This window comes from Brevibacterium sp. 239c (assembly GCF_900169365.1).
Classification (GTDB): domain Bacteria; phylum Actinomycetota; class Actinomycetes; order Actinomycetales; family Brevibacteriaceae; genus Brevibacterium.
This window is the reverse complement of record NZ_FXZH01000004.1, coordinates 227455-272602: the sequence shown is the minus strand read 5'-3', so window position 1 is coordinate 272602 and position 45148 is coordinate 227455. Positions and strand designations below refer to the sequence as shown.

The window sequence follows — 45148 nt, the reverse complement described above, 5'->3', positions numbered from 1 at the left end:
AAATACGCCCCGGTCTTCCCCGAGCGGTTCGGGTCCCTGGGTGATGCTCGCACGTTCATGGACGAGTTCATAGACCGTTACAACCACGAACATCATCACCAGAGACTCGGTTTGCATACGCCGGCCGATGTCCACTACGGCCTCGCGGCAGCCAAGGTCGATGAACGTGCTGACGTCCTTGCCGAGGCCCGGGCTGCCCACCCTGAACGGTTCGGCTCTGGCAAGGTCCCAAAGGCACTCGACCTGCCTGAGACCGCCTGGATCAACAAACCCGAAGAATCAGTCGTCGATCAGCAAGCCGCCTAACTCCCTTTGGTCTCATTCACCTTGACAACTTCCGCTCGGCGAACCGCGTGGAGACGACGCCCTCCGTGTCCGGACTGTTCTCCGACAGCGTGGGGAAGTCGATCTCAGTCATCGGTTCACCTGCTTGAGGATCGCCTCTTTGATCCGTGCAGGAGTCGGCAAGGCTGCATACTCCAAGGGGCGAGCGTAGGGGATCGGGATATCGGGGTTGGCGACGCGCTCGATCGGTGTCTTGAGCATGTTGGGGTCGTGTTCTGCGATCCTTGCCGCGATCTCCCCTGACAGGCCGATCGACCGGCGGTTCTTCGCCATCCACGGCAGTCCCTGAATTCCCTTGTGGAACATGAAGACGATGGGATTGTCGTCCCGGATCGCCGCTGTCATCAGTCCCGCAGCATCGGCTGGATTGCTCGGAACGACGATCATCATGCCCGGCAGATGTGCGAATATTCCCCCCAGACATTGGGAGTGCTGCGCCCCATCGGAATAGCCCCCGCCGACTGTGGTCGTGAGCACGAGCGGAACCGTGACATTGCCGCCGGACTCATAGTCGATCTTGGCCATGTGATTGTAGATCTGGTCCATGCACACGCCGAAGAAGTCGACGAACATGAGCTCGACGATCGGCCGCATGCCCTCCGTCGCAGCTCCGATGGCGGCTCCGATGAATCCGGTCTCCGAGATCGGGGTGTCGATGACGCGCTCTGGGCCGAATCGCTCGAACAGGCCTGTGATCGAGGAGAAGATGCCGCCGTAGTCGCCGACGTCCTCGCCCATGACGAACACATTCTCATCGCGGTCCATCTCCGTGGCAATTGCTTCAACCGTGGCCTTAGCGGTGTTGAGGCGACGGGTCGATGGCTGTGCTGTCGTTGTCATTGCTGTCCTCCTGGTATTGGGGTAGCAGTTGTTGGCTGCCGGAAGTCGTCGATGACGCCGCTTCCTTTCAGCTGAGCTTCGTAGGTGGGGATCGGGTCGAGGCCGGGCACTCCTTCAAGTTCGGGCGGTATCCCTGAGCATCGCCTTCGAAATGTCGCCACAGGCGAAGCGTATGGACTTCGATCAGGTTGGGTCCGCCGCCGTTGGAGGTCACCGAGGTGGATGTGGCGCGCGCAACCGAGATTCCCCAATCGTTGTCTTCGATGACGAAGATGACCGGCACCTTCCACAGCACAGCCAGATTGAGGGACTCGTGGAACGCGCCCTGGTTGGCGGCACCTTCCCCCGCCACGGCGACGGCGATGTTATCGAGGCCCTTGCGCGACAACGAGAGCGCCCGGCCCACGGCAACGGGCAGGCCCTCGCCCACTATTCCAGAACAGGAGAACTTCACTGCCGGATCGAAGAGGTGCATATGCCCGCCGCATCCATCGCTCAGGCCGTCGAAGCGTCCATGATTCTGCTCAGCCGCCGTGTCGCCCGTTGCAATGTGAGGGCCTGGTCATGTGTATCCGGCCTATGTGATGGCAGGGGGACCGCAATTGCCCCGACCGTCTCACCTGCGCTGATCGTCGTCGCCAGGCAAGAGGTCCCAAGCAGATATCCCTCGGAGTCGGACCAGACCGTGGGGGTTGTATTCAGGCTCCTCTCGAGGGCTCCGCGGTTCGTGACCGTGCTCGGGATGAGGTCGAAAAGATCATGACGGTCGATGTAGACGGCCCGCTGGTCTTGGGTGAGACCGGCGAGGATTGCCTTCCCGAATGCTGTTGCATGTCCCGATTCGTGAACGCCCGCCCAGAGGTCGACCGCGGGTGCGGTGGGGCCATCGGCGATATCGACGAGTCGGATCTCTCTGTGATCGTAGATCGAGAGGTATGTGGCACCGCCGAGTTCGTCGCGCAGGGAGCGCAGCACGGGTCGGATCCGTGGGAGTCTCTGCTGCGGGGACGCACGCTGTTGCTGTGAGGCGGCTGGCCCGAGCAGGTATCCGTCTTCGTTTTTGCTCAGATAGCCTTCGAAGACGAGGGCGCGCAGGAGGTGGTATGCCGTGGGCAGGGGCAGGCCGACGACGCGCGGCAGCTCTCTGGACAGATCCGATGAGTGTCGGCTCAGACATACGGGTCCTCCTCGGGAATCGGCATCGGTGCCGCTCTCGAATGTGGCATCGATCCTAGACCGTTCGGCAGTGGATACCCACCCTTTCGCGGCAACGGCCCGCACCCCGATGGCAGCGCCAGGCGCGAGATTTGCGATGATTGCGTGTGGTCGAATCGGGTGAATCGGCGGCGGTCGGTCCTCGTAGCCAGATTGTGATCGTTGACACATTATGCAAAACAGACTTAACTGGTCAGTCGGAACGGAAGTGTCTTTCCATGATGCGAAAAAGAATTTCTGTCGTGGAAGCAGCGCCCGTTTCTCTGCGCATGTTCAAGGCGCATGGTCGCCAACGATGATGTTGACGGCTGATCAAATCGAACAACTTGAGGTGATCCATGAAAAAGGTTGACAACGACCAACGGCGGGACACTGAGTCCGCCGCCGAGAGCAGCGGGAGTCCCGGCCTGCTCGACAGATTCTTCGAAATCACATCACGTGGTTCCTCGATCAAGCAAGAGATCCGCGGAGGCATCGTCGCCTTCGTCGCGATGGCCTACATCGTCGTCCTCAACCCCCTCATCCTGGGCGGTTCCGAGGATGTCGCGGGCGGGTCGCTCGACTTCGCCCAACTGACCGCTGTCACCGGCCTCGTCGCCGGTGTCATCACGATCCTCTTCGGAGTCGTCGCGAGGCTGCCCTTCGCGCTCGCCGCGGGCCTTGGCATGAACAGCTTCCTGGCCGTATCCGTGGTTCAGGAAGTGACCTGGGTCGAAGCCATGGGGCTCGTCGTCATCAACGGTGTGATCATCGTCGTCCTCGGAGCCACCGGCATCCGAACCGCGATCTTCAACGCCGTGCCCCACGCCCTGAAGGTCGCGATCACGGTCGGCATCGGCCTATTCATCGCGTTCATCGGCTTCGTCAACTCCGGCTTCGTCACCCGCACTCCGGCCGGACCTCCCGTCCAGCTGGGACAGGACGGATCGATCGCTTCGCTGCCGACGTTGGTGTTCGTGGTCGCACTGTTCCTCATCGGCATCCTCGTCGCTCGCAACGTTCCCGGTGGAATCCTCATCGGCATCGTCGTGGCCACGATCCTTGCGATGGTCATCCAGGCGATCGCAAAGCTGGGCACCGTGGGAGATCCGGTCAGTCCGGACCCGAAGGGCTGGAACCTTGCAGCACCTGAGATTCCCAGCCAGATCGTCGCATTGCCGGACTTCTCCCTCATCGGAGCCTTCGACCTGTTCGGAGCCTTCGAGCGCATCGGCGTCCTCGCAGCCACAATGCTCGTCTTCACTCTGGTGTTCACGAACTTCTTCGACGCCATGGGCACAATGACCGGGCTCGCGCGCAGCGCCGGTCTGCAGACGAAGGATGGAATGTTCCCCCGCATCCGCGGAGCATTCATCGTCGAGGGCCTCGGCGCAGTCGCCGGTGGTGGAGCCTCCGCCTCGTCGAACACCGTGTTCGTCGACGCAGCAGCAGGCATTGCCGAAGGTGCACGAACCGGACTTGCCGCCTGCATCACCGGTGTGCTGTTCCTGCTGTCGATGTTCTTCGCACCGCTCATCGGAGTCATCCCGATGGAAGCCGGCGCCGCAGCGCTCGTCGTCGTCGGTGCCATGATGGTCACTCAGATCCGCGAGATCGACATGAGCGACTTCCGCACCTCACTGCCGGTGTTCCTGACCATGGTCACGATGCCGCTGACCTACTCGATCGCCAACGGAATCGGCGTCGGGTTCATCTCCTGGGCCGTCATCCACGCGATGAGCAAGCGCGGCAAAGACGTCCACTGGCTCCTCTGGCTCGTGTCCGCAGGATTCGTGCTGTACTTCGTTCGCGGACCGATTTCGGCTATGTTGGGTGGATGAGTGAAATGATGGGACATCTTGCTTGGGGAAAGGGCCAGATCGCGCACGGCGACTGAAGCCCGTCAGTCGCTGCACTGACGGGTCACCCGGTCAATCGGGCCACACCGTCATCTCGACACCACGTTCTTCGCTGCTGTTCGCATGGATAACCAGAAGTTTCGAAGAATGAAGCAAATGTTCTAACCATGCACTGTGCGCCGCAGAGACGAGGCGCAGGAGGTAAGTGCGATGTCTGCCCCGGCAACTCAACGTTCCACCGCCCAGGTTTCAGTGAACTCAGCCGTTCATGAGATTGAGGGCCCCCCACACACAAATGCTTTGGACTTCCTTCGCGGAGTCGGCCTCACCGCAGCAAAAGAAGGCTGCGCCGAAGGCGAATGCGGAGCCTGCGCGATCATGGTCGCCCGCCCCGACGCCGATGGGACCACCCGATGGACCTCGGTCAACTCGTGCCTGCTGCCCGCCGCAGCACTCGATGGCCAAGAGGTCATCACAGCCGAAGGGCTCGTCGACGGTGAATCCGTCCACCCCGTCCAAGAAGAGATGGCCGTGCGCGGCGGATCCCAATGCGGATACTGCACCCCCGGCTTCATCTGCTCCATGGCCGCCGAATATTACCGGCCCGAACGTGCCGACGACGCCTCGGCTGCCTCAGCCGCAGCGGACGAGGACCACCACTGCGGTCCCAACGGCTTCGACATCCACTCCTTGTCCGGCAACCTCTGCCGCTGCACTGGCTATCGCCCCATCCGCGACGCCGCCTACGCACTGGGCCAGCCCGAACCCGGCGACTCGATTGCCGCGCGCACCCAGAAGTCGGCGCCCACCTCGGCGAGCACCGATATTCACCGCACGGATACTGCCACCGGTGAAGCCGGACGCTACCGTCGCCCGTCCACCCTCGCCGAGGCGCTGGATATCTTGGCTGCCGAACCCGAGGTTCTCGTCGTCGCCGGCGCCACCGACTGGGGCGTCGAGGTCAACATCAAGGGGGCACGCGCCAAATCGATGCTCGCCATCGACCGCCTGGCCGAACTGCGCGGCATCACCCGCACCGACGAATACATCGAACTCGGAGCCGCCCACACCCTGAGCGAACTCGAACGCGAACTCGCCGGCTCGATCCCGCTGCTGGGCAAACTGATTCCGCAGTTCGCCTCCCGACTCATCCGCAATGCCGCCACCATCGGCGGCAACCTCGGCACCGGCTCACCCATCGGTGATACCCCGCCGGCGCTCCTGGCCTTGGACGCACAGCTCGTGCTCACCTCGGCGACCGGGTCACGGGTCGTGGAACTCGCCGAGTACTTCACCGGCTACCGGCAGACCGTGCGGGGTGCCGGGGAACTCATCTCTGCGATCCGCATCCCGCTGCCGCTGGCCCCCATGACCTCGTTCCAGAAGATCGCAAAGCGCCGCTTCGACGACATCTCCTCGGTCGCCATCGGCTACGCCGTGACCGTTGCAGACGGGATCGTGACCAAGGCTCGGATCGGTCTGGGCGGAGTCGCGGCCACCCCGCTGCGCGCCAGGGCCACCGAGGCGCTGCTTGAAGGCGCACCCTGGACGCTGGACACCGTCCACGGCGCAGCCGAAACACTGGCAGCAGAAGGCACCCCGATGGACGATCACCGGGCGAGTGCGAAATATCGGACCGCGATGCTGCGGTCCTCGTTGGAACGCTTCTATGCAGAACAGGAGGCAGGACGATGAGCCACCTCTCACAGCGCCCCACCGACCCCATCGTCGGTGAGAGCCACCATCACGAAAGCGCCTTCGGCCACGTCACCGGAGCTGCCCTCTACACTGATGACCTCGTCGGACGCCTCGCCGGCGTCCTCCACGCCTACCCGGTGCAGTCCACTCAGGCCCACGCGAAACTGAACAAGGTCGACATCGACGGTGCCTATGCGGTGCCCGGAGTCGTTCGCGTCATCACCGCTGCAGACATCCCCGGCGTCAACGACCAGGGCGTCAAGCACGACGAACCGATGCTGCCCGTCGACGAAGTGATGTTCTACGGCCAGCCCGTCGCCTGGGTCCTCGGCAACGACCTCGAAGCTGCGAAGGCCGGAGCCGCGGCTGTGGTCGTCGACTACGACACCCTGCCCTCGCTCGTCTCCGTACGTGAGGCGATCGAGGCGGGCAGCTTCCACGGCATCCAGCCCGTCATCGACAAGGGTGACGCCACGGGAGCCTTCGCCGATGCCGCCCACGTGTTCGAAGGCGAATTCGAGTTCGCCGGTCAGGAGCACTTCTACCTCGAGACCCAGGCCTCACTGGCTCAGGTCGACGAGAGCGGACAGATCTTCGTCCAGTGCTCGACACAGCATCCCACCGAAACGCAGGACATCGTCTCCCATGTCCTCGGGGTTCCCGCCCACGAGGTGACCGTGCAGTGCCTGCGCATGGGCGGAGGTTTCGGCGGTAAGGAGATGCAGCCCCACGGGTACGCCGCACTCGCGGCCCTCGGCGCGAAGCTCACCGGTCGTCCGGTGCGCCTGCGACTCAACCGCACGCTCGACATCACGATGACCGGCAAACGTCACGGCTTTCACTCGTCCTGGAAGATCGGCTTCACCGAGGAAGGCAAGATCCTAGCCTTGGATGCGACGCTGACCGCCGACGGCGGGTGGAGCCTCGACCTGTCCGAGCCCGTGCTCACCAGGGCCATGTGCCACATCGACAACGCCTACTGGGTGCCCAACATCCGCGTGGCCGGTCGCATCGCGAAGTGCAACAAGACTTCGCAGACCGCGTTCCGCGGGTTCGGCGGGCCGCAGGGCATGCTGGTGATGGAGGACATCCTCGGCCGGGTCGCCCCGAAGCTGGGTCTGTCGGCTCGAGAGCTGCGTCGCCGCAACTTCTACCAAGCCGGCCAGGACACCCCGTACTACCAGCCCGTGCGTCACCCCGAGAGGCTGGAGGCCACCTGGGACCAGATCGTATCCACCGCCGAGGTGGAGGCTCGGGAAGCCGAGATCGAGCAGTTCAATGCCCGCAACGATCACGTCAAACGCGCGATCGCGCTGACCCCTGTGAAGTTCGGGATCTCGTTCAACCTCACCGCCTTCAACCAGGGCGGGGCCCTCGTGCTGGTGTACAAGGACGGTTCTGTCCTCGTCACCCACGGCGGCACCGAAATGGGACAGGGCCTGCACATGAAGATGCTGCAGGTCGCGGCCACCACTCTCGGTGTGCCTCTGTCCACGGTGCGGCTCGCGCCCACGCGCACGGACAAGGTCCCCAACACCTCGGCGACGGCGGCGAGCTCCGGCACCGACCTCAACGGCGGTGCGGTCAAGGACGCCTGCGAGCAGATCCGGGATCGTCTGACCCAGGTGGCAGCCGGGATCGTCGGGGCACCCGCCCACGAGGTGAGCGTAAGCCGCGGCATCGTCAGCGCACTGTCCTCGAAGAAGACAGTGACCTGGGAAGAGCTCATCAACGCCGCCTACTTCCAGCGGATCCAGCTCTCGGCCTCTGGGTTCTACCGGACCGAGGGATTGCACTGGGACCTGTCGATCATGACCGGCGAACCCTTCAAATACTTCGCCTACGGGGCTGCCGCGTCCGAGGTCGAGGTCAACCGCTTCGACGGCTCCTACACGCTGCGTCGCGTCGACATCGTCCATGACGTCGGCGACTCGCTCTCACCCCTGATCGACCTCGGCCAGATCGAGGGCGGCTTCGTCCAGGGCGCCGGCTGGCTGACACTGGAAGACCTGCGCTGGGATGAATCAGACAAACCCAGCCGAGGTCGCCTAGCCACTCAGGCCGCAAGCACGTACAAGATCCCCAGCTTCTCCGAAGCCCCCGAGATCTTCAACGTTGCGGTGCTGGACAAGGCGCACGAAGAGGGCGCCGTCTACGGTTCGAAGGCCGTGGGCGAACCTCCGCTCATGCTTGCTTTCTCCGTCCGCGAAGCCCTGCGAGACGCTGTGGCCGCGTTCGGCGCTGAGTCCGAGCCGGGCGGTGTGGGGCCGTCGGTTGAGCTGGCTTCACCGGCGACTCCCGAAGCCGTGTTCTGGGCCATCGAATCGGTGCGCTCACCTGCCACGAGCGGTGCGGCTGCCACTGGCGCTGCGGCTGCGTCCGGCGATGCTGCGCGGGAGAATCCGGAAGGCATCAGTGTCCCATCATGACTTGGATGGACACAACGGCCGAGCTTCGGAAGGCTCGAGTGCCGGCCGTCCTCGTCACTCTTGCTTCGGTTCGCGGGCACGCCCCGCGTGAAGCCGGAGCGAAACTGATCGCCACCGCCGATGACCTGTATGGGACCATCGGCGGCGGCAATCTGGAGATGACGGCCGTCACCCGTGCCCGCGAGATCCTCGCCGCAGCAGCAGACTCGGCGTCGGGGGAGTACCGCGCCGAACCCGAGATGCTCACTCTGCGACTCAACGACAAAGCACCCGCCAAATACGGGCGCCAATGCTGCGGCGGGGAGGTCAGCGTTCTGCTCGAACCGCTGCCCGTGCCCGCCTCGGTGGCGATCTTCGGCATCGGCAACATCGGGCTCGAGCTGACCCGGATCCTGGCCCGCCACGACATCGATGTCCACGTCAGCGATTCTCGCCCGGAGCACCTAGGGGAGCTCGACCGGTTGGAGCCGCCCGTGGCTGCGATTCATCGCGAGTTCGCCGTTGTCGGCGAAGAGGTGCTCGTCGGGCTGCCTGCCGGTACGCACGTTCTCATCATGACCCACGACCACGCCGAGGATCTCCACCTCTGCGACGCGGCACTTACCCGCGGCGGCCTCGGCTCCATCGGACTCATCGGCTCGAGCGCCAAATGGCAGCGGTTCCGGAAGAACCTCATCGCCGAGGGCCACACACCCGAGTCCGTCGACACCATCGACTGCCCCATCGGACTGCCCGATCTGCCTGGCAAGCAGCCGGCGACGATCGCACTCAGCGTCGCCGCCGATCTGCTTGGCCGCATGGGCTGACTTTCACCAGACCACACTTCATTCTTCAAGGAGCACCACCATGTTCATCTATCGTGCCCGTGTCTTCGACACACCGAGCGACCCCTTTGCCGGCGGCGCCCTGCGCTCGGACTCAGACGTCGCCATCGTCGTCGATGACGGACAGATCATCGCCCGCACCGACTTCGCCGCAGCTGCGGCCAAACATTCCGACGCCGAGGTGGTCGACCTCCGTGCCGGTGTCCTCATTCCCGGCCTCATCGACACCCACGTCCACTACCCGCAGGTCCGCGCCATCGGCTACCTCGGCATGCCCCTGCTCGACTGGCTCGACCACTGCGCCCTGCCCGAGGAGACGAAGCTCGGTGACGAGGCCTATGCCTCGGCCGTGGCCGGTGATTTCCTCACCGGGCTGACCTCGGCGGGGACCACCTCGGCGATGGTCTTCGGTTCGCATTTCGCCAGCGCCATGGACACCTTCTTCTCCCAGGCCGCCGAGGTGGGTCTGCGGATCACATCGGGCCTGGTCACCAGCGACCGGATCCTCCCGGAACCGCTGCTGACGAGCGTGGAGAAATCCGTGTCGGAGAGCCAGGGCCTCATCGACCGCTGGCATGGCCAAGGCCGCCTGCGATACGCGGTCACGCCGCGCTTCTCCTTTTCCGCCGGACAGGAGCTGCTGGCCGCCGGAGGGCAGCTGGTGGCTGACAACCCGGGCATCTGGGTGACCTCTCACCTGAACGAGAACCGCGACGAGGTCGCCGGTGTCGCCGAGATGTTCCCCGAAGCCCTGGACTACCTCGACACCTACGACCGGGCGGGACTGCTGAACCGACGGACGATCCTGGCCCACAATGTGCACCCGAGTGATCGCGAACTGGCCCGCATGGCAGAGGTCGGGGCCGCCTCGGCGCACTGTCCGACCTCGAACTCGAACCTGGCCAGCGGCTTCTTCCCGCTGCGCAGACACATCGAAACCGGAGTCCGCGTTGCGCTCGGCTCCGACGTGGGCGCGGGAACGGGCTTCTCCCTGCTCAAGGAGGGCGTGCAGGCCTACTTCATGCAGCAGCTCGACCCCTCCGGCGGGCTGCCGCTGACCTCTGCGCACCTGCTGCACCTGGCCACCGCGGCCGGAGCACAGGCCCTCGAGCTGTCGGATGAGGTGGGCGATCTGTCCGTGGGCAAGCGCTTCGACGCCGCCTATATCGCGCCAGCAGAAGGTCAGCCCCTGGCCGTGGGGCTTGAGCACGCAAGCAGCGACGAGGACGCCCTGGCGAAGATCTTCGCCATGGGAACCCCGGCCGACATCGCCCGTGTGTGGGTCGATGGAGAGCCCGTCAAGGGCTGACCTTTCACTTCTCAGCCACCCTCCGGGTGCTGGGCAACCCCGCTAAAGGTTGCTCAGCGCCCGGAGGGTTCTTTTCGTCGCGGGGTTGACGATCCACTAGCCGCCTGCTTATGCTTGATTTCATCAAACGGAAACACAATTCCACAATACGGAAAACAGAGAATCCGTACTCGCAGCGACGCGAAGGAGAACCCCATGACGAACTTCGATTTCACCAATGCCGACAGCTACATCCTCAACTGCTCCACCCTGCTCACCGAGCTGCCCGTGATGGAGCGCGCCCAGGCGGCGAAGGACGCCGGGTTCAACCAGGTCGAATTCTGGTGGCCATTCGACGGCAACCCGACCCCCACCTCGGCGGAGGTCGATGAGTTCATCGCCTCACTCGACAGCGCAGGCGTCGAACTCAAGGGTCTGAACTTCTGGGCCGGGAACATGGCCGGAGGTGATCGCGGCATGGTCTCTATCAAGGGTGCCGAGGCGGACTTCGCAGCCAACGTCGACATTGTCGTCGAGATCGGACGCCGCACCGGCTGCCGCGCCTTCAACGCCCTCTACGGCCTGCGCACCGAAGGCCAGACGCCTGAGGAGCAGGACGAGGTCGCCATCGAGAACCTCAAACTCGCCGCCGACGCCGTCGCCGCCATCGAGGGCACCGTGCTCGTCGAGCCCGTCTCAGGGGCAGAGGATTATCCGCTCAAGCGCGCATCCGACGCCGCCGACGTGGTTCAGAGGGTCCGGGCCCAGGGTGTGGTCAACGTCGCCGTCCTCGCCGACTTCTTCCACATGTCGATCAACGGCGATGACGTGGCCGCTGTCATCGAGGCCGACGCCGCGAAGTTCGGGCACATCCAGATCGCCGATGCCGCCGGCCGCGGAGCACCGGGAACGGGCGAACTGCCGCTGCAGGACTGGATCAACCGCTCCTACGAACTCGGCTACACCGGCCAGGTCGCCCTCGAATACAAGCAGGACCGGACCACCGCATTTCAGTGGCTCGCGAACTGAACCTGCCCTCACCAACTTTCATCGACATCGTAGATAGGACACGAACATGAGCAAGACAATCGCATTCATCGGACTCGGAATCATGGGCCTGCCGATGGCCAAGAATCTCGTCAGCGCCGGCTTCACCGTCCGCGGCTACAACCGCTCACCTGAGAAGGCCGCGGAACTCGCGAAGGCAGGCGGGCAGGCCGCAGGCACCATTGCCGAGGCGGTCGACGGTGCCGATGTCATCATCACCATGGTTCCCGATTCCCCAGACGTCGAAGACGTGCTGACCGGTGAGGAAGGCATCCTCGCCCATGCCAAGTCCGGCGCCTACTGGATCGATAACTCGACCATCCGCCCCGACGTTGCGAAGAACCTCTCCGCCCAGGCCGCAGAGAAGGGCCTCAAGCCCCTCGACGCACCGGTCTCCGGCGGCGAAGCGGGAGCGGTCAACGGTGCCCTGTCGATCATGGTCGGCGGCGAACAGGCCGACTTCGATGCCGTCTCCGATGTCTTCGACGCCGTCGGCAAGACCATCGTGCTCGTCGGCCCCTCGGGCTCGGGGCAGACCGTGAAGGCCGCGAACCAGCTCATCGTCGCCGGCAACATCGAACTCCTGGCTGAGGCCGTCGTCTTCCTCGAAGCCTACGGAGTCGAGACCACCTCGGCGCTGCAGGTCCTCGGCGGCGGATTGGCCGGATCGAAGGTCCTTGATCAGAAGGGCCAGAAGATGCTCGACCGCTCCTTCGAGCCCGGCTTCCGGCTGGCGCTGCACCACAAGGACATGGGCATCGTCACCGCCGCCGCCCGCGAGGCCGGAGTCGCGATCCCCCTCGGATCCGCCGTCGCCCAGCTCGTCGCCTCGACCGTCCAGCAGGGCAACGGCGGACTCGACCACTCGGGGCTCTTCACCGTCGTCGAGCAGCTCTCCGGTAAGAACCAGGACTGAAGCGCCACCTCGGCGGCTTCATTCCACCACGAACCGGGCCGGCGACAGCGTCGTCGCCGGCTCACCCAACTCGGCCCTCGAACGGGCCACTGAACTCGGTCCACTCGAACGTGGGCCGCTGAAGCGAAGGAAGAACAATGACACGTATGCGCGCAGTTGACGCGGTGGTGCTCATCCTCGAAAAGGAAGGCGCCACGGAGACATTCGGCCTGCCGGGCGCGGCCATCAACCCGCTGTACTCAGCGATGAAGGCCCACGGCGGAATTCGCCACACCCTGGCTCGCCACGTCGAAGGGGCCTCCCATATGGCCGACGGGTACACGCGGGCGGCGGCAGGGAACATCGGCATCTGCCTGGGCACCTCGGGGCCTGCCGGTACAGACATGATCACCGGCCTCTACGCCGCGGCAGCGGACTCACAGCCCATCCTGTGTATCACCGGACAGGCACCCGTCGCGGTCCTCGACAAAGAGGACTTCCAGGCCGTAGACATCGCCTCCATCGCGAAGCCCGTGACCAAGATGGCCAAGACCGTGCTCGAAGCGGGACAGGTGCCCGGCGTCTTCCAGTCGGCCTTCCAGCTCATGCGCTCGGCCCGGCCCGGCCCGGTCCTCATCGACCTGCCGATCGACGTCCAGCAGACCGAGATCGACTTCGACATCGACACCTACGAACCCTTGGTGCCCTCGAAGCCAGCGGCCACCTCGGCTCAGGCGGAGAAGGTCCTCGACCTCATCGCAGCGGCCAAGCACCCGCTCATCATCGCCGGCGGCGGAATCCTCAACGCCGAGGCCGCGGACAAGCTCGTCGAATTCGCCGAGGCGACCTCGATCCCGGTCTCACCGACGCTGATGGGATGGGGCACGATCCCGGACAACCACCCGCTGCAGGCGGGCATGGTCGGCATCCAGACACACGTGCGCTACGGCAACGCCTCATTCCTGGAATCCGATCTGGTCATCGGCATCGGCAACCGCTGGGCCAACCGTCACACCGGTGACCTCGGCGTCTACCGTGAGGGACGCAAATTCGTCCACATCGATATCGAACCCACACAGATCGGACGCGTCTTCTCACCCGACTACGGCGTCGTCTCCGACGCAGGGGCCGCGCTCGACGCACTGCTGGCTGCCGCTCACGGGCGGGCCGAGGGCACGGGCGCTGGCGCGCTGCCGGACTTCACCGGCTGGGCCGGCGAATGCACGGAGCGCAAGTCCACCGAGCACCGCAAGACCAACTACACGGATATGCCGATCAAGCCCCAGCGGGTCTATCAGGAGATGAACGCTGCGTTCGATGAGGACGTGACCTATGTGTCGACGATCGGGCTGAGCCAGATCGCCGGTGCACAGATGCTCCACGTCTACAAGCCTCGCCACTGGATCAACGCAGGTCAGGCCGGCCCCTTGGGCTGGACAGGACCCGCTGCGCTGGGTGTGGCGAAGGCCAAACCGGAGGAGACGGTCGTCGCCCTGTCCGGTGACTACGACTTCCAGTTCATGATCGAGGAGCTGGCCGTCGGCGCACAGCACAAGATCCCGTACCTGCACGTCGTCGTCAACAACTCCTACCTGGGCCTGATCCGGCAGTCACAGCGCGGTTTCGACATGGACTTCGAGGTGTCGTTGGCCTTCGACAACATCAACTCCTCAGGTGAAGCCGCCAGCTACGGCGTCGACCATGTGGCCGTGGCGCAGGGGCTGGGGTGCAAGGCGCTGCGCGTCGAGGATCCCGAGCTCATCGGCGAGGGGCTGCGGGTGGCGAAGGAACTCATGGACGAACACCAGGTCCCCGTGGTCGTCGAGGTCATCCTCGAACGCGTCACGAACATCTCCATGGGTGCGGCGCTGGACAGCATCAATGAGTTCGACGTCCTCGCTCAGACCCCGGCCGATGCCCCCACGGCGCTGACGCCGATGAGCGAGCTGGCCGCTGCGAAGTAGGGGACCGGCGGTCAGCACGCTGTGCCAGCCTGCTTCGACGTCGGCCATGTCACAATTGGTATACCATGGCCCCGAGGGTGTCGGATGCACGAGTCCGAGCCCTCGGGGACTTGTATGACATGCTCGGCGCAGCTGCCGAGGACAACTGCCCGGCTGGCACTGCCGGGTGAAATGGCTCGGCCGTCCAGGCTGGGTGAACCACCTCGGCCGTCTCGGCTGAGTGAATGAGGAGAGTGTATGAACGTCGACGACGCCGGAACACAGGCTACCGACCAGGCCTTCGATCTGGTCATCCGAGCACAGCGGGCGGTTCTGCCCGAGGGCCAGAGCGCTGCTGAAGTCGGAGTGCGCGAGGGCAGGATTATCGAGATCGCCACCGGGGGCACGGTGCTGAGCGGGACCACCTCGGCGAATGCGAAGGTCGTCGAACTCGGCGACGACCAGGTGCTGCTGCCTGGCCTCGTCGATTCCCACGTGCACGTCAACGACCCGGGCCGCAGCGAATGGGAGGGCTTCGCCAGCGCCACCCGGGCAGCGGCAGCCGGAGGAGTGACGACGATCGTGGACATGCCGCTGAACTCCCTGCCACCGACCGTCAATGTCGAATCCTTGGACATCAAGCGCGAGGTCGCAGGGCCCAAGGCCTTCATCGACGTCGGCTTCTGGGGCGGAGCGATCCCCGGCAACACCAGTGACCTCAAGCCTCTCTTCGATGCCGGCGTCTACGGCTTCAAGTGTTTCCTCGAGGACTCGGGCGTCGATGAGTTCCCGCCGCTGAAGCCCGAGGAGCTGCGCGCCGATCTGGCGGAGCTCGCGAAATACGACGGTCTGCTCATCGTCCACGCCGAGGATCATTCGGTCATGGCCGAGGCGCCGAAGAACTCCGGCCGCAAGTTCAGCGACTTCCTCGCCTCCCGTCCGCGTGAGGCCGAGAACGTCGCGATCGCTCGCGTCATCGAAGCGGCGAGGGAGACCGGCGCCCGCGCCCACATTCTGCACCTGTCCTCGGCCGACGCGCTGCCGCAGATTGCCAAGGCCAAGGCCGAGGGCGTGAAGCTCACGGTCGAGACCTGCCCCCACTACCTCGTGTTCACTTCAGAGGAGATCCCCGACGGCGCAACTACACATAAGTGCTGCCCGCCGATTCGCGAGGAATCCAACCGTGAGGCTCTGTGGCAGGGGCTCGTCGACGGCACGATCGACTGCATAGTCTCCGATCATTCGCCCTCGACTGCCGAGCTGAAGCTCCTCGACACCGGTGACTTCGGTGCGGCCTGGGGTGGAATCTCCTCCCTGCAGCTGGGTCTCTCGCTGGTGTGGACCGAGGCCGCCAGGCGCGGGATCGACCTCGCCGAGGTGGTGGCCTGGATGTCCTCGGCACCCGCCGCGGTCGCCGGAGTACAGGACAAGGGTGCGATCGCCCTCGGCAACGACGCAGACTTCGCGGTCTTCGCCCCCGAAGAAGAGTGGACCGTTCATGCCACGGAGCTCTACCACCGGAACCAGATCAGCGCCTACGACACGCGTGCCGTCCGCGGTGCGGTCAAGCAGACCATCCTCCGCGGCGCCCCGGTCAACTTCGACGAGCCTCAGGGCCGCCTGCTGCGCGCCCGCTGACCCTCAGGTCGCCTAAACCTCCCTGACGTCACTAATTGCGCCCGGCGCCGCGCGTAGTTAGTGACGTCAGGGAGGTTTAGTGTGTGCGCCGGAACTTCGATTACGTAATCCACAGGGTTATCCACAATATTGCTCATAGTGTGGCGTTTGATGCGATTTGTTGTCATTATCTGCTTTATGTACTCTATTATGACTACGGCGCGATTGTTGCGTTCAGGCTTCAGCAAGCGAGAACTGGCGCGCGCCGAACGTTGCTGTCTCCGGCGGATTGCTCGCGGCCGATACGCCGTCGAGCGTATATGTGACAACCCTGCGCATCAGTGCGTCTGGGCTGCCGTGGATGAGGGGCACGCTGAAGAGTTCGAGTTGTTCAATGACCGCCGGGATGCCGAACAGAATCTCAAGGCGCTCATCCGTGCGCGAGCGGAGAAAGTGAATGAGCAGGAGTCAGTCAGGCCCTCGGTCCGAGGGCGGGAAGTCTTCTCACATCTGTCTGCCGCTCTGATCCATGGTCTGCCGACAGTAACTCTGCCGGATCGCAGGGTTGAGGTCATCAGGCCGGGCGCTTCACGTAAACATCGCCACCTACGAGTGCGCAACACCACTTTGCCCCACAGTGGCTGGGTAACGGTGGGGATCTACCGTGTGACCACGCTTGAACGAACTCTCGTTGATGTTGCTTTGACCTATGATCTCGCCACCACGGTGTCGATGATCGATCATGCTCTACGTCTGGAGTGGACGTCGGTGGAGGCTATCCGAGAAGTTCTGGTTGAGTGCGACGGTGCCCGTGCACAGCGGCGAGCGAGGTGTGCGCTGGGCCTTGCGGATGCCCTTCGCGAATCTCCCGCAGAATCGGTGGCCGCGGCACGCTTCTTCGAACACGGCATTCGCGGTTTCGTGCCCCAGGTCGAGTTCAGGGACAGGTTCGGGCGCGTATTCGCCCGGGTCGACTTCTGTCACCAACCATCGAAAGTCGTTGTTGAAGTAGACGGCTTGGCGAAGTATTCCATGGGCCCAGGAACTCCACGACAGGCGCTTGAGAACGAGAAGAGCCGTGACGCCCAGCTTTCGGCTCTTGGCTACAGGGTGATTCACCTGACGTGGAAACAGCTTTTCCTCGCAGGGCCATTCGAAGACGTCAAACGGGTGATTTCTGAGCGCGTCATTGCACGGTAAACCTCCCTGACGTCACTAAATGCGCCCGGCGCCGGGGGCATTTAGTGACGTCAGGGAGGTTTAGTCGAAGAGGCTGTGCCTCAGGCGCCGAGCTTCTCGCGGAGACGGGCGACGTGGCCCTCGGCGTCGACGTTGTATTCGACGTCGGAGAGCGTGCCGTCTTCGGCGATGACGAATGTCGAGCGCAGGGTGCCTTCGAAGGTATTGCCGCCCACGGTCTTCTCACCGAACGACCCGTAGGTCTTCGCCAGCGCTGCCCCCGGATCCGAGAGCAGCGGGAAGGTCAGGTGCTGGTCGTCCGTGAAGGCCTGCAGTGCCTCGGCGTCATCGGGAGAGACTCCGAGCACCTGGAATCCGGCACCTGCCAGCGATGAGAGGTTGTCGCGGAAATCGCAGGCTTCGGTCGTGCAGCCAGGCGTTGCGGCCTTGGGGTAGAAGTAGAGGATGACCTTCTGCCCGGCGAAATCCGCCTTCGAGTAGGTCTTGCCTTTGGCGTCGGTCAGGGAGAAGTCCGGTGCGTTTTGTCCGACTTCGAGCTGTGCACTCATGATGATGTGTCCTTTCGTAGGTGACTGCTGGTGCTGGTGGTCAGTTCTGTCGCGCGCCCGTGACGCCCATAGCGCCCGCGCCCGCGCCCGCGACGCCCGCGCCGGCGTGGACGAGGGCGCATGCGTGAGCGGCGGTGGCTTCGATGAGCTCTTCGGCGTGGTCGGAGAGCTCGGCGAGCTCGGCCGGGCCAGGTGCGATGGACAGTGCGGCGGTGATGCCCGCTTCCCGGCATTCGGCGGGGCTGAGCGCGACGCGTCCGGCGACGACGATGATCCTCGCCGAGGCGGGGGCGTGGTCTCGTACGGCCGCAACGACCTTCCCTCCGAGGGACTGGGAATCGAAAGAGCCCTCACCTGTGAGCACGATATCGGCCTTCGCCAGGGCCTCGGTCAGGCCCACCGCCTCGGCGACCATCGTCGACCCGGGCACCACCTCGGCGCCCAACAGGGTCGTCAGCGCCAAAGGAATTCCGCCTGCGGCACCGAAGCCGGGCGTCAGTGCCAAGGACGAGGCCTCCGATTCAGAGCCGGCGAGCACCTCGGCGAGGTGGGCCAGGCCGGAATCGAGGACGGATACAGACGCGGCATCGGCACCTTTCTGGGGGCCGAAGACTGCCGCGGCACCGCGAGGTCCCGTGAGTGGATTGTCGACGTCGACGGCGATGCGCCAGCGCACCTCGCGGGCACGCGGATCAAGGCCCGAGCCATCGATCGCAGTCAGGGACGTAAGCCCTCCGCCGCCAGGCGCAATCGGTGAGCCCGCGGAGTCGGTGAAGGCGGCGCCCAGAGCGGAGGCGATGCCGACTCCGCCGTCGGTGCTCGCTGATCCGCCGATGCACAGCAGAATCTCCTCGACCCCCTGGTCAAGGGCATGGGCGGCAATGAGTCCGACGCCGTAGGTGTCGGCGCGTTCAGGCTGGAGGGCAACGTCGGAGACCTGCGGGAGGCCATTGGCCTGAGCGGCCTCGATGACAGCGGTCTTCCCATCGGCGGAGATGCCGAACAGGGCAGTTGCGGGCCGTCCCAGGGCATCGACGATGTCGACCGAGCGAGCCGGGGTGCCCCACACGGCGAGCAGCGCGTCGAGGGTTCCCTCGCCCCCGTCGGCGAAGGGCAGGTCGGTGATCTGCCACTCGGGGAACACTTGGCGGGCACCGCGAGCCAGGGCGGCTGCGGCTGCGGGGGCGCTGGCGGAGCCCTTGAAGGAATCGGGGGCGCAGACGATCGTCGGGGTTTCCCTGCTCATGACGTCATTCAACCTCATTGTCGTGATATCGGCGGAGAGCGTTCGGCAGTCGGACGGGCCATTGACACTGCACGCTCATCCATTATCCACTCTGCGGAAGAAGTTTTCCAAATTCCCACTCCACGTCGTCGGTCGAGATTTGACATCGAGAACCCCTCGGGCCAAACTCGAACCAGTTAAATGGAAATATACTTCCGAGATGTGAAACGCCTTACATAAGGCTTCAGATCTCGATGTCTAGGAGGTCAGTGTGGACCTGAACGAGTTCAATCGGCTCCCTGCCGACGACGCCCGCACGGCATTGCGCCCGTGTCTCGACGTGGATCGGTGGATCGACGGAGTCGTCGAGGCCAGGCCGTATCCCGATGCCGAGTCCGCGGTCGAAGCCGCCCGCACCAGCGCGAATCCACTGTCTGATGATGAGATCAACCAGGCCATGTCCCACCATCCCCGGATCGGTGAGAAATCCAAGGGTTCCGGCGCCGAGGCGGCTCATTCCTCCCGCGAACAGGCGGGTCTGGGTGCCCTCGGCGGAGACGTACAGAAGCGACTCGCAGCAGGCAATGCCGCCTACGAAGAGCGCTTCGACCGTGTCTTCCTCATCCGCGCCGCCGGTCGAGACCCCGAGGAGATCCTCGGGGAACTCAACCGCCGCATGGCCAACACCGCCGCCGACGAACTCGCCGAGGTCGGCGAGCAGCTGATCCAGATCGCCGCACTCAGACTCGAAGGACTCCTCGTATGAGCTTCATCTCCGCCCACGCTCTCGACTCCACGCTCGGTACCCCTGCCGCCGACCTTGAGGTCACGCTGTATTCCGGCGCCGAGGTGATTGCGAACGCCCGCACGGACGGAAACGGTCGTGTCTCGGAATTCGGACCGGACCACCTCGGCGCCGGGGATTATCGGATCGTATTCGGTACCGGCGCCTATTTCGAGACCCAGGGGCAAGATCATTTCCATCCTCAGGTGACGATCGACTTCACGGTCAAAGCCGGTGAAGCGCACTATCACATACCATTGTTGCTGAGCCCGTTCGCGTACAGCACCTACCGGGGAAGCTGAGAAGCTGAGCGGGCAGCACCACCCACAAGCACCAGGGGAAGCAGGCCCCCTGCGGGATGAAGATCCTCAACAAACCGCCGAAGTTCGCAGGACGAGTCGTCCGGCAATCTCGCAAATCAATTGGTCACAGAGACCATGCTGCACTCGGCTACGAGCGCGGCGCGGTCGCTGGTTTCAGCAACAGGAGCAAGAAGATGAGCAAGGTGAAACTGACAACGAACCAGTACGGCAAGGCGGAGAACCGTTTGATGAGGGTCTACCGTGACTCCGAACGTCACGAGATCCGCGACCTCAACGTCACCTCACAGCTGTGGGGCGACTTCGAGACCGCCCACACCGAGGGCAACAACGAGCACGTCGTCGCCACCGACACCCAGAAGAATACGGTCTTCGCCAAAGCCAAGGAACTCGGAGTGAGCTCACCCGAACAGTTCCTCCTCGGCCTCGGCGAGCACTTCACCTCCAGCTTCGACTGGGTCACCGGTGGGCGTTGGGCGGCAGAGGAATACGGCTGGTCGCGCATCAACGATCACAACCACTCGTTCTACAAGTCCGCACCCGAAACCCGGACCGCGGTCCTAACCCGCGACAGCGACACGACCACCCTGATCTCCGGCTTCTACGGGCTCACCGTGCTCAAAACCACCGAATCAGGTTTCGTCGGCTACCCGAAGGACAAATACACGACCCTGCCGGAGACCGACGACCGCATTCTCGCTACCGACATCGCGACCCGCTGGATCTACAACACAACGGATCTCGACTTCGAAGGCGTGTACAAAAAGGTCAAGGAGATCATCCTCGACTCGTTCACCGACCACTACTCGCATGCCCTGCAGCACACCCTCTACCAGATGGGTGAGAAGGTCATCGACGCTGTGCCGGAGATCGACGAGATCCGGTTCTCCTGCCCCAATAAGCACCATTTCCTCTACGACATCGAACGCTTCGGTTTGGAGAACCCGAACGAAGTGCTCATCGTCGCCGATCGGCCCTACGGGCTGATCGAAGCCACCTTCACACGTGACGGTGTGGAGGAGAACAAGGACGCCTGGGCGCAGATCGCCGGCTTCTGCTGATAAATTTTCATAGTCGGGTCCACGGGAGCACCTTCCCGTGGACCTGACGTGTTTGAGAGGGACGACTATGACCCAGGACACAACCTCGGCAATCCCGAGGGGAACCGGTGACGAAGAGATTGACGAATGGCTGGAGTCCTGGGAAGGGCTCGTCAGCCAGCGCGGTACCCTGCGTGCCAGCGAGATCATGGAGGCGCTGCGTCGACGTGCCGCCTCGAACTCCGTGGCTCAGCCCAAGGTCACGACCACGGACTACGTCAACACGATCCCGGCCGATCAGGAACCCGAGTACCCCGGGGATGAGCGCCTCGAGCGCAAATACCGCAAATGGCTGCGCTGGAACGCCGCGATGCTCGTCCACCGAGCCCAGCGTCCAGAGATCTCCGTCGGCGGCCACATCTCGACCTATGCGGGTGCCGCCACCCTCTACGAGATCGGGTTCAACAATTTCTTCCGCGGCCACGACCACCCCGGCGGGGGCGACCAGGTCTTCTTCCAGGGACATGCCTCACCCGGCATGTATGCCAGGGCCTTCCTCGAGAACCGTCTGAACGAAAAGCAGCTCGACGGCTTCCGGCAGGAGGCTTCGAAGGCCCCCGACGGGCTGAGCTCATACCCCCACCCGCGCCTGATGCCGGAGTTCTGGCAGTTCCCGACCGTGTCGATGGGCTTGGGCCCGATCAACTCGATCTACCAGGCGCAGATGAACCGTTACCTGCACAACCGCGGCATCAAGGACACCTCCGATCAGCGCGTCTGGGCCTTCCTCGGCGACGGCGAGATGGACGAGCCGGAATCACGCGGTGCCCTCCAGCTGGCCGCGAACGAAGGTCTCGACAACCTCACCTACGTCATCAACTGCAACCTGCAGCGACTTGATGGTCCGGTGCGCGGCAACGGCAAGATCGTCCAGGAACTCGAAGCCGTCTTCACCGGCGCCGGCTGGAACGTCATCAAGGTGCTGTGGGGTCGCGAATGGGACTCCCTCCTCGACGCTGATCACACCGGTGAACTGGTCCGGATCATGAACGAGACCCTCGATGGTGACTACCAGACCTTCAAGGCCGAATCCGGCGGATTCATCCGCGACAACTTCTTCGGCCGCTCACCGGTGACCAAAGGCCTCGTCGAGCATCTGTCCGATGATGACATCTGGAACCTCAAGCGCGGCGGCCACGACTATCACAAGGTCTTCGCCGCCTACGAGCAGGCCGTGAACACGAAGGGCAAGCCGACCGTCGTCCTCGTCCAGACGGTCAAGGGCTATGGCCTGGGCACGACCTTCGAGTCACGCAACGCCACGCACCAGATGAAGAAGTTCACCGCTGCCGACGTCAAGGCCTTCCGCGATCGGATGGACATCCCGATCACCGATAAGGTCATCGACGAAGATCCCTATGCCGTGCCCTACTACCATCCGGGCAACGACGCTGAGGAAGTCCAGTACATGCTGGAGAAGCGGTCCAAGCTGGGTGGGTTTCTGCCCAGTCGCAAGCCCGAGAACTCCAAGAAGACTCTGCCCGCCGTGTCCGACAAGGCCTTCTCGCAGACGAAGAAGGGCTCTGGCCAGCAGCAGGCTGCGACCACGATGGCCTTCGTGCGACTGCTCAAGGACCTCATGCGCGAGAAAGGCATCGGCAACCGGATCGTGCCCATCATCCCGGATGAGGCACGGACCTTCGGCATCGATGCGTTCTTCCCGACTGCGAAGATCTACAATCCGAACGGGCAGAACTACCTCGCCGTGGACCGTGAGCTCTTCCTCTCCTACAAGGAAGCCACCAGTGGGCAGCTGCTCCACGTCGGCATCAACGAGGCCGGTGCGGCAGCGGGCTTCACCGCCGCCGGAACCGCGTATTCGACGCATGGTGAGCCGATGATCCCGATCTACGTCTTCTACTCGATGTTCGGTTTCCAGCGCACCGGCGACGCCTTCTGGGCCGCCGGTGACCAGATGACCCGCGGGTTCATCATCGGCGCCACAGCCGGTCGCACGACGCTGACCGGTGAGGGCCTGCAGCACGCTGATGGTCATTCTCCTGTGTTGGCCGCGACCAACCCTGCGGTGCGGATCTACGACCCGGCCTACGGATACGAGATCGGCCACATCATGCGTGATGGCCTGCACCGCATGTACGGCGAGCACGACCTCGGCGATGACGCCCGCAACGTCATGTACTACCTGACCGTGTACAACGAGCCAATGCTTCAGCCGGCCGAACCCGAGGATGTCGACGTCGACGGGATCCTGCGCGGTATCCATCGCGTGGCAGAAGCCGGGACAGGTGCAGCGGCCGGCACCGGCGCCGAGGCTGGGGCGGGCGATCGTCCGCAGGCTCAGCTGCTCGCGTCGGGAGTCGCCGTCCCGTGGGCGCTTGAGGCCCGTGGCCTGCTGGCTCAGGAATGGGGTGTGGATGCGGCTGTCTGGTCGGTCACCTCATGGGCCGAACTGCGCCGCGATGCTTTGAAATGCGAGGCCGAGAAGCTTGAGGACTTCGAGGCCGAGCCGCGAACGCCCTATGTGCGTGAGCGTTTGGGCGCCGAGGCAGGGCCGATCGTCGCCACGAGCGACTTCGACTCCACGCAGCCGGACCTCATCCGACCCTTCCTCAGCCAGGACTTCGCGACACTGGGAGCCGACGGGTTCGGATTCTCCGACACACGCGCCGCTGCCAGGCGCCATTTCAAGATCGATGCCCACTCGATGGTCGTCCGCACCCTGCAGCTTCTGGCGGACCGGGGCGAGATTGCCCGCTCCGTACCCGTCGAAGCGGCGAAGAAGTACCGCCTGAACGAGGTCAACGCAGGAACCTCAGGCTCAGCCGGAGGCGATTCCTGAGATAGTTGCCTCTGGCAGTTAGGCAGCTGGTGCTGGCTACTGCAGCCAGCGGCGAAACACGGGTGGCGTGTAGAGAAACGTGATTGCACATACGTTTCTCTACACGCCACCCGTGTTTCAATACTCAGCTCGAGTTAACACCCGAGTGTTGGCACCATGCAGCCGGTGCAGCTGGTGCAGCCTGAAGGCCAGGGGACACCGGCTGCTCAGGCGCCACAGCCAGCTCAGGCGGTGCCGCGCATGTCCTGGGAGATCGCCTCGGCGGCTGAGCGCAGCAGTGGGATCGCGCGATCGGCGAAGGCCTGGTCGACGCGGCTGATCGGCCCGGACACGGAGATCGCCAGGGGAGCGGGGGCATCGGGGATCGACATTGCGAAGCAGCGCACACCCAGTTCCTGCTCCTGCTCATCAATCGAGTACCCGCGGTCGCGGACGCGCACCAGCTCGGCCTCGAGGTCCTTGATGGTGCCGATGCTGTACTCCGTGGGCGTTGGCATCCCGGCGGTCGTCACGATGTGACGCACCTGCTCGGTGTCGAGGCCAGCGAGGATCGCCTTGCCCACGCCGGTGTCGTGCATGTGCGTGCGCCGGCCCACCTCGGTGAACATGCGCATCTGTCGCTGTGAGGAGACCTGATCGACGTAGACGACCATGTCTCCGTCGATGGTCGCGACGTTGGCAGACTCGCCGAGTTCGTCCACGAGTGTGCGCAGATAGGGGCGGGCGATGGCACCCAGCTGGGACCCGGCGAGGTTGCCGAGGCGGATCAATCCCGGCCCGAGCGCATAGCCGCGGTTGGGCAGCTGACGGACCACGCCTAGGTTGACCAGAGTGTTGAGCAGACGGTGGATCGTCGGGAGAGGGAGGCTCACCTCGGCGGCGATGTGGCTCAGCGTGGCCGAGCCGGAGGAGTTCGCGATGCACTCGAGGAGCCCGAAGGCGCGTTCGACTGACTGGACGCCGCCCTTCGTCTGGCGGATCGCGGGGGCCTTCTCATCATTGCTGGTCATCCCAGTTCCTCTTCCTCGTCCATCGGATTCGTGTTCATGTACATGCCGGACAGGCTCGACGCTGAGTGCCGCCGGCTGAAAGCGCGGATCGCTGAACAAGGGATCGCTCAGCGAAACTGTCCCTCAGTCTAGTCACCAAATGGAAGAAAGTTTCCGCTGAGAGGCATTCTGGCTAGATTTTCCACTATACAGAAGATATTATCCGTAATACGGAAAAGACTTATCAGAGAGGATAACTCCCATGGCTGTTCCCAGTCCCGGATACTCAATCACTCTTCGGGTGGAGACCGCGGTCGGTCGGACATCGACGTCCGACCTCGTGGCCGCCGCCGCAGCGACCGGTGCCGCGATCACCGCGCTCGACGTCGTCGAATCTACCCCGCACACGGTGATGATCGATGTCAGTGCCGATACTCGCGATGTCGCACACGCCGATGAGGTGTCAGATGCGCTCAATGCACTCGACGGTGTCGAGGTCCACAAGGTCTCCGATCGGACTTTCCTGCTCCACCTCGGCGGCAAACTCGAATCCGCACCCAAGGTGCCCCTGCGCAACCGTGATGATCTCTCACGTGCCTACACACCGGGCGTGGCCCGTGTGTGCATGGCCATCGCGGAGAACAAGGCCGATGCCCGGCGCCTCACGATCAAGCGCAATACCGTCGCCGTCGTCACCGACGGCACCGCGGTCCTGGGTCTGGGAGACATCGGACCCGAAGCCGCGATGCCCGTGATGGAGGGCAAAGCAGTGCTGTTCAAGCAGTTCGCAGGCGTCGACGCCTGGCCCGTGGCACTGGACACGAAGGACACCGAGGAGATCATCTCGATCTGCAAAGCCATCGCTCCGGCCTACGGCGGAATAAACCTGGAGGACATCTCGGCGCCGAGGTGCTTCGAGATCGAGGCCAGGCTCCGCGAAGAACTCGACATCCCGGTCTTCCACGATGACCAGCACGGTACCGGCATCGTCACGCTCGCCGCGCTGAAGAATGCGCTCAAGGTCGTTGGCCGAAAGCTCGAGGATCAGCGCATCGTCGTCTCCGGCGTCGGTGCTGCGGGCAATGCGATCATCCGGCTGCTTCAGGTCGCGGGCGCGAAGAACATCATCGCCTGCGGTCGCAACGGCGCGATCGGACCGAATTCGACCGTCGACACCGAACACAAGGTGTGGCTGCAGGCCAACACGAACCCCCAGGGCTTCGAGGGCACACTGAAGGAAGCCGTCGCCGGCTCGGACGTGTTCATCGGCGTCTCCGCCCCGAACGTGCTCGACGGCAGCGACATCCAGGCCATGAACAAGGACGCGCTCGTCTTCGCAATGGCCAACCCCGACCCCGAGGTCGACCCCGCGGAGGCGCTCAAATACGCGGCCGTTGTGGCCACCGGGCGCAGCGACTACCCGAACCAGATCAACAATGTGCTGGCCTTCCCGGGCATCTTCCGCGGCCTCCTCGACGCCGAGGCTACCGATATCGACGAGAACATCATGGTCGCCGCAGCGGACGCCATCGCCTCATGTATCCCAGAGGACGAACTCCACCCGGGCTACGTGGTGCCTTCGGTCTTCGACCCCGAGGTAGCGAAGAAGGTGGCGGAGGCCGTCGCAGCCGTCTCCTCCTGAACCTCGACCGGTCTCCTGAAACAGGAGGCCGGTCGCTGTTCTATGAGAGATAATGTTGGGTGACCACCACCCGCGCGCAATGATGCTACGAAAGAGAATGTGAAATTGGATCACTCAACGTTGGCCGACATCGACTCACTCCTGGCGGACACGGACGAGCTGCTGAGTACGCGCTATCCCGGTGAGCGTGATGTCCGGCAACCCGTGCACACCGTCTACGTCCCAGGTCACCTTTCGACCCCGCCCCTGCCCCGCGAGTGGGGTGAGCAGGCCCTCGAATGCGTCGAGGCCAACGGCGGAATGGTCCAGCTGGCCGAACGCGTCATCATTGCCTCCCGCAAAGAGACCCACGCCCGCGACAACCACACGATGCCCAATCTGCACCAGGTCGCCCGGGAAGCGGAAATGCTCGCCCAGGCGGTCACGAACAAGCTCGACACCGAACCGATCGAAGACCTGAGATTGGACTTCGAAGACGGGTTCGGCGACCGCGGCGACGAGACCGAGGACGAGTGCGTCCGCCAGGCCGCACACAACGCCGTTGCAGGCCTGTCAGAGGCGGGCGCACCGGCGTTCTTCGGCATCCGCTTCAAATGCATGGAGGCCGATACCCGGGTGCGCGGACTGCGCACCCTGGACCTGTTCCTCGCCGAGGTGATCGCCGCCCACGGATCCCTGCCGACGCAGTTGGTCCTCACGCTGCCGAAGGTGAGCACCGTCGACCAAGTGTCCGCCATGGTCCTGGCCTGCCGTGCGCTGGAGTCCCAACACGGTCTTGCCGAGGGCTCGATCACCTTCGAGGTGCAGGTCGAGACGCCGCAGCTCATCCTCGGCGCCGATGGCAGGGTTCCGCTGGCACCGGTGCTTGACGCCGGTGAAGGGCGCATCACCTCCCTGCACTACGGCACCTACGACTATTCGGCATCGATGGGTGTCGCCGCCGCCTACCAGGCGATGGATCACCCGGTGGCCGATTTCGCGAAGAACCAGATGATGCTCGCGGTCGCCGGCACCGGCGTCCACCTCTCCGATGGTTCGACGAACATCCTGCCCCTCGGTGAGCCCGAAGAGATTCAGCGCGCCTGGAGCCTGCACGCCGGACTGGTCCGCAGGCACCTCAAGCGCGGCATCTACCAGGGCTGGGATATGCACCCGCACCAGCTGCCCACGCGCTTCCTCGCCACCTTCCGCTTCTACCGCGAAGGAGCGGAGAAGGCGGCGACCCGGCTGCGCAACTATGTGTTCAAGGAGGACTCGTCCGTCCTCGACGAGCCGGCAACGGCACGGGCACTGGCCCGCTATCTGGGCCGCGGACTCTCCTGCGGTGCCCACACCGAGGACTTCGTCACGGACCGCACGAAGATGTCGATCGCGACCCTCAACCAAATCGCCGCCACCGGCGCGGCCGAGTGACCTGCCGACCACCTCGGCGATAACGCATCAGCTTGCGCTGACCAGCACCGAATCGAAGGAGAACACGTACACATGACGACGACCGACCCCTACACCTATTGGGCGCCCACCGGCGGCCACCCGCCGCAGACAGATCTGCTTACCGACCGTGCCATCGTCACCGAGGCCTACACGGTGATTCCGCGCGGAGTCATGCGTGACATCGTGACCTCGAATCTGCCCGAATGGACGGGGGCCCGGTCCTGGGTGCTGAGTAAGCCGGTGGCCGGGGGAGCGGTTACGTTCTCACAGACCATCCTCGAAGTCGCCCCAGGTGGTGGCTCTGAGAAGCCCGAACCGCAGGTCGAGGTCGAAGGGTTCATCTTCCTCATGGGCGGTCAGCTCGAGATCACCCACGAGGGCCAGGCTCACACCCTGACCCCTGGGGGCTATGGATTCCTGCCCGCCGGTTCGACGTGGAGCGTGAAGTCCACCGGCACCGAGGCGGCCCGTTTCCATTGGGTGCGCAAGCGCTACCAGCCCGTAGCTGGGCTGACCCCGGAGGCCAAGTTCGGCCAGGAATCAGACGTCGAACCCGCTTCGATGCCGGGCACCGACAACCGGTGGCGGACGACGCGTCCCCTGGATCCCGAGAATCTGGCCTATGACATGCACGTCAACATCGTGACCTTCGAACCCGGTGCGGTGATTCCCTTCGCCGAGACTCACGAGATGGAGCACGGCCTCTACGTTCTCGAGGGCAAGGCCGTCTATCGGCTCAACGGCGACTGGGTCGAGGTGCAGGAGGGTGACTTCATCTCGATGCGCGCCTTCTGCCCACAGGCCTGCTACGCCGGTGGGCCGGGCCGGTTCCGCTACCTTCTCTACAAGGACGTCAACCGCCAAGTAGAGCTCTGAGGCGCTGAGCCGGCGCTCGCCCCTGAGGCTCCTGCCTGCAGACAGCTGCAGACAGAAGAAGAACGGTGGACCGAGGTGGTCCACCGTTCTTCTTGTGTTCAGCTGTCAGCGGTCAAGTGCCGCCAGTTGTCGCCTCAGCTTCAGATCAGCTCCAGGGTGCGAGCCGTGTACTCGGAGAGTTCCTTGAGCAGGGTCTCGTCATCGGCGAGGCTGCGGCCCAGCGAAGGCACCATGTCCTTGATCGCAGGCTCCCAGCCGTTGTACTGGCGAGGGAAGCAGGTCTTGAGCAGGTTGAGCATGATCGACACTGCCGTCGACGCACCGGGGGAGGCACCGAGGAGAGCGGCGATCGAACCGTCTGCCGAGGAGATGAGCTCGGTGCCGAAACTGAGGACGCCGCCATTCTTCGAATCCTTCTTCATCACCTGCACGCGCTGACCGGCCTGGATGAACTCCCAGTCGGAGGGGTCGATGTTCGGAATGAACTCGTGCATCGACTCGAAACGGGCCTTCTTCGATGCGGCCAGCTCGGAGACGAGGTAGGTGACGAGGTCGGTGTTGTCCTTGGCCACATTGAGCATCGTGGGCAGGTTGTTTCCACGCACCGAGAGGGGCAGGTCGGTGAAGCGGCCGCCCTTGAGGAACTTCGGCGAGAAGCCGGCGTAGGGTCCGAACAGCAGGTAGTCCTTGCCGTCGACAACACGGGTGTCGAGGTGAGGCACCGACATGGCCGGAGCACCGAAGGAAGCCTGGCCGTAGACCTTGGCCTGGTGACGGGCGACGAGATCGGGATTCGAGGTCCGCAGGAAGATGCCGGAGACGGGGAATCCGCCGTATCCGCGGCCTTCGGGGATGCCCGACTTCTGCAGCAGCGGCAGAGCACCGCCGCCGGCACCGACGAAGACGAACTTCGCGTTGACCTTGTGAGTTTCGTGGGAGAGCAGGTCCTTGACAGTGACGACCCAGCCGTCGGAGGAACGCTCGAGGTCGGTGACCTGGTGACTGGTGCGGATGGTGGCACCCTTGTCGCCGACGTAGTTGAGCAGCTGATGGGACAGGGATCCGAAATCGACGTCTGAGCCGACCTTCGTGCGGGAGATGCCGTTGACCTGACCGGGTCCGCGGCCTTCGAACATCAGCGGCAGCCACTCGGCCTGAGTGTTCGGGTCGTCCGTGTACTCCATCTCGGAGAACAGCGGGTTGCGGACCATCTGCTCGTAGCGGTTCTTGATGTAGTCGCGTCCCTTCTGACCACGGCCGTAGCTGATGTGAGGGACCTGGTTGATGAAGGACTTCGGCTCCGCCAGGACGCCGTTGTCGACGAGGTGCGACCAGTACTGGCGGGAATGATGGAACTGCTCGTTGATCTGCGAGGCCTTCGCGAGATCGATGTGGCCGTTCTCATCCTCAGGAGTGTAGTTGAGCTCGCACAGGGCGGCGTGGCCGGTGCCGGCGTTGTTCCACGGATCGGAGCTCTCCTCGGCGACATAGTCGAGCTTCTCGTAGACCCGGATATCCCATTCGGGCTGAAGCTCGGTCAGCATGGCACCAAGAGTGGAGCTCATGATGCCGCCGCCGATCAAGACAACGTCAACCTTTTCCTGCGTTGAGGGCATTTCGACTCTCATTCCTCGTCACTGACTACATGTATTCGACTCACAGACTACTCTCCGCCTCAGGCGAACCAGTAACCCGCCCCCGGGCACAGGAGTCTCGTGCGAGCAACCTCACAGACCCTGATCGTCCGCAGTCACACACATTTTCCGACCATTCGGACGTTTAGCTCCTGGACGCCTTGTGTCGCCTGCCACAGGATGTGCAAATATGGGCACATGTCGAATAGCTTCCTTCTTCGTGATGCCCTGGCCGAATTCCCGCCCTATGTGCCGGGCAAACCCCCGACCACCACGCCAGGATTGAAACCGTACAAGCTGTCGTCGAACGAGAATCATCTGGCACCGCTGCCGGGTGTCACCGACGCGATCGCAGATGCCGGGCAGGTGCCTGCTAACTACCCCGACCCGAAGTCGACGAAGCTGGTCGCAGACATCGCGGCCCACCTCGATGTCGCTGAGGCCGAGATCGTTCCCGGAGCAGGCGCTTCTGAGATCCTGTCGGCGCTGACGAACATCACGCTCGAGGCCGGAACCTCGGTGGTCTACCCCTGGCCCTCGTTCGAGATGTACCCGATCCTCGCCTCGGCGCGCGGTGCCGAGAAGCGCCCCGTGCCCCTGCTCGAAGACGGCCGGCACGACTTCCAGGGTCTGGTCGCGGCCATCGATGACACGACCCGACTCATCCTGCTCTGCTCGCCCAACAACCCGACGGGTCTGTCCATCTCGACAGCCGAGCTCGAGGGCTTCATGGCTGAGGTCCCGCCCGAGGTCATCGTCGTCCTCGATGAGGCCTATTTCGAATTCGCCACCGACGCCGAGGTGGTCGATGGGATGGCGGCTTACCAGAAGTTCCCGAACCTGGTGTTGGCACGCACCTTCTCCAAGGCCCATGGCCTGGCCGGTCTGCGTGTGGGCTTCGGTGTCGCCGATCCCACGATCGCGACCGCACTGCGCCAGGTGATCGCACCGTTCAGCGTCACCTCGGCGGCTCAGGTCGCAGCCGTGGAATCTCTCTCGCGCACCGATGAGGTCCTCGTCCGGGCCAAGGAGGTCGCGGCCACCCGTGACCAGTTCGCACAGGACCTGCGCGATGCCGGCCTGACGGTTTCGGATTCGCAGGGCAACTATGTGTGGGTCGCCCTCGGGACTGACGACGCACAGGCCTTCGAAGAGGCATGCGCAGAGCAGGCCGTGGCCGTCCGCAAGCTCAGCGGTGGCGTGCGGATCAGCATCGGCCCCGACGAAGCACTTGACCGTGTGCGCGAGGTGGCGAAGACCTTCGCAGCCTCCAGGACCGCATGAGCGTGAGCGACTCGATGCAGACTTCGGCACAGCCTCCGATCCATGATCTGGAGGCTCAGCTGAGCCCCGGTGTCCTCGTCACCGACCGCGACGTCATCGACAGCTATGCCTTCGACAAGGCCCTGTTCTGTCCCGCCGGTCAGGCTGTGGCCCTGGTCAGAGCCCAAAGCGTCGATGATGTGGTGGCTGTGATGGTCTTCGCCACGAAGCATCGCATTCCCGTCGTCACCCAAGGTGCACGGACCGGACTCTCTGGTGCGGCCAATGCGGTCGACGGCTGCCTGCTGCTCAACGTGGCAGGGCTGGATGAGATCGTGGCCATCGACCCGGTCAACCAGACGTGCCGGGTCCAGCCCGGGGTCATCAATCAGGATCTGAAGGCGGCGTTGGCCGAACACGGGCTGGCCTATCCTCCCGATCCTGGGTCGGTGGCGATCTCGACGATCGGCGGCAACGTCGCCACCAACGCCGGCGGAATGTGCTGCGTGAAGTACGGCGTGACCAAGGACTATGTGCGTGCCATGAACGTGGTGCTCGCCGATGGGACTGTGACGAAGCTGGGTCGAGCCACCGCCAAGGGCGTCGCGGGACTCGACCTGGCGGCTCTGCTTGTCGGTTCCGAGGGGACCTTGGGCACCATCGTCGAGGTGACCCTGGCCCTCAAACCGGCACTGACCCCGCCGATCACTGCCGTCGGAATCTTCCCCGACACCGCCTCGGCCGGGCGCACGGTCACCGAATACATGGGATCGGGCGCGAACCCGTCGATGCTTGAGTTCATCGATGGGGCCAGCGTGGCGATGATCAATGACTACGGCGACTTCGGTCTGCCCGAGGATGTCGGTGCGCTCCTGCTCGTGCAGTCGGATGCACGGGGCGCCGGTGCGATGGAGGAACTCGAAGCCTTCCGCCGGGTCGCAGAGTCCAACGGCGGCACTGAGGTCTTCGTCTCCGATGATCCGTCCGACTCCGAGATGCTCGTCGCGGCCCGTCGTGCCGTGGCCCCGGCGATGGAGAAGTACGCGCACACTCGCGGTGGGGGAGAGCTCGTCGATGATGTGTGCGTCCCGCGCTCTGCACTTGGGGAGTTCTTCGAACGTCTGGCCGCCATCGATTCCCGCTTCGACGTCGAGGTTGCCACGGCAGGTCACGCCGGTGACGGGAACATGCACCCTTCGGTGGTCTTCGACGCCGGTGACGCGGGGCAGGTGGCTCAGGCGCAGGAGGCCTTCGCCGCGATCATGCAGCTGGGACTCGATCTGGGCGGCACGATCACGGGCGAACACGGCGTCGGATACCTCAAACGCGAATGGCTCGGGCATGAACTCGACGACGGTGCCAAGCTCATGCACACACAGATCAAGGACGCCCTCGATCCGCTGGGGATCCTCAATCCGGGGAAGATGTTCGGCTGAGCTTCTTCGCGGAGGTGGCCAGTCCGGCGATACCGTCCGGCGTCGTTCGGCAGCAACCGCCGATCAGCGCGGCACCCGCCTTCGTCCACTCAGCGATCATCTCCGGGCCTGTCTCGAAGTCGGGACCTGCCCACCACTGCATTGCAGTCGCGTCATAGCGTTCACCCGAATTGGGGTAGGCGATCAACGGCAGATCGGTGTGCTCACGCAGCGCTCTCAACGACGAGGCCACGAGCGAGGGGCGCACACAGTTGACGCCGATCGCGTGGACCATCGCCGAGGCGGACGTCACCTTCGCGACCTCGGCCAGGTGCGAGCCGTCGGCAAGGTGCCGACCATCCGAGAGAGTGACGCTGAGCCACGCGGGAACACCGAACTCATCGGCCAGACCGGCGAGAACCTTGACCTCGGACAGGCTGGGTTGAGTCTCAATCGCCAACAGGTCTGCACCGGCACTGACCAGAGCCTCGATGCGAGGACGGTGGAAGGCCGCGAAGTCGTCGTCGCTGAGGTTGTAATCACCGGTGTACTCGGCACCATCGCCGAGAGCAGCCCCATAGGGCCCGACAGAACCGGCCACGAGGACAGGGCCGGCAGACTCCACGCCAACGCTCGCCTCTGCAGCGATTTCAACGCTGGCGGCGATAAGACGCCGGCCGTCCTCGGCGGTAATCGATGCTCTTTCGAAGCCGAGCGGGCTCGCCTGGTAGCTGGCGGTCGTGACGATCCGGGCACCGGCGCGGATGAAGTCGGCGTGCACCTCGGCGAGGGTGTCCGGAGCTTCACTGAGCAGGGCCGCCGACCACAGCTCGTGGCCCAGATCGATGCCGCGCGACTCGAGCGCCGTGCCCAGGCCACCGTCGATGATGATGGGCTGGCCCGAGCGCTCAGCGGCCTGGAGCATCTGGATGAAGGTTGTCGACATGCTCCCAGTTAAACTGGTCTGGTGACCCGAATCGAATCCCCCGCAGAATCTGAGACAGCTGCCTCGAACCACGGCAGCGTCGACGTCCCGGCCATCAACGACCGCTCCCGATTCGGGTTCGAGATCGGAACCCGGCTCGATGAGGGTGGACGCACCGGCGTCATCCACACCCCGCACGGGGATATCGCGACCCCCGCGTTCATCCCCGTCGGCACGAAGGCCACGGTCAAGGCCGTGCGACCCGACGAGGTGGCCGAGCTCGGCGGACAGGCCGTGCTGGCCAACGCCTACCACCTCTACCTGCAGCCGGGCTCCGACATCGTCGACGAGGCCGGTGGACTCGGCAAATTCATGAACTGGTCCGGCCCGACATTCACGGACTCGGGCGGATTCCAGGTGATGAGCCTGGGCTCGGGCTTCAAGAAGGTCATCTCGATGGAGTCGACCGGGGAGCAGAACGACGATCTCGTTGCCGTGGGCAAGGAGCGCATGTCGAACGTCGACGACGATGGTGTGACCTTCAAATCCCATCTCGACGGCAGCATGCACCGCTTCACCCCCGAGGTCTCGATGGGGGTCCAGCACGAGCTGGGCGCGGACATCATGTTCGCCTTCGACGAGCTCACGACCCTGATCAACACCCGCGGCTACCAGGTCGAATCTCTCGAGCGCACCCGCCTGTGGGCGCTGCGCTGCATCGAGGAACACCAGCGTCTGACCGAAGCCCGCTCGCACCGGCCCTACCAGGCACTGTTCGGCGTACTCCAGGGGGCGCAGTACGAGGACCTGCGTCGCAAGGCCGCCCACGATCTGGGTGCGATGGACTTCGACGGCTACGGCATCGGGGGCGCCCTGGAGAAGGAGAACCTCGGCACGATCATCCGCTGGGTGTGTGAGGAGCTGCCGGAGAACAAGCCCCGCCACCTGCTGGGCATCTCCGAACCCGATGACCTGTTCGAGGCGATCAAGACTGGTGCGGACACCTTCGACTGCGTCTCACCCTCACGTGTGGCCCGCAATGCCGCGATCTACACCCGCGACGGCCGCTACAACCTCACCGGCGCGAAGTATCGCCGGGACTTCGGACCGCTGGATCCCGACTGCAAGTGCTACACGTGCCAGAACTACTCGCGGGCCTACCTGCGCCACCTGTACAAGGCCAAGGAGATGCTGTTCTCCACGCTGTGTACGGTCCACAATGAGTACTTCATCGTCAACCTCGTCGCTGAGATCCGTCGGGCCATGGAAGAGGGTCGCTTCGCCGAACTCGAGACCGAGGTGCTCGGCCGCTACTACGCCAAGCAGCGCGGCTAAGCTTCTTCGCTGCCGTCGGGCCTCCGAGGGCACAGAACACGTGTGACGTTACGTCCCTGCGGCGTTCGCTCCCCATAGCTTCTGAGGGTCCACCATTTCGCGGGCAAAAGTATATGAGGCACCGAGGGTGGCATCCGGGCTGTTTATCTGAGTCTCGTCGAGTGGTTGACGTCTCAGAGGTGTTGCGGGAGTCTGGGAACTACGGTGGATGAGGCAAGGAGCAAAGCTCCGAAGACGGCAGGGGTCACCCTCCAGGTTTACGTGCCAACTGAAGAGACGAGCACTGCCAGAGAGTATTACAGTCAATTATTCGGACGCGAGCCGGAGTTTGAGCCCCACGATGATTTGTTGAATGGGCTCCGATCGCCGGACAGGAGTGTTGGTTCCAGGTGGGTGCGCGTGACGATTTCGAAGTTCTGAACAACAGGATTCGATTTCGCGTGATGGATCTGTCTCGAGCCGTCCGGTTCCTGGAGGCTACGGGAACTTCGCACTCCGAACCGTCTCATCTACCGGGTGTAGTGGCTTTCGTTGACTTCGCGGACCCCTGGGGCAACAAGCTCGGGTACTACGAAGACCTCGTGCCGTCCGGGCAACAGCAGGAGTATCGAGGAACCTCAGTAAACGACGGTTCACAGTTCTCTGACTTCCCCGTTCGGTAGGAAGTGTTCCATGCGACTCAGCTGACAGCACATGAGCGGCGCTCGCTGGAATACACCGCAAGCCTGAGTTCCACTCAATTTGAGGTTTGAAATGAGAATAATCAGGCAGGCGTTCACGATGGTTCCGACAACCGATCTCAGCGAATCCATCGCCGCGTATGTTGCCGGCGGTCTCGAGGTGCTGTGGCACCCGGATTCTCATACAACACTGTTGGGAGCGAACCAGCGTGCGTGCGTCATGGTCGAAGACGACTTGACCGAGCGCGATCTAGGTGTCGGGCCAGTCTTGCTGGTCGACGATCTGTCGACTTTAACTCTCGGCGACGCAGCGCGATTGGTCATTCCAGTTATGAACGTGCCAGTCGGTAGATATGCGGCAATTGATCATGCAGGAACCGTCCTCCGATATCTCGACCTGACGATGTGTGAGGACAATTTGCGCATCTGGTTCGAAACACCCAAGTTGGCGTGAATAAGATGCGAAACGCGCACGACGTGGCGAGCTAGCTGCCTCTTACCAGATTCAGGTTATCCACCGTCCTGCTCTGGCTCGGCGATGAGACCTGGCGATGCGGGCAGGGAGGACATGAACTGACCGGTCAATAGCACGCCTACGGCTAGGCCGTCTCGCTCGCACCGATCCACGCGAACGCTGAATATGTCGTCGCCAGCGACGACATATTCGAGCTCCGCGTTGATCCAGCCAGACGCTCTGTGTTTTGAAGCGCTAGCCGTCGCCCTCGCCAGACAGTTCGTAGCTGGGTTCGTGCTTCTTCACGAGCTTGATCACCCTGTAGGTGACGGGCATGAGGATGACTTCGACTCCGACCTTGTAGACGAATCCGAAGATGATGTAGTTGATGAAGTCGAGTCCGGGAATGACGCCTGCGAAGGCGATGATGCAGAAGAGCAGCGTGTCGACGAACTCGCCGACGCCGGTCGAGGTGAGCAGCCGGACCCAGAGTTTCTGCTCGCCCATCCGTTTCTTCACGGCCACGAGCACATAGGAGTTCAGCAGCTGTCCGAAGAAGTATCCGACCAGGGACGCGGCAACGATGCGCGGGTAGAAGCCGAGGACCGCGGCGAAGGCGTCCTGGTTCTCATAGCCGGGACCCGGCGGTGAGATGAGCACGAGCCAGAACACGAAGGTCGCCAGTATCTGCAGTCCGAATCCGGTGATGACGGCCTTGCGGGCGGCCTTGAAACCGTAGACCTCGCTGATCACATCGCCGAGGACGTAGGCGATGGGGAACAGGAAGGCGCCGCCGTCGGTGACGATGGGCCCGAAGCCGATGACCTTCGTCGCGGAGATGTTGGAGATGATGAGGATCGCTGAGAATATGGCCAGAATCACCGCGTAGTAGCGTCCTCGGGAGGAGGCGAAGGCCGCCAATCTGCCTGCAGCGCTCAGGCCATCAGGACTTTCAGCACTCGGCTCATCCGAGACCTCAGCCTTCGGCACCTTCTTCGACAACAGTGATTTCCTTCCCTCCGGTGATCGCCAGCAGCTGCTCATACGTCAGCGGCATCACCGAGTTCGGTGTGCCGGCGGCAGCCCAGAGAACAGGATAGTCCTTCAGAGCCTCGTCGACATACGTGGGAATCGCCCGCGGGTGACCACACGGTGCGACTCCGCCGATGACCTGTCCCGTCGCTGTGCGCACCAGATCCTTATCGGCCCGGTCGAGAGAGTCCGCTCCGATGAGCGTGGCTACGTGTTGAGTGTCCACGCGGTGGCGTCCGGAGGTCATGATGAGCACCGGTTCGCCGCCGGATGCGAAGATCAGGCTGTTCGCGATCGCGCCGACCTCGACGCCGACCTTCTCCGCCGCCGAGGCTGCCGTGGGCGTGGCATCGGTGAAGAGCTTGATCTGTGGTTCGATTCCCTTCGCCTCGAGAACCTGAGCGACTTCCGCATGATTGCGGTGTTCCTTCGGCTCGACCTCAGAGACTGCTGAAGGCTCGACCACCTCGGCGGATTCTTCGTCCTCGGCCGCGGATTCGTTGACCGGTTCTGCCAGTCCGCGGCGGCGCAGCAGGGGTGCGACGTCGGGGCGGGTGCCGAAGAACCGTTCGATCGCGCTCATCGGATCGACAGAGTACCCGGGGGCCAGTATCGCCTCGCGGAAGGCGTCGCCTGCTTCGCGATTGAGGCCTCCCTGGGCCTCGAACCATTCGCTGACCCAGGCCGCGATGACCTCCGAGTAGAGGTAGGAGTAGTAGCCGGCAGCATAGCCTGAGGCGAAGATGTGGCCGAAGTACGTGGTGCGATAGCGCGGGGGAACGAGTGTGGAGAATCCGGCGGCGGCCAGGACCTCTGATTCGAAGGAGAGGACGTCGGTGATGTGTTCACCGGCTTCCAGGGAATGCCATGACAGGTCGAGCATGGCCGCTGCCAAATACTCGGTGGTGTTGAAGCCTTGACCGAACTTCTCGCTCTCGATCAGTGCGGTGACCAGAGTTTCGGGCATCGGTTCACCCGTGTCGACGTGTTTGGCGTAGTGGGGGAGGACCTGCGGGTGGAAGCGCCACATCTCATTGAGCTGGGACGGGAACTCCACGTAGTCGCGCGGCACTGCTGTGCCGGCCGTCGATGGGTAGGTCGAGTTCGCGAACAGGCCGTGGAGGACGTGGCCGAATTCGTGGAAGAGGGTGTTGAGCTCAGTGGGGTTGAGCAGAGTCGGGCGGCCCGGACCTGGCTTGGCCAAGTTGAGTGAGAGTGTGACGACGGGCAGGTGTCCGGTCAGCCGTGAACTCGGGACCAGCTCGCCCATCCAGGCGCCGCCGCGCTTCGTGTCCCGGGAGTAGGGGTCGAGGAGGATGAGGCCGAGGGTTCGTTCATTCGCATCGGTGACCTCGAAGGTGCGCACATCTTCGTGCCAGCCGATGACTGAGTCACGTGGGGCGAAGGTGACGCCGTAGAGTCCCGTGGCGGCGCGGAATACACCTTCGGTGAGGACCGTGTCGAACTCGAAGTACTTTGCGACCTCGTCGGCGTCGATGTCGAATTCATCGGCCCGGTACCGCGCAATCTGGTGCTTGACGTCTTCGGGGGCGACGTCGTCGAGGCCGTAGCGGTCCTTGACCTGGGCCAATTCCTCCGCGAGCTGGGCGTTGGCTGGAGCGATGAGCGAAGAGACGATGTCAGCGGCGGCATCGGGCCCGCCGGCGGTCTGATTGTCGATTGCGAACGATGAGTACGAGGGGTATCCGAGCAGTTTCGCCTGCAGAGCACGCAGGGCAGTGGTGTCGGCAACCTGGGTTCGGGTGTCGCCCTCGCCGCCTCTGGCGCCGCGCGAGGTCGAATTGTCCAAGACCTGTTTGCGAGTCTCGGCGGATTCCAGAGATTCGAGGATGAGCTGCTGGGTGAAGTTGTTCAGGGTCAGCAGGTACCCGTCCGTGCCGCGTTCAGCGGCTCGGTTCGCTGCTGCCGCGATCTGGTCTTCGCTGAGGCCAGCCAGCTGCTGCGCGTCGCGGAGGTGGACTGCGAGATCCCGGGTGTCTTTCTGCAGTGCCCGGGAGAAGGAGGTCGCCAGGGTCGTGAGTTCGGCCGCGATCGTGGACATCTGCTCGCGTTCTTCTTCGCCGAGGCGGGCTCCCGCACGCACGAATTCCTCGACTGTGAGCTCCTGCTGACGTTTGTCCTCGGGGTTGAGATCGGTGGAGGGAACCTGTTCGATGCGGTGGAAGAGTTCGACGTCGAGGAAGATCCGGGTTCGGGCCGCGGACAGACGATCCCACACCTCGGCGACGGCATCGGCGAGTTCGGGACGGAAATGATTCGACTCCACGGCGGAGACCACGGCACCGATCCGCGCCATGGGAATGGTCGCGGACTCGAAACGGACAGTGGTTGAGACGAACGTCGGCTCGTTCTCATCAACGATGATGGCCTCGACCTCGGACCGGGCGAAGTCCGTGGCTGCTCGAACAGCGGCGATCAGCGACGCGGGAGTCACGGCGGAGAAGTCGGGCAGGTAGAAGTCACCCTGTGGATCGAGGAAGGCCTCCCAGACATCGATGCTGTTCGGATCGGAGCTCATCGTCGACGTACCACTTTCTTCACGGTTGAATGATTGTGCCTGGTCTCGCCCTCGATCCTAACGCGTGTACGCGCTGAAGTGCATGGTCGCTGGTTACACTTGGGACCATGGCCAAAGAGCAGGGGAAATCCCTCACTCTCAACAGCGCATTCCGGGTGGGCTTCACTGGAACACTGGGAGTGGGGCTCGCATTCGGGTTGATCACGGCCCTGCAGTCCGTGGCGACCGTTTTCATCTATATCGGCCTGGCTCTGTTCCTTGCTCTCGGCCTGGAGCCGATCATGCTGTGGTTGGTCGAGCGCAAGCTGCCCCGGTCCCTGGCCGTCGTCCTCGTGGTGCTGGCGTTCCTCATCGTCGTCGCGGGTGCTGTCCTGCTCATCGCTCCTGCCGTCATCAGCCAGATCCAGCAGTTCATCGGCGATCTTCCTGACATCGTCGCGAACTTAGCGTCCACGGGGTGGGTGGCCGACCTCGAACAGAGATTCACCGGTGCCGTCGATCTCGACAAGATCTTCGCCAACCTCGGTGATTGGGCATCCGATCCGAAGAACGTGGTGTCGTTGGGCGGCGGCGTCGTGTCCATCGGAGCTGGGATCCTCAGCTTCCTCACCGGTGTCGTCATCGTCGTCATCCTCACCATCTACTTTGCGGTGACGATGCCGACGATCAAGGCAGCCATGCTCTCCCTCGTCGCGGCGAGTTCGCGTTCGACTGTCGAATCTGTCACCGAGGAGGTCACCCGATCCATCGGGCGCTACGTTCTGGGGCAGGTGTCCTTGGGCATCGTCAATGGTGTGTGCTCGGCGATCTTCCTCACCATCATCGGTGCCCCGCTGCCGGCGCTGCTCGCGTTCATCGCGTTCCTCGCCTCACTCATCCCACTCGTCGGCCCGATCACCGGCGCGATCATCATCACCGGGTCGTGCCTCATGGTCTCTCCCGGGCTGGGGATCGCCGTCGGCATCTACTACCTCGTGTACATGCAGGTGGAGGCGTACCTGCTCAGCCCGCGCATCATGAAGGCGGCCGTCGATGTGCCAGGTGCCTTGGTCATCATCGCGGCCATCGCTGGCGGCACCCTCGGCGGAGTGCTCGGCGCCGTGGTCGCGGTGCCGGTGGCAGCCTCGGGACTGATCATCATCCGCAAGGTCGTCGTGCCCGCACAGGACGAGAAGTAGAGGCTACGCTCTTTGGTCTGGGTCTTCGCGCTCGCCGCTTCGGCTGCGGACGATGAGTGCGATGACGAACCGGACGATGAAGTACGTTCCGAAATAGCAGACGGCGGCCGTGACCAGAGTGATCAGCAGGTTGCTCTCACCGCCGCTGGTCAACGCGAGGGTCGCGAAGATCGTCACGGTGATCGCCGCGAGATAGGGAATCAGGCGGAGAGTCGGACTGTCGATGTCACTCATGCTTGTCAGGATATCAAGGCAGGCTCCCCGCGCCGAGGTGGGCGCTAGGGTGGAGGCCATGACACAGTCACGATGGAGTGCAGTCCGAGACAACCAGGTTCCTGACGATGTGGATCGCCTGCTGCTGAGCGTTCCCGAGTGGTTCGGCAGACCGGAATCCAACGCCGAGTACGTCGATGATGCACGCACCATGGAGACATGGACGGTGCGCAGTGACGTCGGCGAGGTCGTCGGAGTCGGCACTGCGATGATGCGCGCGGTCGCAGCCGATGTGCGGGCGCGGGGCGCGCAACTGCTGCAGGTCAAGACATTGGGTGCTTCGAGCCCCGATCCCAACTACGACCGCACCCGTCACTTCTACGAGAGGATGGGGTTCATCCCGCTGGAGGAGACCGACCTGTGGGACGAGGCGACGCCCTGCCTGATCATGGTCATGCCGTTAGTATGACGCTGCCACCGTGGCCCGCGGACCCTCCGACCTTTGGGCAAGTTCGACTGCGAGCAGTGGAGGCGCGGGACGGTGCAATGGCCCGGCGGCTGTCGACCGATCCTTACGTTCCGCAGACGGGCTCCCTTCCGGGCGATGCCTCCGCGTCGGAGGCCGGTGCGTGGGTCGTACGCCAGCAGGGTCGTCATGCAGAGGGGGCAGGCTTCTCGTTCACTATTGCGCGGCGTTCTGACGGTGACGCGGTCGGTCACTGCGGTCTGTGGCTGAAAGGCCTCGAGGAAGGTCGGGCAAGCGGTGGCTACGCGATTGCTCCAGCTGAACGCGGTCGCGGATACGCTGCTGATGCGCTCGCCGCGTTGACTGAGTTCGCTTGGTCTGTCCCGGGCGTTCAGCGGATCGAACTGTTCATCGAACCGTGGAATGCCGCGTCAATCCGCACCGCCGAACGCGCTGGTTACCGTCGTGAGAGGCTCCTGGTTGGTTACCAGATGATCGGTGGTCAGAGTCGGGACGTGCTTCTGTATGTGGCCGTTCGGGCTCCGAAGCGGGCGAAGGCAGGTAGGAATTTCTAGAGTGAGGAGGCACGTATCGAGCTATTGTCATCGCAAGTTGATCAGTTTGGAATTTGGAATCAGTTCGTTATGTCGTCATGTCGAGGGGTGAAGCGTAAGGCGTTCGTGTCTCTTCGCACGAAACCGACCGATTGGTACAGCTGTAAGGCGGCTTCGCGCGACGACCGCGAGGTGAGGTCAAGTGATCTTAATTCGCGTTCCGTTGCCAACGTCGTCATCCTTGTAAGCAACAATCTGGCAATGCCCCTTCCTCGCATGGAAGCATCGACCACAACGTCTTCGACATGGCCGCGTAAACCGGTTGGCAGTGGTACTGCGACGAATGTTGCAGTGCCAACAATCTTCCCGTCGAGGCGTGCCACGAGAAGTTCAGTTGCTTCATGTTCGACGACCGCCTCCAGGCGACCTCGGTCGAATGTCGTTGTGGTCGAGAGCTGGCCGAGGAGTAGAGCAAGATCATCCACGTCATCGGATGTGAGGGACGTAAGAGCCTCAATTTCGGGGAGCTGTCCAGTCATGTCAACAAACTACCAAGACCCACATCTTCTCCGTTTGCTCGATCAGGTGGTGGAGGAACAGAAGATGAAACTCACCGGTCGCCTCGCTGCTCAGCACCCTCGTACCTCGCCCCGAACGCATCCCGAATGAGGAGGGCGAACATCTCCGTCATGCGAACGACGACGCCCGCGTGGTCGGCGATGAGATCGGCACCTGAACCTAGAGCAACTCGAACCGGATCAAGCTCAGAGGCAGAGCCGTCTCCGGCAGCGGCACGCAACAGAGCCAGTCGTCCGTCTGCGCTGGAGTAGCCGAGTTCGAACAGCACCCAGTGGAACAGGTGCATCAGCGCGGTGTCCCGGTCGAAGTCTGCGTGTGAGGGCATTGCGGACTCTTCGTCCGGAGTGAGGACGAAATCAGGATGCAGTGACAACCCGAAGTCGGTGAACAGCAGTCTGCCTTCATTGACGAGGATATTTCCCGGGTGGACATCGAAGTGCTGAAACCCTTGCTTCTTCATCCACGCTGTGGCTTCGATGATCTGTTTCACCGTATGGGTGAAATCGAACTCCCTGGTGTTCCCGGCCAAGCTTGTGCGTATCGAAGAGCCGAGAGTCCCAGGAACGTATTCGAGAAAGAGCACCATACTCGACCGGGCGGCCATCATCTCGGCGAGCTTCTTCGCCACCTGAGGCCACGAGGATCCCCACCGATGCTGCGGGCCATCTCCGGCGAATTCGCTGAGATCGGTTTCAGTCTTCAGGTCGATGTTTCGCCACCCGAGCAGCAGCGGAAAGAAGTCCACCGCTCCGGAGCAGACCCAGGACGAGGTCATTTGGTGAGCTGCCAGTTCTCGGCCGACCCCGTGCGAGGGGCTGCCGATCCCGTAGTGGGAGACGAATGGAAGCCCATTGTGATTGACGGCAGCAAGAGGGTCGGCCCGTTCTGCCACGGTGATCGGCAGCTGCTTGATAAAGACAGGTGCTCCATCAATGTGCGTCGTCCGGGTGGTTCCGCCGATGCCGATCCCGACCTTCTTGGCCGTGGCCACGAGCGCGCGCACCTCCGAGTCCTCAAGTCCGGCGATCACGGCAGAGATTCTTCGGGCACTTTCCAGTCGTGCGGTCATCACCACACTCTAGGCGCAGAACCGCTAACGTAAACGTGACACCAGCCTGCACGGCGATAGGAAGTCACTCAGACTATTGTCCACTCGCGCTCTGAGACCTATGGTGAGAAGACACGGACACATCTGCTCGGTCGGGTCGATATACAGACCCGGGTGAGCGGCTGGACTCACACGAAGGAGTGTCATGGCAGTCTACTCAGCACCCGGTACCGAAGGTTCTCTCGTCACGTTCAAACCGCGCTATGAGAACTACATCGGAGGGGAGTGGGTGCCGCCGAAGAACGGCAACTACTTCGAAAACATCACCCCCGTCACGGGACAGGCATTCACAGAGATTCCCAGCTCCACCGCCGAAGACATCGAAACCGCACTCGATGCGGCCTGGGCAGCGGCACCCGCCTGGGGCAAGACCTCGGTGACGGAGCGTTCGAACATCCTTCTCAAGATCGCTGATCGCATGGAAGCCAATCTTGAGATGATCGCGGTCGCCGAGACCTGGGACAACGGCAAGGGCATCCGCGAACCGCTGGCCGCTGACATTCCACTGGCCATCGACCACTTCCGCTATTTCGCCTCGGCGATCCGGGCACAGGAAGGCGGTCTGTCCCAGATCGATGACGATACGGTTGCCTATCATTTCCACGAACCGCTCGGCGTTGTCGGCCAGATCATTCCGTGGAACTTCCCCATCCTCATGGCCACATGGAAGTTGGCACCGGCCCTGGCAGCAGGAAACTGCGTCGTCCTCAAGCCTGCCGAGCAGACCCCGGCATCGATCCTCATCCTTGCCGAACTCGTCGGCGACCTGTTGCCGCCCGGCGTCCTCAACATCGTCAACGGATTCGGCGTCGAGGCGGGCAAGCCGCTGGCCTCGAACAAGCGGATCAAGAAGATCGCCTTCACCGGTGAGACCAC

General features: G+C 63.6%; 39 protein-coding genes (1 of these 39 cut by a window edge). 26 read left to right on the top strand and 13 right to left on the bottom strand.

What is annotated here, in order from left to right; all coding sequences use genetic code 11:
- A partial coding sequence (locus BSP239C_RS06045; protein WP_145997413.1) for an integrase core domain-containing protein occupies nt 1-306 on the top strand: 306 nt, incomplete at its 5' end.
- Between the two features lie 108 nt (nt 307-414).
- Here BSP239C_RS06045 and BSP239C_RS06040 read toward each other — a convergent pair.
- From BSP239C_RS06040 to BSP239C_RS06030, 3 genes are all read right to left on the bottom strand, one after another.
- Nucleotides 415-1185, bottom strand: coding sequence for an alpha-ketoacid dehydrogenase subunit beta (locus BSP239C_RS06040; RefSeq protein ID WP_101570906.1), 771 nt, complete (start codon nt 1183-1185; stop codon nt 415-417).
- Between the two features lie 67 nt (nt 1186-1252).
- Nucleotides 1253-1660: a thiamine pyrophosphate-dependent enzyme gene (locus tag BSP239C_RS06035; protein ID WP_257930100.1), complete on the bottom strand. Its 408-nt coding sequence runs from the start codon at nt 1658-1660 to the stop codon at nt 1253-1255.
- 20 nt (nt 1661-1680) lie between these two features.
- A complete protein-coding gene (locus BSP239C_RS06030) occupies nt 1681-2466 on the bottom strand; it encodes an IclR family transcriptional regulator (protein WP_219618848.1) in 786 nt (261 codons plus the stop codon).
- A gap of 272 nt (nt 2467-2738) precedes the next feature.
- Here BSP239C_RS06030 and BSP239C_RS06025 point away from each other — a divergent pair, with 272 nt between their 5' ends.
- From BSP239C_RS06025 to BSP239C_RS05980, 10 genes are all read left to right on the top strand, one after another.
- A complete protein-coding gene (locus BSP239C_RS06025; protein ID WP_101570903.1) occupies nt 2739-4220 on the top strand; it encodes an NCS2 family permease in 1482 nt (493 codons plus the stop codon).
- Nucleotides 4221-4448: 228 nt separating this feature from the next.
- Entirely contained in the window at nt 4449-5933 is a 1485-nt protein-coding gene (locus BSP239C_RS06020) for a xanthine dehydrogenase small subunit (RefSeq protein WP_101570901.1), read from the top strand.
- A complete protein-coding gene (gene xdhB, locus BSP239C_RS06015) occupies nt 5930-8365 on the top strand; it encodes a xanthine dehydrogenase molybdopterin binding subunit (protein WP_101570899.1) in 2436 nt (811 codons plus the stop codon). The genes BSP239C_RS06020 and xdhB overlap by 4 nt, the downstream gene beginning before the upstream one ends.
- The gene (xdhC, locus tag BSP239C_RS06010; RefSeq protein ID WP_180958934.1) at nt 8362-9171 is read left to right on the top strand and encodes a xanthine dehydrogenase accessory protein XdhC; all 810 of its coding nucleotides are present in this window, start codon (nt 8362-8364) and stop codon (nt 9169-9171) included. Before xdhB ends, xdhC begins: the two co-directional genes overlap by 4 nt.
- Nucleotides 9172-9211: 40 nt before the next feature.
- Nucleotides 9212-10498, top strand: coding sequence for a guanine deaminase (guaD, locus tag BSP239C_RS06005; RefSeq protein ID WP_101570894.1), 1287 nt, complete (start codon nt 9212-9214; stop codon nt 10496-10498).
- 195 nt (nt 10499-10693) lie between these two features.
- Nucleotides 10694-11506, top strand: a complete 813-nt coding sequence (locus BSP239C_RS06000; protein ID WP_101570892.1) for a hydroxypyruvate isomerase family protein — start codon at nt 10694-10696, stop codon at nt 11504-11506.
- Nucleotides 11507-11552: 46 nt separating this feature from the next.
- Nucleotides 11553-12440, top strand: a complete 888-nt coding sequence (locus BSP239C_RS05995; protein WP_101570890.1) for a 2-hydroxy-3-oxopropionate reductase — start codon at nt 11553-11555, stop codon at nt 12438-12440.
- 137 nt (nt 12441-12577) lie between these two features.
- Nucleotides 12578-14383: a glyoxylate carboligase gene (gene gcl / locus BSP239C_RS05990; RefSeq protein WP_101570888.1), complete on the top strand. Its 1806-nt coding sequence runs from the start codon at nt 12578-12580 to the stop codon at nt 14381-14383.
- A 237-nt stretch (nt 14384-14620) separates the two neighbouring features.
- Nucleotides 14621-16000, top strand: a complete 1380-nt coding sequence (allB, locus tag BSP239C_RS05985; protein ID WP_101570886.1) for an allantoinase AllB — start codon at nt 14621-14623, stop codon at nt 15998-16000.
- A 150-nt stretch (nt 16001-16150) separates the two neighbouring features.
- Nucleotides 16151-17179 carry a hypothetical protein gene (locus BSP239C_RS05980; RefSeq protein WP_101570884.1) on the top strand — a complete coding sequence of 343 codons (1029 nt, stop codon included), beginning with the start codon at nt 16151-16153 and terminating at the stop codon, nt 17177-17179.
- Nucleotides 17180-17259: 80 nt separating this feature from the next.
- Here BSP239C_RS05980 and bcp read toward each other — a convergent pair whose 3' ends face one another.
- The gene (gene bcp / locus BSP239C_RS05975) at nt 17260-17727 is read right to left on the bottom strand and encodes a thioredoxin-dependent thiol peroxidase (protein WP_101570882.1); all 468 of its coding nucleotides are present in this window, start codon (nt 17725-17727) and stop codon (nt 17260-17262) included.
- Between the two features lie 40 nt (nt 17728-17767).
- On the bottom strand, nt 17768-18973 hold the full coding sequence (locus BSP239C_RS05970; protein WP_257930099.1) for a glycerate kinase: 1206 nt from the start codon (nt 18971-18973) through the stop codon (nt 17768-17770).
- Nucleotides 18974-19223: 250 nt separating this feature from the next.
- Between BSP239C_RS05970 and uraD the strand changes: the two genes are divergently transcribed.
- The 4 genes from uraD to aceE all read left to right on the top strand — a co-directional run bounded on the left by uraD (nt 19224) and on the right by aceE (nt 23956).
- The gene (gene uraD, locus BSP239C_RS05965) at nt 19224-19718 is read left to right on the top strand and encodes a 2-oxo-4-hydroxy-4-carboxy-5-ureidoimidazoline decarboxylase (RefSeq protein WP_101570878.1); all 495 of its coding nucleotides are present in this window, start codon (nt 19224-19226) and stop codon (nt 19716-19718) included.
- The gene (uraH, locus tag BSP239C_RS05960; RefSeq protein ID WP_101570876.1) at nt 19715-20038 is read left to right on the top strand and encodes a hydroxyisourate hydrolase; all 324 of its coding nucleotides are present in this window, start codon (nt 19715-19717) and stop codon (nt 20036-20038) included. Before uraD ends, uraH begins: the two co-directional genes overlap by 4 nt.
- 194 nt (nt 20039-20232) lie before the next feature.
- Nucleotides 20233-21117, top strand: coding sequence for a factor-independent urate hydroxylase (pucL, locus tag BSP239C_RS05955; RefSeq protein ID WP_101570948.1), 885 nt, complete (start codon nt 20233-20235; stop codon nt 21115-21117).
- A 67-nt stretch (nt 21118-21184) separates the two neighbouring features.
- A complete protein-coding gene (gene aceE / locus BSP239C_RS05950; RefSeq protein ID WP_101570874.1) occupies nt 21185-23956 on the top strand; it encodes a pyruvate dehydrogenase (acetyl-transferring), homodimeric type in 2772 nt (923 codons plus the stop codon).
- A 224-nt stretch (nt 23957-24180) separates the two neighbouring features.
- Here the strand turns inward: aceE and BSP239C_RS05945 are convergent, their stop codons facing one another.
- On the bottom strand, nt 24181-24966 hold the full coding sequence (locus tag BSP239C_RS05945) for an IclR family transcriptional regulator (RefSeq protein ID WP_101570873.1): 786 nt from the start codon (nt 24964-24966) through the stop codon (nt 24181-24183).
- 241 nt (nt 24967-25207) lie between these two features.
- On the opposite strand from BSP239C_RS05945, the gene BSP239C_RS05940 reads away from it, so the two are divergent.
- The 3 genes from BSP239C_RS05940 (at nt 25208) to BSP239C_RS05930 (ending at nt 28897) form a co-directional block, all read left to right on the top strand.
- Nucleotides 25208-26587, top strand: a complete 1380-nt coding sequence (locus BSP239C_RS05940; protein ID WP_101570871.1) for an NAD-dependent malic enzyme — start codon at nt 25208-25210, stop codon at nt 26585-26587.
- Between the two features lie 105 nt (nt 26588-26692).
- Entirely contained in the window at nt 26693-28000 is a 1308-nt protein-coding gene (locus BSP239C_RS05935; protein ID WP_101570947.1) for a DUF6986 family protein, read from the top strand.
- Nucleotides 28001-28072: 72 nt separating this feature from the next.
- Entirely contained in the window at nt 28073-28897 is an 825-nt protein-coding gene (locus BSP239C_RS05930; protein ID WP_101570869.1) for a bifunctional allantoicase/(S)-ureidoglycine aminohydrolase, read from the top strand.
- Nucleotides 28898-29037: 140 nt separating this feature from the next.
- Here BSP239C_RS05930 and BSP239C_RS05925 read toward each other — a convergent pair whose 3' ends face one another.
- Complete coding sequence (locus tag BSP239C_RS05925; RefSeq protein ID WP_101570866.1) at nt 29038-30513, bottom strand: malate:quinone oxidoreductase; 1476 nt, start codon at nt 30511-30513, stop codon at nt 29038-29040.
- Nucleotides 30514-30729: 216 nt separating this feature from the next.
- Between BSP239C_RS05925 and hisC the strand changes: the two genes are divergently transcribed.
- Nucleotides 30730-31815, top strand: a complete 1086-nt coding sequence (gene hisC / locus BSP239C_RS05920) for a histidinol-phosphate transaminase (RefSeq protein WP_101570864.1) — start codon at nt 30730-30732, stop codon at nt 31813-31815.
- Nucleotides 31812-33230, top strand: a complete 1419-nt coding sequence (locus BSP239C_RS05915) for an FAD-binding oxidoreductase (RefSeq protein WP_257930098.1) — start codon at nt 31812-31814, stop codon at nt 33228-33230. The genes hisC and BSP239C_RS05915 overlap by 4 nt, the downstream gene beginning before the upstream one ends.
- Here BSP239C_RS05915 and mmuM read toward each other — a convergent pair.
- Nucleotides 33205-34155 (bottom strand): homocysteine S-methyltransferase, encoded by a 951-nt coding sequence (gene mmuM / locus BSP239C_RS05910; RefSeq protein WP_101570862.1) that lies wholly within the window; start codon nt 34153-34155, stop codon nt 33205-33207. The two genes, BSP239C_RS05915 and mmuM, sit on opposite strands and share 26 nt — an antisense overlap.
- A 21-nt stretch (nt 34156-34176) precedes the next feature.
- Between mmuM and tgt the strand changes: the two genes are divergently transcribed.
- Both tgt and BSP239C_RS05895 read left to right on the top strand, forming a co-directional pair.
- Nucleotides 34177-35469: a tRNA guanosine(34) transglycosylase Tgt gene (tgt, locus tag BSP239C_RS05905; protein WP_374701020.1), complete on the top strand. Its 1293-nt coding sequence runs from the start codon at nt 34177-34179 to the stop codon at nt 35467-35469.
- Nucleotides 35470-36222: 753 nt separating this feature from the next.
- On the top strand, nt 36223-36603 hold the full coding sequence (locus BSP239C_RS05895; protein ID WP_145997412.1) for a hypothetical protein: 381 nt from the start codon (nt 36223-36225) through the stop codon (nt 36601-36603).
- A gap of 255 nt (nt 36604-36858) precedes the next feature.
- Here BSP239C_RS05895 and BSP239C_RS05890 read toward each other — a convergent pair whose 3' ends face one another.
- On the bottom strand, nt 36859-37605 hold the full coding sequence (locus BSP239C_RS05890; RefSeq protein WP_219618847.1) for a queuosine precursor transporter: 747 nt from the start codon (nt 37603-37605) through the stop codon (nt 36859-36861).
- Nucleotides 37580-40174, bottom strand: coding sequence for a M3 family metallopeptidase (locus BSP239C_RS05885; RefSeq protein ID WP_101570856.1), 2595 nt, complete (start codon nt 40172-40174; stop codon nt 37580-37582). Before BSP239C_RS05885 ends, BSP239C_RS05890 begins: the two co-directional genes overlap by 26 nt.
- 107 nt (nt 40175-40281) lie before the next feature.
- Here BSP239C_RS05885 and BSP239C_RS05880 point away from each other — a divergent pair, with 107 nt between their 5' ends.
- A complete protein-coding gene (locus tag BSP239C_RS05880) occupies nt 40282-41352 on the top strand; it encodes an AI-2E family transporter (protein ID WP_101570854.1) in 1071 nt (356 codons plus the stop codon).
- A gap of 3 nt (nt 41353-41355) precedes the next feature.
- Here BSP239C_RS05880 and BSP239C_RS05875 read toward each other — a convergent pair whose 3' ends face one another.
- Nucleotides 41356-41586: a hypothetical protein gene (locus BSP239C_RS05875; protein ID WP_101570851.1), complete on the bottom strand. Its 231-nt coding sequence runs from the start codon at nt 41584-41586 to the stop codon at nt 41356-41358.
- 58 nt (nt 41587-41644) lie between these two features.
- Between BSP239C_RS05875 and BSP239C_RS05870 the strand changes: the two genes are divergently transcribed.
- Both BSP239C_RS05870 and BSP239C_RS05865 read left to right on the top strand, forming a co-directional pair.
- Nucleotides 41645-42034 (top strand): N-acetyltransferase, encoded by a 390-nt coding sequence (locus BSP239C_RS05870; protein WP_101570849.1) that lies wholly within the window; start codon nt 41645-41647, stop codon nt 42032-42034.
- Nucleotides 42031-42606, top strand: a complete 576-nt coding sequence (locus tag BSP239C_RS05865) for a GNAT family N-acetyltransferase (RefSeq protein ID WP_101570847.1) — start codon at nt 42031-42033, stop codon at nt 42604-42606. Before BSP239C_RS05870 ends, BSP239C_RS05865 begins: the two co-directional genes overlap by 4 nt.
- 59 nt (nt 42607-42665) lie before the next feature.
- On the opposite strand, the gene BSP239C_RS05860 is transcribed toward BSP239C_RS05865, so the two are convergent.
- The gene (locus tag BSP239C_RS05860) at nt 42666-43124 is read right to left on the bottom strand and encodes a GNAT family N-acetyltransferase (RefSeq protein WP_101570845.1); all 459 of its coding nucleotides are present in this window, start codon (nt 43122-43124) and stop codon (nt 42666-42668) included.
- A gap of 71 nt (nt 43125-43195) precedes the next feature.
- Entirely contained in the window at nt 43196-44233 is a 1038-nt protein-coding gene (locus BSP239C_RS05855) for a protein kinase domain-containing protein (RefSeq protein ID WP_101570843.1), read from the bottom strand.
- Between the two features lie 184 nt (nt 44234-44417).
- On the opposite strand from BSP239C_RS05855, the gene BSP239C_RS05850 reads away from it, so the two are divergent.
- Nucleotides 44418-45148 carry the 5' end (the start) of an aldehyde dehydrogenase family protein gene (locus BSP239C_RS05850; protein WP_101570841.1) on the top strand. Its footprint extends 793 nt past the window's final position, so 731 of the gene's 1524 nt are visible here — the first part of the coding sequence; the start codon lies at nt 44418-44420; the stop codon falls past the right edge of the window.

Bases quoted from the DNA above. Each gene is read 5' to 3' on its own strand.
- BSP239C_RS05870 (WP_101570849.1), top strand. From the start codon at position 41,645: ATGACACAGTCACGATGGAGTGCAGTCCGAGACAACCAGGTTCCTGAC.
- BSP239C_RS05895 (WP_145997412.1), top strand. From the start codon at position 36,223: ATGAGAATAATCAGGCAGGCGTTCACGATGGTTCCGACAACCGATCTC.
- mmuM (WP_101570862.1), bottom strand. From the start codon at position 34,155: ATGTCGACAACCTTCATCCAGATGCTCCAGGCCGCTGAGCGCTCGGGC.
- BSP239C_RS06035 (WP_257930100.1), bottom strand. From the start codon at position 1,660: ATGCACCTCTTCGATCCGGCAGTGAAGTTCTCCTGTTCTGGAATAGTG.
- gcl (WP_101570888.1), top strand. From the start codon at position 12,578: ATGACACGTATGCGCGCAGTTGACGCGGTGGTGCTCATCCTCGAAAAG.
- BSP239C_RS05995 (WP_101570890.1), top strand. From the start codon at position 11,553: ATGAGCAAGACAATCGCATTCATCGGACTCGGAATCATGGGCCTGCCG.
- BSP239C_RS05855 (WP_101570843.1), bottom strand. From the start codon at position 44,233: ATGACCGCACGACTGGAAAGTGCCCGAAGAATCTCTGCCGTGATCGCC.
- BSP239C_RS05915 (WP_257930098.1), top strand. From the start codon at position 31,812: ATGAGCGTGAGCGACTCGATGCAGACTTCGGCACAGCCTCCGATCCAT.
- BSP239C_RS05925 (WP_101570866.1), bottom strand. From the start codon at position 30,513: ATGCCCTCAACGCAGGAAAAGGTTGACGTTGTCTTGATCGGCGGCGGC.
- BSP239C_RS06025 (WP_101570903.1), top strand. From the start codon at position 2,739: ATGAAAAAGGTTGACAACGACCAACGGCGGGACACTGAGTCCGCCGCC.
- BSP239C_RS05930 (WP_101570869.1), top strand. From the start codon at position 28,073: ATGACGACGACCGACCCCTACACCTATTGGGCGCCCACCGGCGGCCAC.
- BSP239C_RS05860 (WP_101570845.1), bottom strand. From the start codon at position 43,124: ATGACTGGACAGCTCCCCGAAATTGAGGCTCTTACGTCCCTCACATCC.
- xdhB (WP_101570899.1), top strand. From the start codon at position 5,930: ATGAGCCACCTCTCACAGCGCCCCACCGACCCCATCGTCGGTGAGAGC.
- pucL (WP_101570948.1), top strand. From the start codon at position 20,233: ATGAGCAAGGTGAAACTGACAACGAACCAGTACGGCAAGGCGGAGAAC.
- BSP239C_RS05885 (WP_101570856.1), bottom strand. From the start codon at position 40,174: ATGAGCTCCGATCCGAACAGCATCGATGTCTGGGAGGCCTTCCTCGAT.
- BSP239C_RS05940 (WP_101570871.1), top strand. From the start codon at position 25,208: ATGGCTGTTCCCAGTCCCGGATACTCAATCACTCTTCGGGTGGAGACC.
- bcp (WP_101570882.1), bottom strand. From the start codon at position 17,727: ATGAGTGCACAGCTCGAAGTCGGACAAAACGCACCGGACTTCTCCCTG.
- BSP239C_RS05875 (WP_101570851.1), bottom strand. From the start codon at position 41,586: ATGAGTGACATCGACAGTCCGACTCTCCGCCTGATTCCCTATCTCGCG.
- BSP239C_RS05980 (WP_101570884.1), top strand. From the start codon at position 16,151: ATGCGATTTGTTGTCATTATCTGCTTTATGTACTCTATTATGACTACG.
- allB (WP_101570886.1), top strand. From the start codon at position 14,621: ATGAACGTCGACGACGCCGGAACACAGGCTACCGACCAGGCCTTCGAT.
- uraH (WP_101570876.1), top strand. From the start codon at position 19,715: ATGAGCTTCATCTCCGCCCACGCTCTCGACTCCACGCTCGGTACCCCT.
- BSP239C_RS06040 (WP_101570906.1), bottom strand. From the start codon at position 1,185: ATGACAACGACAGCACAGCCATCGACCCGTCGCCTCAACACCGCTAAG.
- BSP239C_RS06000 (WP_101570892.1), top strand. From the start codon at position 10,694: ATGACGAACTTCGATTTCACCAATGCCGACAGCTACATCCTCAACTGC.
- BSP239C_RS05865 (WP_101570847.1), top strand. From the start codon at position 42,031: ATGACGCTGCCACCGTGGCCCGCGGACCCTCCGACCTTTGGGCAAGTT.
- BSP239C_RS05970 (WP_257930099.1), bottom strand. From the start codon at position 18,973: ATGAGCAGGGAAACCCCGACGATCGTCTGCGCCCCCGATTCCTTCAAG.
- aceE (WP_101570874.1), top strand. From the start codon at position 21,185: ATGACCCAGGACACAACCTCGGCAATCCCGAGGGGAACCGGTGACGAA.
- guaD (WP_101570894.1), top strand. From the start codon at position 9,212: ATGTTCATCTATCGTGCCCGTGTCTTCGACACACCGAGCGACCCCTTT.
- hisC (WP_101570864.1), top strand. From the start codon at position 30,730: ATGTCGAATAGCTTCCTTCTTCGTGATGCCCTGGCCGAATTCCCGCCC.
- BSP239C_RS06020 (WP_101570901.1), top strand. From the start codon at position 4,449: ATGTCTGCCCCGGCAACTCAACGTTCCACCGCCCAGGTTTCAGTGAAC.
- BSP239C_RS05880 (WP_101570854.1), top strand. From the start codon at position 40,282: ATGGCCAAAGAGCAGGGGAAATCCCTCACTCTCAACAGCGCATTCCGG.
- BSP239C_RS05945 (WP_101570873.1), bottom strand. From the start codon at position 24,966: ATGACCAGCAATGATGAGAAGGCCCCCGCGATCCGCCAGACGAAGGGC.
- xdhC (WP_180958934.1), top strand. From the start codon at position 8,362: ATGACTTGGATGGACACAACGGCCGAGCTTCGGAAGGCTCGAGTGCCG.